Annotated in this window: 45 protein-coding genes, 2 tRNA genes and 3 rRNA genes (2 of these 50 cut by a window edge); 31 read left to right on the top strand and 19 right to left on the bottom strand. The window is 68.4% G+C overall.

The window, feature by feature from the left end; all coding sequences use genetic code 11:
* A protein-coding gene (speA, locus tag EV148_RS02425; protein ID WP_131992895.1) for a biosynthetic arginine decarboxylase crosses the window boundary here: on the top strand, window positions 1-1,674 show its 3' portion. 210 nt of this gene lie to the left of the window's left edge; only the last 1,674 of its 1,884 coding nucleotides appear in the window; its start codon lies beyond the left edge, outside the window; its stop codon occupies window positions 1,672-1,674.
* A gap of 83 nt (window positions 1,675-1,757) precedes the next feature.
* Window positions 1,758-2,624 (top strand): NAD(P)-dependent oxidoreductase, encoded by an 867-nt coding sequence (locus EV148_RS02420; RefSeq protein WP_131992892.1) that lies wholly within the window; start codon window positions 1,758-1,760, stop codon window positions 2,622-2,624.
* A 3-nt stretch (window positions 2,625-2,627) separates the two neighbouring features.
* On the opposite strand, the gene EV148_RS02415 is transcribed toward EV148_RS02420, so the two are convergent.
* Together EV148_RS02415 and EV148_RS02410 are read right to left on the bottom strand one after the other, a co-directional pair.
* On the bottom strand, window positions 2,628-4,793 hold the full coding sequence (locus EV148_RS02415; protein WP_158287276.1) for an outer membrane protein assembly factor BamB family protein: 2,166 nt from the start codon (window positions 4,791-4,793) through the stop codon (window positions 2,628-2,630).
* Window positions 4,794-4,833: 40 nt separating this feature from the next.
* On the bottom strand, window positions 4,834-6,444 hold the full coding sequence (locus EV148_RS02410) for an outer membrane protein assembly factor BamB family protein (protein ID WP_158287275.1): 1,611 nt from the start codon (window positions 6,442-6,444) through the stop codon (window positions 4,834-4,836).
* Window positions 6,445-6,601: 157 nt separating this feature from the next.
* Between EV148_RS02410 and EV148_RS02405 the strand changes: the two genes are divergently transcribed.
* Together EV148_RS02405 and EV148_RS02400 are read left to right on the top strand one after the other, a co-directional pair.
* Complete coding sequence (locus EV148_RS02405) at window positions 6,602-7,954, top strand: PQQ-dependent sugar dehydrogenase (protein WP_131992883.1); 1,353 nt, start codon at window positions 6,602-6,604, stop codon at window positions 7,952-7,954.
* Window positions 7,954-9,621: a PQQ-dependent sugar dehydrogenase gene (locus EV148_RS02400; RefSeq protein ID WP_158287274.1), complete on the top strand. Its 1,668-nt coding sequence runs from the start codon at window positions 7,954-7,956 to the stop codon at window positions 9,619-9,621. Before EV148_RS02405 ends, EV148_RS02400 begins: the two co-directional genes overlap by 1 nt.
* Here EV148_RS02400 and EV148_RS02395 read toward each other — a convergent pair.
* From EV148_RS02395 to radC, 4 genes are all read right to left on the bottom strand, one after another.
* A complete protein-coding gene (locus tag EV148_RS02395; RefSeq protein WP_131992877.1) occupies window positions 9,584-10,192 on the bottom strand; it encodes an SPOR domain-containing protein in 609 nt (202 codons plus the stop codon). The two genes, EV148_RS02400 and EV148_RS02395, sit on opposite strands and share 38 nt — an antisense overlap.
* Complete coding sequence (gene argS / locus EV148_RS02390) at window positions 10,192-11,877, bottom strand: arginine--tRNA ligase (protein WP_131992874.1); 1,686 nt, start codon at window positions 11,875-11,877, stop codon at window positions 10,192-10,194. The genes EV148_RS02395 and argS overlap by 1 nt, the downstream gene beginning before the upstream one ends.
* 112 nt (window positions 11,878-11,989) lie before the next feature.
* Window positions 11,990-13,051, bottom strand: coding sequence for a hypothetical protein (locus tag EV148_RS18815; protein ID WP_131992871.1), 1,062 nt, complete (start codon window positions 13,049-13,051; stop codon window positions 11,990-11,992).
* Window positions 13,052-13,113: 62 nt separating this feature from the next.
* Complete coding sequence (gene radC, locus EV148_RS02380; RefSeq protein ID WP_131992868.1) at window positions 13,114-13,776, bottom strand: RadC family protein; 663 nt, start codon at window positions 13,774-13,776, stop codon at window positions 13,114-13,116.
* A gap of 236 nt (window positions 13,777-14,012) precedes the next feature.
* Between radC and coaBC the strand changes: the two genes are divergently transcribed.
* The 3 genes from coaBC to EV148_RS19040 are packed head-to-tail and all read left to right on the top strand — an operon-like array spanning window position 14,013 to window position 18,186.
* Entirely contained in the window at window positions 14,013-15,275 is a 1,263-nt protein-coding gene (coaBC, locus tag EV148_RS02375; protein ID WP_131992865.1) for a bifunctional phosphopantothenoylcysteine decarboxylase/phosphopantothenate--cysteine ligase CoaBC, read from the top strand.
* Window positions 15,272-15,751, top strand: coding sequence for a dUTP diphosphatase (gene dut / locus EV148_RS02370; protein WP_199222697.1), 480 nt, complete (start codon window positions 15,272-15,274; stop codon window positions 15,749-15,751). Before coaBC ends, dut begins: the two co-directional genes overlap by 4 nt.
* A gap of 44 nt (window positions 15,752-15,795) precedes the next feature.
* Entirely contained in the window at window positions 15,796-18,186 is a 2,391-nt protein-coding gene (locus tag EV148_RS19040) for a phosphomannomutase/phosphoglucomutase (protein ID WP_131992862.1), read from the top strand.
* A 33-nt stretch (window positions 18,187-18,219) separates the two neighbouring features.
* On the opposite strand, the gene EV148_RS02360 is transcribed toward EV148_RS19040, so the two are convergent.
* Genes EV148_RS02360 through pyrE form a run of 3 tightly spaced genes read right to left on the bottom strand, consistent with a single transcriptional unit; the run spans window position 18,220 to window position 19,846 of the window.
* Window positions 18,220-18,456, bottom strand: a complete 237-nt coding sequence (locus EV148_RS02360; protein WP_131992859.1) for a hypothetical protein — start codon at window positions 18,454-18,456, stop codon at window positions 18,220-18,222.
* Window positions 18,457-18,483: 27 nt separating this feature from the next.
* Window positions 18,484-19,146 carry a DUF4124 domain-containing protein gene (locus EV148_RS02355; RefSeq protein ID WP_131992856.1) on the bottom strand — a complete coding sequence of 221 codons (663 nt, stop codon included), beginning with the start codon at window positions 19,144-19,146 and terminating at the stop codon, window positions 18,484-18,486.
* A gap of 52 nt (window positions 19,147-19,198) precedes the next feature.
* Window positions 19,199-19,846 (bottom strand): orotate phosphoribosyltransferase, encoded by a 648-nt coding sequence (gene pyrE, locus EV148_RS02350; protein WP_131992853.1) that lies wholly within the window; start codon window positions 19,844-19,846, stop codon window positions 19,199-19,201.
* A gap of 134 nt (window positions 19,847-19,980) precedes the next feature.
* Here pyrE and EV148_RS02345 point away from each other — a divergent pair, with 134 nt between their 5' ends.
* Together EV148_RS02345 and EV148_RS02340 are read left to right on the top strand one after the other, a co-directional pair.
* Window positions 19,981-20,781 carry an exodeoxyribonuclease III gene (locus EV148_RS02345; RefSeq protein ID WP_131992850.1) on the top strand — a complete coding sequence of 267 codons (801 nt, stop codon included), beginning with the start codon at window positions 19,981-19,983 and terminating at the stop codon, window positions 20,779-20,781.
* Window positions 20,774-22,081 (top strand): AmpG family muropeptide MFS transporter, encoded by a 1,308-nt coding sequence (locus tag EV148_RS02340; RefSeq protein WP_241987949.1) that lies wholly within the window; start codon window positions 20,774-20,776, stop codon window positions 22,079-22,081. The genes EV148_RS02345 and EV148_RS02340 overlap by 8 nt, the downstream gene beginning before the upstream one ends.
* On the opposite strand, the gene EV148_RS02335 is transcribed toward EV148_RS02340, so the two are convergent.
* The gene (locus EV148_RS02335; protein WP_131992847.1) at window positions 22,066-23,178 is read right to left on the bottom strand and encodes an anhydro-N-acetylmuramic acid kinase; all 1,113 of its coding nucleotides are present in this window, start codon (window positions 23,176-23,178) and stop codon (window positions 22,066-22,068) included. The two genes, EV148_RS02340 and EV148_RS02335, sit on opposite strands and share 16 nt — an antisense overlap.
* A 1-nt stretch (window position 23,179) precedes the next feature.
* Window positions 23,180-24,628 (bottom strand): OapA family protein, encoded by a 1,449-nt coding sequence (locus EV148_RS02330; RefSeq protein WP_241987948.1) that lies wholly within the window; start codon window positions 24,626-24,628, stop codon window positions 23,180-23,182.
* Between the two features lie 196 nt (window positions 24,629-24,824).
* On the opposite strand from EV148_RS02330, the gene tyrS reads away from it, so the two are divergent.
* From tyrS to EV148_RS02290, 8 genes are all read left to right on the top strand, one after another.
* Window positions 24,825-26,036 (top strand): tyrosine--tRNA ligase, encoded by a 1,212-nt coding sequence (tyrS, locus tag EV148_RS02325; RefSeq protein WP_131992844.1) that lies wholly within the window; start codon window positions 24,825-24,827, stop codon window positions 26,034-26,036.
* An 801-nt stretch (window positions 26,037-26,837) separates the two neighbouring features.
* Window positions 26,838-28,376 (top strand): 16S ribosomal RNA (locus EV148_RS02320).
* Between the two features lie 80 nt (window positions 28,377-28,456).
* Window positions 28,457-28,532: transfer RNA gene (locus tag EV148_RS02315), tRNA-Ala, on the top strand.
* Window positions 28,533-28,542: 10 nt separating this feature from the next.
* Window positions 28,543-28,619, top strand: a tRNA-Ile gene (locus EV148_RS02310).
* Window positions 28,620-28,807: 188 nt separating this feature from the next.
* Window positions 28,808-31,682: ribosomal RNA gene (locus EV148_RS02305) — 23S ribosomal RNA — on the top strand.
* Between the two features lie 114 nt (window positions 31,683-31,796).
* Window positions 31,797-31,911: ribosomal RNA gene (gene rrf / locus EV148_RS02300) — 5S ribosomal RNA — on the top strand.
* Together the 16S, 23S and 5S rRNA genes with 2 tRNA genes alongside form the textbook arrangement of a ribosomal RNA operon.
* A 96-nt stretch (window positions 31,912-32,007) precedes the next feature.
* Window positions 32,008-32,265 (top strand): YcgL domain-containing protein, encoded by a 258-nt coding sequence (locus EV148_RS02295; RefSeq protein WP_131992841.1) that lies wholly within the window; start codon window positions 32,008-32,010, stop codon window positions 32,263-32,265.
* Between the two features lie 81 nt (window positions 32,266-32,346).
* On the top strand, window positions 32,347-35,754 hold the full coding sequence (locus EV148_RS02290) for an ankyrin repeat domain-containing protein (protein WP_131992838.1): 3,408 nt from the start codon (window positions 32,347-32,349) through the stop codon (window positions 35,752-35,754).
* A gap of 68 nt (window positions 35,755-35,822) precedes the next feature.
* On the opposite strand, the gene EV148_RS02285 is transcribed toward EV148_RS02290, so the two are convergent.
* Genes EV148_RS02285 through EV148_RS02275 form a run of 3 tightly spaced genes read right to left on the bottom strand, consistent with a single transcriptional unit; the run spans window position 35,823 to window position 39,677 of the window.
* Complete coding sequence (locus EV148_RS02285) at window positions 35,823-36,554, bottom strand: SDR family NAD(P)-dependent oxidoreductase (RefSeq protein WP_131992835.1); 732 nt, start codon at window positions 36,552-36,554, stop codon at window positions 35,823-35,825.
* Entirely contained in the window at window positions 36,551-37,882 is a 1,332-nt protein-coding gene (locus EV148_RS02280) for an FAD-binding oxidoreductase (RefSeq protein WP_131992832.1), read from the bottom strand. Before EV148_RS02280 ends, EV148_RS02285 begins: the two co-directional genes overlap by 4 nt.
* 1 nt (window position 37,883) lies before the next feature.
* Entirely contained in the window at window positions 37,884-39,677 is a 1,794-nt protein-coding gene (locus EV148_RS02275) for a monovalent cation:proton antiporter-2 (CPA2) family protein (RefSeq protein ID WP_241987947.1), read from the bottom strand.
* A gap of 194 nt (window positions 39,678-39,871) precedes the next feature.
* On the opposite strand from EV148_RS02275, the gene EV148_RS02270 reads away from it, so the two are divergent.
* Complete coding sequence (locus EV148_RS02270; RefSeq protein ID WP_131992826.1) at window positions 39,872-40,195, top strand: hypothetical protein; 324 nt, start codon at window positions 39,872-39,874, stop codon at window positions 40,193-40,195.
* 699 nt (window positions 40,196-40,894) lie between these two features.
* Here the strand turns inward: EV148_RS02270 and EV148_RS02265 are convergent.
* Complete coding sequence (locus EV148_RS02265; RefSeq protein WP_131992823.1) at window positions 40,895-42,379, bottom strand: RimK family protein; 1,485 nt, start codon at window positions 42,377-42,379, stop codon at window positions 40,895-40,897.
* 242 nt (window positions 42,380-42,621) lie between these two features.
* Between EV148_RS02265 and EV148_RS02260 the strand changes: the two genes are divergently transcribed.
* Window positions 42,622-43,119 carry a GNAT family N-acetyltransferase gene (locus EV148_RS02260; protein ID WP_241987946.1) on the top strand — a complete coding sequence of 166 codons (498 nt, stop codon included), beginning with the start codon at window positions 42,622-42,624 and terminating at the stop codon, window positions 43,117-43,119.
* Here the strand turns inward: EV148_RS02260 and EV148_RS02255 are convergent.
* A complete protein-coding gene (locus EV148_RS02255; protein ID WP_131992820.1) occupies window positions 43,116-43,793 on the bottom strand; it encodes a hypothetical protein in 678 nt (225 codons plus the stop codon). The genes EV148_RS02260 and EV148_RS02255 overlap by 4 nt on opposite strands.
* Window positions 43,794-43,889: 96 nt before the next feature.
* On the opposite strand from EV148_RS02255, the gene lptM reads away from it, so the two are divergent.
* The 8 genes from lptM (at window position 43,890) to EV148_RS02215 (ending at window position 49,805) form a co-directional block, all read left to right on the top strand.
* Complete coding sequence (gene lptM / locus EV148_RS18805) at window positions 43,890-44,018, top strand: LPS translocon maturation chaperone LptM (protein WP_241987945.1); 129 nt, start codon at window positions 43,890-43,892, stop codon at window positions 44,016-44,018.
* A 5-nt stretch (window positions 44,019-44,023) separates the two neighbouring features.
* Window positions 44,024-44,887 carry a diaminopimelate epimerase gene (gene dapF / locus EV148_RS02250; protein WP_131992817.1) on the top strand — a complete coding sequence of 288 codons (864 nt, stop codon included), beginning with the start codon at window positions 44,024-44,026 and terminating at the stop codon, window positions 44,885-44,887.
* Window positions 44,884-45,564 carry a DUF484 family protein gene (locus tag EV148_RS02245; RefSeq protein WP_131992814.1) on the top strand — a complete coding sequence of 227 codons (681 nt, stop codon included), beginning with the start codon at window positions 44,884-44,886 and terminating at the stop codon, window positions 45,562-45,564. Before dapF ends, EV148_RS02245 begins: the two co-directional genes overlap by 4 nt.
* A gap of 1 nt (window position 45,565) precedes the next feature.
* On the top strand, window positions 45,566-46,486 hold the full coding sequence (locus EV148_RS02240) for a tyrosine recombinase XerC (protein ID WP_131992811.1): 921 nt from the start codon (window positions 45,566-45,568) through the stop codon (window positions 46,484-46,486).
* A 125-nt stretch (window positions 46,487-46,611) separates the two neighbouring features.
* Window positions 46,612-47,145 carry an ATP-dependent protease subunit HslV gene (gene hslV, locus EV148_RS02235; RefSeq protein ID WP_131992809.1) on the top strand — a complete coding sequence of 178 codons (534 nt, stop codon included), beginning with the start codon at window positions 46,612-46,614 and terminating at the stop codon, window positions 47,143-47,145.
* A gap of 201 nt (window positions 47,146-47,346) precedes the next feature.
* On the top strand, window positions 47,347-48,681 hold the full coding sequence (hslU, locus tag EV148_RS02225) for an ATP-dependent protease ATPase subunit HslU (protein WP_131992806.1): 1,335 nt from the start codon (window positions 47,347-47,349) through the stop codon (window positions 48,679-48,681).
* Between the two features lie 153 nt (window positions 48,682-48,834).
* On the top strand, window positions 48,835-49,449 hold the full coding sequence (locus EV148_RS02220; RefSeq protein WP_131992803.1) for a hypothetical protein: 615 nt from the start codon (window positions 48,835-48,837) through the stop codon (window positions 49,447-49,449).
* Window positions 49,449-49,805, top strand: a complete 357-nt coding sequence (locus EV148_RS02215) for a gamma-butyrobetaine hydroxylase family protein (RefSeq protein ID WP_131992800.1) — start codon at window positions 49,449-49,451, stop codon at window positions 49,803-49,805. Before EV148_RS02220 ends, EV148_RS02215 begins: the two co-directional genes overlap by 1 nt.
* 7 nt (window positions 49,806-49,812) lie before the next feature.
* Here EV148_RS02215 and EV148_RS02210 read toward each other — a convergent pair whose 3' ends face one another.
* Together EV148_RS02210 and EV148_RS02205 are read right to left on the bottom strand one after the other, a co-directional pair.
* Window positions 49,813-51,735: a DUF2207 domain-containing protein gene (locus tag EV148_RS02210; RefSeq protein ID WP_131992797.1), complete on the bottom strand. Its 1,923-nt coding sequence runs from the start codon at window positions 51,733-51,735 to the stop codon at window positions 49,813-49,815.
* Window positions 51,732-52,268 carry a LemA family protein gene (locus tag EV148_RS02205; RefSeq protein ID WP_131992794.1) on the bottom strand — a complete coding sequence of 179 codons (537 nt, stop codon included), beginning with the start codon at window positions 52,266-52,268 and terminating at the stop codon, window positions 51,732-51,734. Before EV148_RS02205 ends, EV148_RS02210 begins: the two co-directional genes overlap by 4 nt.
* 116 nt (window positions 52,269-52,384) lie before the next feature.
* Here EV148_RS02205 and ubiE point away from each other — a divergent pair, with 116 nt between their 5' ends.
* The 4 genes from ubiE (at window position 52,385) to EV148_RS02185 (ending at window position 57,175) form a co-directional block, all read left to right on the top strand.
* Window positions 52,385-53,161: a bifunctional demethylmenaquinone methyltransferase/2-methoxy-6-polyprenyl-1,4-benzoquinol methylase UbiE gene (gene ubiE, locus EV148_RS02200; protein ID WP_131992792.1), complete on the top strand. Its 777-nt coding sequence runs from the start codon at window positions 52,385-52,387 to the stop codon at window positions 53,159-53,161.
* Between the two features lie 43 nt (window positions 53,162-53,204).
* Window positions 53,205-53,396, top strand: coding sequence for a hypothetical protein (locus EV148_RS02195; RefSeq protein WP_131992789.1), 192 nt, complete (start codon window positions 53,205-53,207; stop codon window positions 53,394-53,396).
* Between the two features lie 211 nt (window positions 53,397-53,607).
* Window positions 53,608-55,176, top strand: a complete 1,569-nt coding sequence (locus EV148_RS02190) for a S10 family peptidase (RefSeq protein ID WP_131992786.1) — start codon at window positions 53,608-53,610, stop codon at window positions 55,174-55,176.
* A 139-nt stretch (window positions 55,177-55,315) separates the two neighbouring features.
* Window positions 55,316-57,175 (top strand): M1 family metallopeptidase, encoded by a 1,860-nt coding sequence (locus EV148_RS02185; RefSeq protein ID WP_131992783.1) that lies wholly within the window; start codon window positions 55,316-55,318, stop codon window positions 57,173-57,175.
* A 12-nt stretch (window positions 57,176-57,187) separates the two neighbouring features.
* Here EV148_RS02185 and EV148_RS02180 read toward each other — a convergent pair whose 3' ends face one another.
* Window positions 57,188-57,671 carry the 3' portion of a tetratricopeptide repeat protein gene (locus EV148_RS02180; protein ID WP_131992780.1) on the bottom strand. The gene runs 269 nt beyond the window's last position, so only the last 484 of its 753 coding nucleotides appear in the window; its start codon lies beyond the right edge, outside the window — the gene reads right to left on this strand; its stop codon occupies window positions 57,188-57,190.

Here is a 57,671-nt window from a genome sequence, read left to right as displayed (position 1 = left end):
CTGCAGGACCGCCGCGCGCGCCTGCAACGCGCGTTCGCCAAGGCGATGGACGACTGGGACTACGGCGGCGGCTACACGTTGATCTACCCGATCAAGGTGAACCAGCAGCGCAACGTCGCCGGCGAACTCGCCGGCAACGCCTCGCCCGGCTTCGGCCTCGAGGCAGGATCCAAGCCGGAACTCATGGCCGTGCTCGCGCTCGCCCGCCGCGGCAGCACCGTCATCTGCAATGGCTACAAGGATCGCGAGTACATCCGCCTCGCGCTGATCGGGCGCAGGCTCGGCCTCGACATCTTCATCGTGATCGAGAAGCCGTCGGAGCTGCGTTACGTGGTCGAGGAAGCGCGCGCGCTCGGCGTCGAGCCGCTGCTCGGCGTGCGCATGCGCCTGAAGAGCCTCGGCGCGGGCAAGTGGCAGAACTCCGGTGGCGACAAGGCGAAGTTCGGCCTCACGCCGCGCCAGCTGCTGACCCTGCTCGACGAGCTCGCCGCGGCCAACTTGTCGCACACGCTCAAGCTGCTGCACTTCCACATGGGCTCGCAGATGTCGAACGTGCGCGACATCGCCAACGGCATGCGCGAGGCGGTGCGCTACTTCGTCGAGCTGTCGCGCATGGGCCTGCCGATCACCCACATGGACGTCGGCGGCGGCCTCGGCGTCGACTACGAGGGAACGCGCTCGCGTTCGGACTGCTCGATCAACTACGGCCTCGACGAATATGCCTCGGCGATCGTCGGCGCGCTCGCCGAGGCGTGCCGGGCCAACGGCCTCGCGCCGCCGCACGTGCTGACCGAATCCGGCCGCGCGCTGACCGCGCATCACGCCGTGCTCGTGGTCAACGTCAGCGAGATCGAGGAGGCGCCGCGCGGCGCGATCACGCCCGCGCGCGCGGACGAGCCGAGCGTGCTGCGCCGCCTGCGCGAAGTCGCGGGCGAAATCGACCAGACGCCACCGACCGAGCTCTATCACGAGGCGCAGTACCAGCTCGCCGAAGGCTATTCGCTGTACGGCCTCGGCCAGCTCTCGCTCGATCAGCGTGCGCAGCTCGACGACCTCTACTACGCGATCATCAACGCCGTGCGCGAGCGCCTGAAGCCCGACGAGCGCGCGCACCGCCAGGTGCTCGACGAGCTCAACGCGCTGCTCGTCGACAAGTACTTCGTCAACTTCTCCGTGTTCGAGTCGGCGCCCGACATCTGGGCAATCGACCAGGTGTTCCCGATCGTGCCGATCGCGCGCCTCGACGAGGCGCCCGGGCGGCGCGGCGTGATCGCCGACCTCACCTGCGATTCCGACGGCCGCATCGACCACTACGTCGAGGCGGACGGCGTCGACGTGAGCCTGCCGCTGCACGCGCCGCGCGAGGGCGAATCGTACCGCCTCGGCCTGTTCATGGTCGGCGCGTACCAGGAAACACTCGGCGACATCCACAACCTGTTCGGCGACACCGACGCGGTCAATGTCAAGCTCGACGGCGACGGCTATGCGTTCAGCCACCGTCGCCGCGGCGACACCACCGACCTCATGCTCGATTACGTCGGCTATGACCTCGCCGCGCTGCGCGCCGCCTATCGCGACAAGATCGCGGCGGCCGGGGTCGGCTCCGACGAGGCGGCGCGCCTCGAGGCGGCGCTCGAGCACGGCCTCACGGGCTACACGTATCTCGCCGAGTGAGCAACAAGGCCTGAAACACGAAGGACGCGAAGGAACTCCTTCGCGTCCCGATCATCGAGCTTTCCATGTTGGAGAAGCATTCCATGAACGAGATCAGGGCCGGCTTCGTCGGCCTCGGTGCGATGGGCCTGCCGATGGCAGGGCACCTCGCGCGTGCGGAGCTGCTTGCAGCGGTGTGGAACCGCTCGCACGACAAGGCGCGCGGGGCGGCGCAGGAATACGGCGCTACGGCGCCGCAGGAGATCGCCGAACTCGCGCGCGCGTGCAACGTGATCGCGCTGTGCGTGCCGGCCGACGCCGATGTGCTCGAGCTCGCGCGCACGATCGCCGCGCACGCGCGGGCCGGCACCGTCGTGGTCGATCATTCGACCGTGTCGTCGGTGACCGCGAGGGAGGCGCACGCGATCCTCGCCGCGCGCGATTGTGCGTTCCTCGACGCACCGGTGTCGGGCGGCGTCGAAGGTGCGAAGAACGGCAGGCTGTCGGTGATGGTCGGCGGCGACGCGGCCGCGCTCGAGCGCGTGCGGCCGGTGCTCGCGTGCTACGCGGCGAAGATCAGTCACATGGGCGACGTCGGCGCGGGGCAGAACACCAAGGCGGTGAACCAGGTGCTCGTCGCCGGCATCGCGCAGGCGGTGTGCGAGGGACTCGCGCTGTCCGAGCGGCTAGGCCTCGACCCCGAGCGCCTGCTGCCGACGCTCGGCGCGGGTGCGGCCGGCAACTGGTTCCTGGACAAGCGCGGCGCGACGATGCTGAAGGACGAGTTCAAGGTCGGATTCAAGCTCGCGCTGCTGCACAAGGATCTCAAGATCGTGCGCCAGCTCGCGCTCGATGCGGGCACCGACCGCTCGGTCATCGAGAAGTCGCTCGCCGATTACGCGGTGCTGCTCGCACAGGGCCATGGCGACGAGGACATCTCGGCGCTGATCCGCCTCAAGCGGCCGCGTTGAGCTTCAGGGCGACTCGAAGCCGTCGGTGAAGATGCGATCGTCGGCGGTGAAAATGACTGTGACCGTGCACGCCGCGGTGACCGGTGCCGTCGTGAATACCGGGCCGTCGAGTGCGCCACCGCATCCGCTCGCGGTGAAGCCCATGTTCGCATCGGGCGTGATCGTGAACGCAACGGTCGCGCCGTCGACGACGATCTGATCGCCCGCGGGGCTCACGCTGCCGCCCGCGTTCGCATCGAGCGAGACGACGTGAGTGATCGGCGCGAACGTCGCCGAGACAGTGCAGTCCGCAGTGATCGCTCCCGTCGTGTAGATGTTGCCGGCCAGCGCGCCGCCGCAACCGGTCACGGCATCGATCATGTAGTGCGCATCCGGTGTCACGATGAAGCTCGTCGTGGCGCCGTCGGCGACGCCCTGTGGCGTACTCGGCGCGATCTGGCCGTGCGCGCCGGCCTGCGGTGTCACGGTGTGCACGATAGCGAACGTCGCCTGGACGGTGCAGTCGGCGTTGACCGGGCCCGTTCGATACACATTGCCTTCGAGTTCGCCGCTGCAGCCGCTGGCGCTGCTGATGGCATAGCCCACGTCGGGGACGAGCGTGAACGGTGCCGTCGCGTTCTGGTCGACGATCTGCGCCGTGCCCGGCACGATGCGGCCGTGTGCACCCGAGGCGGGCGTAACCACGTGGGTCGCCGGCGCGCTGCCGAGGTCGAAGCGCTGCAGGCGCGTGTTACTCGCGACATACACCGCGCCGTTGACGACGATCGGGCTCTGCCATTTGACGCTGCCGATGGTTGCAGACGTCCACAGCACGGCGCCGGTCAGGGGATTGCGCGCGAAGAGGCAGGTGCCGCCAGAGCACGAGCCAATGTGGTAAAGCACGTCGTTGGCCACGATCGCCGACGTCGCATTCGCGTTCGTCTGCCAGGTGGGCTGCAGGTACGGCTTGCTGGTCGTCGCATTCAGCGTGACCTTGAGGCCGGACAGCCCGCTGCCGTTGCCGACGAACACCCAGTTCGCCCCATCGGGCGCGATCCACGAAGTCGTCTGCGTCTTCATCCAGAACTGGCTGATCGGCACGTCGATCACGTCGATGGCGCCGCCGACGCCGCCCGGCGCGCCGGTTCCGCTCATGTCGTCGAGATCGATGAGGTGCAGGCGCGAATCCTTTCCTGTTTGCACGGCGAGGTGCTGCACGGTGCTGCCAGCGGGTGGGCGCAGGATCGTCAGCGACGCGGAGCCGAGGTCGACGTCGTTCTGCTCGAGCTGCTGGAAATCGGTGGGCGTGTAGCTGTCGAGCGGCATGCCGCCGCCGGCACCCGTGCCGTCGGGATTCAGCGCGAGCACGCTGTCGCCCCAGTTCTTGCCGCCGGTATGCGCGTTGAACGGGCCGTTGCCGGTCGTGATGTAAATGCGGTCTGTCCCGGCATCATAGGTGGCGCCGGAACGGCCCCAGATGCCGTTTCGACGCGAGCTGCAGTCGTTGATGCCGTTCTGGCCGTTCAGGATCATGTGGATCGCGACGTCGCTGCAGAGCGTGTTGAATACGTTCTGCGAGCTGCTGGCGAGGTCGATCGCCGTGACGTGGCCCTGGTAGTCGCCACCATCGCCGATGTAGCCGTCGTTGACGACGTAAAGCCACGTCGTGCCGCGGGTGAGCGCGAACGCGATCGCGGACGCACCTTTCTCGACGCTCGGCTTGAGCGTTGCGACCTGCGGCCACCCGCCCGTCGTCACCTCGACGCCGTCCCCGATTCCGTATTTGTGCACCATGCCGTCGACGCCGTATGCATACACAAACGTGCGGTCCGGATCGATCGCCGGCGAGCTCTCGGTCGGCGACGTGCCGCTCGTCGTCATCGACCATACGACCGCGCCGTCGGCGGCATCGTAGGCGGTGGTGCGTCCGCTCTGCGCGGTGACGAACAGGAGATCCCTGGTGCCACCGGGCGTGGCGACCGTTCGCGCGAGTACCGGTGCCGCATTGGTCTGCGCGTTCATCGTCACGTCGAAGCGACGCGTTAGCTGCGCGACGTTGCTGCTCGTGATCGTCGCTTCGTCGGGGTTGTTGCCGGAGTGCGCGGGGTCGTAGCCCCATTGCAGCCAGTCGGCGGCGGCGGCGGGCAGTGAAACCATGCAGCAGGCGACGAACAGGGCTTTCGTGCGCATGAGCTTCTCCAGCCGGCGGACCGTCAAGGGAACGAACATCCTAGCCCAACGCGGCCGGCGAGGCGACGCGCGCGCGGGCATGCAAGCCTCGGTTCGAGGTGTTCTCGAAACCGTTGCGGAAGATCACGTCGCCGGCCGGCAGCGCGAACTTCCATAGCTTGGCGCTGTTGTCGGTCACATAGATCGCGCCGTCGACGACGATCGGGCTTTGCCAGTGCACGTTGCCGATGTGCGGCGAACTCCACAGCACGTCGCCGCTCAGCGGGTCGTGCGCGGTCACGCAGATGCCGCCGTCCGCACACGGCCCCGCGTGGTAGAGCACGCCGTTGGCGACGACCGGCGAGGTCGACGCATTGGATGAACCCGCGCGGCTCCAGCGCATCGTCAACGCAGGACGGTTGCTGCCGTCGAGGCCGAGCTCGAGGCCCGACAGGCCGCTGCCGTTGCCGGCGAACACCCAGGTCGAGTGGTTGGCCGGATCGACCCAGACCGCGGGCTGCTCGCGCATGCGATCACCGGGGAAACCACTGCCGCCCTGCGGCACGTCGATGAGCTGGATTTCGCCGCCGACGTGCGCGGGCCCGCCCTGGCCGCTCATGTCGTCGAGATCGATGAGGCGCAGCTTGCCGTCCTTGCCCGCCTGCATGCCGAGGTGCGCGACCGTGCTGCCCGCGGGCACGGGCAGGATCGCCATCGACACCGAACCGAGGTCGGTGTCGCCGTTCTGCAGGCTCTGGAAGTTCGACGGCGTGTAGCTGTCGAGCGGCATGCCGTTGCCCGCGCCGGTGCCGTCGGGCGCGAGCGCGAGCACGCTGTCACCCCAGTGGAAGCCGCCCGTGTTCGCGTTGAACGTGCCGTTGCCGGTCGCGATGTAGACGCGGTTGGTCGCGGCCGACCAGGTCGCGCCGCCGCGGCCCCAGATGCCGCTCTGGCGTCCCGCGCAGTCGTCGGTTCCCGGCGTGCCGTCCAGCACGAAGTGGATCGTCTTGTCGCTGCACATCACGTTGAAGACGTGCTGCGTGCCGCTGGCGAGATCGATCGAGACGAGATGGCCCTGGTAGTCGCCGCCGTCGCCGATGTAGCCGTCGGTGACGACGATGAGGTAGTGGCTGTTGCCCGAGCTCGCGATCGTCAGTCCCGATGCACCCTTCTCGACGCTCGTCTTCAGGGTGATCGTCTGCGGCCAGCCGCCGCCGGTGACCTCGGTGCCGTCGCCGATCGCGTACTTGTGCGCCTTGCCGTCGACGCCGTAGCTGTAAACGTACTGCAGGTTCGGATCGATCGCGGGCGAAGCGGTGGTCGGCTGCGGACCACTCGTGGACTGGTGCCAGACTTCGCTGCCGTCGGCTGCATCGATCGCCATCAGGCGGCCGTTCTTGCTGAGCAGGAACAAGAGGTTCTTCACGCCGTTCGCGGTCGTGACGCCGGACTGGTACACGGGCGCGCTGTCGACCGACGAGGCCAGCGTCGCACCCTTGGCGTAGACCGGGCCGAGCTGGGCGAGGTTGGCGGCACCGAGCACCGTCTCGGCGGTATTGAAGCCACTGTGCGCGGCGTCGTAGCCGAACTGCGGCCAGCTGCCGGCTTTCGCGTCGGCGAGGCCGACGGCGACGGCCACGGCAAGGGCTGAACGAAGCAGGGAATGGCGCATCGGCGGCTCCGGCGGCGACGCGGCGGTTTCGCCGCATCCGGCGATCGTACGCGGGCGCGCCCGAGCGGATGATGACGCATGCCACGGATATGGCATCGCGCTCGCGCATGCGGCGACGTGGTACAAGGCGCTTTCCGGTCACTGCGGAGTTCGCCTCGTGCTGCGTCGGATCATTTCTTGCCTCCTCGCCGTCGCGAGCACGTCGTTGCACGCGGCGATCGATCCCCCCGACCTCGAACTCGTGCGCTGGCCGGATGCGTCGACGACGTTCTCCGAACCGGTCGCCATCCGCGCGCCGAACGACGGCAGCGGACGCACCTTCGTGGTCGAGCGCTGCGACAACCCTGGAAGTTCGAACACGACCGGCCACGTGCGGATCGTGCGCAATGGCAGCGTGCTGCCGACGGCCTTCCTCTCCGTCCCGGTCAGCTGCGTCAGCGAACAGGGCCTGCTCGGCCTCGCGTTCGATCCGCAGTTCGCGAGCAACGGCACGTTCTACGTGACCTACACCGCGACCGGCAGCGGCATCGGCGACAGCAGGGACCAGGTGCTCGCCCGCTATACCGTCTCGTCGAACCCCGACGTAGCCAACCCGACCGGCTCGGTGATCCTGCGCGTGCCCGACATCGCCGGCAACCACAACGGCGGCGACCTGCACTTCGACCACCAGGGCTGGCTCAACTGGTCGATGGGTGACGGTGGCGTGCAGAACGACCCGAACGGCTTCGCGCAGTGCACGGGGCGCAAGAAGGCCGACAACAATCCCGCGAGCTGCCATTCCACGACGGGCCAGGGGCCGACCTACTACCTGCTCGGCAAGATCATCCGGCTCGACGTGCACGCGACGACCGCATCGGCGCCGGCCAACTTCTGTGGCGCGACCCCCGGACAGCCGGCGCCGTACGCGATCCCGCCGGGCAATCCCTTCCGCGACGTCGCCCAGTTTCCCGGGGAGTGCGCCGAGATCTTCAACTGGGGTTTCCGCAACCCGTACCGCTTCAGCTTCGACCGACAGACGGGCGACCTTTTGATCGGCGACGTCGGACAAGGTTCGTGGGAAGAGGTCGATTTCCAGCCCGCGGGCAGTGCGGGGCAGAATTTCCAGTGGAATGCCTGCGAGGGGCGGCACATCTTCAATCCCAACGGCACGGCGGGAGGCTCTCCATGCACGGGGCCGGCCGGCAGCGTACCGCCCAGGCTCGACTACGGCCACGGCACGGCGCCGTTCGGCTGTGCCGTCACCGGCGGCTACGTCTATCGCGGACCGATCGCGCCGCTGCGCGGGCAATACGTGTTCAGCGACTACTGCACGGGCGACGTCTACATCGTCGCCGATACCGCTGCGCCGACCTGGACGTACCAGACGCTCGGCGGCACGCCGGGCATGAACACCTACGGCTTCGGCGAGGATGCGCAGGGCAACCTCTACGTCGCCAGCCAGGGCGGCGAAGTGTACGTGTTCCATTCGCCGGACAACGACGACGTCGTCTTCATGAACGGATTCGACTGATGCGTGCGGCCAGGAGGGGCCTGCCCCGCCACGCAAGGCTCGCCTTGTCCGTCGCGCTCGGCATGGCTGGAGCGGCGTCGGCGCAGACCGCGCCGGCTGATCTCACGCTCGAAGTCGTCACCGACGAGGTCGAGGCGCCGATCGGCGTGCGCGCGCCGCACGACGGCAGCGGGCGCCTGTTCGTGATGAGCCAGGCCGGCACGATCCGCATCGTCAAGGACGGCGTGCTGCTGCCGACCCCGTTCCTCACCGTGCCCGTGACCTATCCCGGCTCGGGCGGCACGAGCGGCCTGCTCGGCCTCGCGTTCCACCCGAACTATGGCCGCGACGGGCTGCCTCACAACGACGAGTTCTACGTCGTCTCGATGCGCCCGCCCGGTTGCACGCCGGCGGGCACCTGCCTCGGCAGCGGGCCGGACGAAGTACTCGAGCGCTACACGGTATCGGCGAACCCCGATGTCGCCAATCCCACCGGCACCGTCGTCATGCGGCTTGCCGACAATTCGCCGCCGTCGTTCCACAACGGCGGCGACATCCATTTCGGCCCGGACGGCTACCTCTACATGTCCTCGGGCGACGGCGGACAGGAAAGCGGCACGCACTGGCTCGCCGAATGCCTGTGGAAGAAGCCGAACGACACGACCTCGGCGAGCTGCGGCACGGGTTCCGCGACGCCACAGTACTTCCTGCGCGGCAAGATGCTGCGCATCGACGTCGATACGCGCGGCGCGGTCGCCGGCCCCGAGATGTGCGGGACGGCGACCGGCGTCGCCGCCGAGTACGCGATACCGCCCGACAATCCCTATGTCGGCAGCAGCCAGACCTGCGACGAGATCTGGCTGTACGGCTTCCGCAATCCGTGGCGCTGGAGCTTCGACCGCGCCACCGGTGACGTCTGGATCGGCGACGTCGGCCAGAACCAGTACGAGGAAATCGACTTGCGCGCCGCGGGCTCGAACGACCCGCCGTACTACGGCTGGCACTGCATGGAAGGCACGGCCATGTTCAATTCGAGCCAGGCGTGCACGCCGCCGATCGCGCCGAACGTGCTGCCGCTGCTCGAGTACACGCACGCGGGTGGCCGCTGCGCGGTCACCGGCGGTTACCGCTATCGCGGGCCGATCGGGCCGCTGCGGGGCACGTACGTGTACGCGGACTCGTGTTCGAGCGAGATCTTCTTCGCCAAGCCGGATGCGCTCGGCCAGTGGAGCTCGACGATCTGGCGCGACGATGCAAACGGCTACGGCACGTATTCGGGCTTCGGCGAGGACGAGGTTGGCAACCTCTACGTCGCCAACACCGCCACCGGCGTCGTCTATCGGTTCGCATCTTCGCAGGTCGGGGACACGCACACGGTGACACCGCAGGCGGGGCCGGGCGGCGTGCTGTCGCCGGCGACGCCGCAGGTGGTCGACGAGGGCGACACCGTCGCGTTCGACGTGCAGGCCGATCCCGGCCATGCGATCGACGCCGTCGACGGCTGCGGCGGCGTGCTCGCGGGTACGCTCTACACGACCGCGCCGATCGTCGCCGACTGCACGGTCGCGGCGACGTTCGCGCCGGATGCGTCGGACATCGTGTTCCGCGACGGTTTCGACGCGGCGCCGCCGTCGGCGCCGCGCGGCAGGATCACTGCGCGGGCTGTTCCTTCAGCGCGATCGCGTTGATGCCGTTCTCGGCGAGCGAACGCTTCGCCGCCTCGAGTTCACTCGCGCTCGGATACGGACCGAGGCGCACGCGATGCCAGGTCTTGCCGTTGATCGTGACCGGTTGCACCTGCGCGACGAAACCCGCGAGCGCGAGTTTCGCCTTGGCCTCGTCGGCGGCCTTCGGGTCCGGGTAGGAGCCGGTCTGCAGGACGTAGCGGCCCGGCGTCGGGGCCGGGGGCGCGATCGTCGTCGACGGCGTCGCGTTCGCGCGGGCCTGCTGTTCGGCCTTGGCCTTGGCCGACAGTTCGGCATCCGGAATCACGACCTCGGCCTCGGGCAGCACCTGGTAGAAGTCGTAGTTCTTCTTCGGCTTCGCCTCCGCCACCGGCGGTTCGCTTTCCTTCGGCGCGGTCGCCTGCGGATTCGGCTGCGGCAGGTCCTTGTGGCGCAGCAGTGGTGCCCAGTCCTTGACGAGGACGAGGGCCATGAGTCCGATGCCGAGCAGCATGCCGACCAGCACCCACAGCCAGGCCGGCTTCTGCCCGCCGTTGCCGCCACGCGTCGCCTGGCGTCCCTTCTTCGCTGCCATCACATGCTCTCCGGGGCGGACATGCCCAGCAGGTCGAGGCCGTTCGCGAGCACCTGGCGCGCCGCGTTGGCGAGCGCGAGCCGCGCGTCGCGCAGGTCGGCCTCGTCGACGATGAACTGGCTCGTGTTGTACCAGCCGTGGAATGCGGCCGCGAGCTCGCGCAGGTAGGTCGCGACGAGATGCGGTTCGAGGCTGGCGCCGGCGTTCTCGACCACTTCGGCATAACGCGACAGTTCCGCCAGCACGAGCTGTTCGGCTTCGCCGTCGAGGCGCGCGAGGTGGGCGAGGCCGTTCGCGCGGTCCCAGGCGAGCCCGCGTTCGGCGAGCTGGCGCATGACGCTGGCGACGCGCGCATGCGCGTACTGGACGTAGTAGACCGGATTGTCGTTGGTCTGCGCGCGCGCGAGGTCGATGTCGAACACGAGCTGCGAGTCGGACTTGCGCGCGATGAGGAACCAGCGCGTCGCATCGCGGCCGACTTCGTCGATGAGGTCGCGCAGGGTCACGTAGCTGCCGGCGCGCTTGGACAGCTTCACTTCCTCGCCGCCACGCATGACCGTGACCATCTGGTGCAGCACGTACTCCGGCCAGCCGGGCGGGATGCCGCAGTCGAGCGCCTGCAGCCCGGCCTTCACGCGCGCGAGCGAGCCGTGGTGGTCGGAGCCGAGTTCGGTGATCGCGCGCTCGTAGCCACGCTGCCACTTGCTGCGATGGTAGGCGACGTCGGGTACGAAATACGTGTACGTGCCGTCGGACTTGCGCATGACGCGGTCCTTGTCGTCGCCGAATTCGGTCGTGCGCAGCCACAGCGCGCCGCCTTCCTCGTAGGTGTGGCCGTGCGCGACGAGCTCGCGCACGGTCTCTTCGACCTTGCCGTCGCGGTACAGCGAGCTCTCGAGGAAATAGACGTCGAAGCCGACGCCGAACGCGGCGAGGTCGGCGTTCTGCTCGCGCCGCAGGTAGGCGACGGCGAATTCGCGGATCGCATCGAGGTCGTGCGGGTCCTTCGCGCCGACCACGGTATGGCCTTCGACCTCCACGCTGTCGCCGCGCAGGTAGGCGGCAGCGACGTCCTTTATGTATTCGCCGCGATAGCCGTCGTCGGGCCAGCCGGCATCGTCGGGACCGAGGCCCAGCGCGCGTGCCTGCACGGAAATGGCGAGGTTGTTGATCTGCGCGCCGGCGTCGTTGTAGTAGAACTCGCGCATGACCTTCCAGCCATTCGCGGCGAGGATGCGCGCGATGCAGTCGCCGATCGCCGCGGCGCGGCCGTGGCCGACGTGCAGCGGGCCGGTCGGGTTGGCCGAGACGAACTCGACGCCCGCGGTGCGGCCGTCGCCGGCGTGGCTGCGGCCATACTCGGCGCCCTGGGCCAGCACGGCGCGCACCTCGGCCTGGTAGGCGGCCGGGCTCAGGAAGAAATTGATGAAGCCGGGGCCGGCGATCTCGACCTTCGCGATCGCGTCCCGTGCCGGCAGCGTGGCGACGAGCGCGGCGGCGAGGTCGCGCGGCTTCCTGCCAGCGGTCTTCGCCAGCAGCAGCGCGGCATTGGTCGCGAAGTCGCCGTGGTCGCGGTTGCGGGTGCGTTCGACGACGAACGCGGGCGCGGCGCCGGCAGGCAGTTCGCCGCGGGCCTGGAGGGTGCCGATCGCGGCGAGGACGAGGTCGCGGAGCTGTTGTTTCACGGGTCGGGCCGGCGTGGAAAAGCCGCGTATTGTAGCGGCCCCGGGCCTGCTTCGGCGCGCGGGTTGCCGGCCGTGCCCCCGGCGCAGTGGCCGTTGCCGCCGGAGCCGGCGGTCAGACCGTGAGGTCGGCGAGCGTCGCGCGGTAGGCCTCGATGACCTGGTTGCCCGTCTGCGGCGCGCCCTGCATGGCGATGCGCGCGCGTACGCCCATGCACAGCGCCTTGAGCTTGGGCGCGTTCGCCTCCTTCCCCGGCCCGAACGCGGCCATGCCTGCATCGGACTGGAAGCGGTGCAGTTCGAAGAAGAATCGGTCCTGGCCGTCGGTGAGGAAGCCGAGCACCGGCAGCGCGCTTTCGCCCGCGGCGAGCGAACGACCGCTGAGCATCTCGCGTTCACGGCACAGGTTCTCCGCCGTGCTCGCGAAGCGACCGAATGGCTCGGCGACGTTCGCGGTGTCGAGGTCGGCGGCGACGAGGGCGAGGCGCTGGGCCGCGACGATCAGCGGATCGTGGCGCCAACCCGGGCTGCGGCGATCGAGCACCTGGTGAAGGCGCGAGGCGAGGGCGCCGCCGCTCTGCACGAGGTCGGCCGCGTTGTACTGGTATCCGCCCGGCACCGGTCGCGCGTCGAACGTGCTGCCGGCGATCATGAGTTCGAGCGCGGCGTAGAGGTCGGCGTCGCGGTCGCGCGAGAAGCCGCAGGCGTCGAGGATGCGCAGCGCTTCGTCGATGCTCGCGCGCTCGTTCGCGCCGATGCCGTCGACGAGATTCGGTGCTTCGCGCTGGCGCAGGTCGTGGCAGGCGCCGAACAGCATCAGCGCGCACCAGTCGCGCAGCCCCAGCGCGGCGAGGCCGAGCGTGTCGCGCAGGCGGTCGATGCGGCCACCACAGATCTCCAGCACGTGCCCCTCGTTGTGGTAGGCGTGGAAATCGTTGCCGAGATTGCCGTGGCGGAACGCGAGCCGCGCATGCCCGAGGCGGACCGCGTCCTCGGTGCGCGCGAGCAGTGCCTCGTCGCCGCCCGCCGGCAGCGCCGCCCACTCCGCGCGTCGTCGCGCGAGCAGGGCTTCGACCGGCGCCGCGGCCGCGCCGACGAGCGCGCGCGCCGCGGCCGCGTCCGGAATCCGGCACTCGGTTTCATCGGCGGGGTAGCGGCTCGGGAACGGCAGGATCACGGCGTTCGGCGGGCAGGTGGTGGATTGGTCGCGAGTATAAAGGGGGAAATAGCCCGCGCGTCCTAGAGCCAGCCGCGTTGCGCCAGCGAGGTCGGCGTGCCTTGCCCGACGACGAAATGGTCGAGCAGGCGCACGTCGACGAGCTCGAGCGCCTCGCGCAGGCGCTGGGTGATCGCGCGGTCCGCGGCACTCGGCTCGGCGATCCCGGACGGATGGTTGTGGGCGAAGATCACCGCAGCGGCATTGTGCACAAGACAGCGCCGCACCACTTCGCGCGGATGCACGCTGGCGCCGTCGATCGAGCCGCGGAACAACTCCTCGAACACGATGACCCGGTGGCGGTTGTCGAGGAACAGGCAGGCGAACACCTCGTACGGATAGCCGGCGAGGCGGGCCTTGAGGTAGCGCGCGCTCGCGGACGGGTCGGTGAGCGCCTCGCCCCGGCGCAACTCCGCGTCGAGGTAGCGGCGGCCGGTCTCCAGCGCGGCGGCAAGGCGGCACCAGGCGACCGCGCCGATGCCTGCCTGCGCGCGTGGCGCGTCGAGCAGGGGCTTGAGCCCGCCGGCGTCCGCGAGCAGGTTGCGGGCGAGATCGACGGCGCTCAGCCCGCGCCGGCCCGAGCCGAGGAACACGGCGAGCAGCTCCGCGTCCGACAGCACGCCCGCACCCCGTGCGAGCAGCTTCTCGCGCGGCCGCTCGCCGTCGGGCCAGTCACGGATGCTCATCGGCGTGGACTCGCTGCGCGCGCCCGGACGGCGGGTGGCGGCTTGGGGCGGGCGATTTCCTTCATGCGCGCAGTCTGCCGGGTGTTACGCGCGCGCCGCAGCGGCGTCGGCCGCGATTTTCAGTAAGCTAGCGTTCCCCTGTCCTGTCGGTGGTTTCCCTACATGACTTTCCGCTTCGACGACGGCAGGCGCTCGCCCGCGCCGTTCCGGCGCGCTCCACGAGCAGGCGCCGCCCGATGACGCGTCGCGACGTCCACGTGCCGGAGCGCTTCTCACCATCGCGCGAACCCCTCGCCGGCGTGCACGTGCTGCTCGGCGTGTCCGGTGGCATCGCCGCCTACAAGGGCGCCGAACTCGTGCGGCGGCTGCGCGCCGCCGGGGCCGAGGTGCGCGTGGTGCTGACCGAGAACGCGGCGCGCTTCGTCACCCCGCTCACGTTCCAGGCCCTGTCCGGCCATCCGGTGCGCACGAGCCTCTGGGACGAATCGGCGGAAGCGGCGATGGGGCATATCGAACTCGCGCGCTGGGCCGACGAGGTCATCGTCGCGCCTGCATCGGCCGACCTGCTCGCGCGCCTCGCGCACGGCCTGGCCGGCGACCTGCTGGCGACGCTCTGCCTCGCCACCGCGGCGCCGCTGTCGGTCGCTCCGGCGATGAACCAGCAGATGTGGGCGCATGCGGCGACGCAGGCGAACCTCGGCGTGCTGCGCGAGCGGGGCGTCGACGTGCTCGGCCCGGGTTCGGGCAGCCAGGCCTGCGGCGAGTTCGGCGCCGGGCGCCTGCTCGAGGCCGACGAGATCGTCGCGCGCCTCGTCGAGCGCCGGCGCCCGCGCGAACTGGACGGCGTGCGCTTCCTCGTCAGCGCCGGCCCGACCTACGAGGACATCGATCCGGTGCGATTCATCGGCAATCGCAGTTCCGGCCGCATGGGGTTCGCGGTCGCGGCGGCCGCGGCGGCGGAGGGGGCGCAGGTCACGCTCGTCGCCGGTCCCGTGCACCTGCCGACGCCGCGCGGCGTGGAGCGCGTCGACGTGCGCAGCGCGCGCGAGATGCGCGAGGCCGTGCTCGAACGCGCCGGCGCCAGCGACGTGTTCGTCGCGGCGGCGGCGGTGGGCGACTTCCGGCCGCGCGACGTCGCGCCGCACAAGCTCAAGAAGGCGTCGGCCGACAGCGGGCTCGACCTCAGCCTCGTGCAGAATCCCGACATCCTCGCCGAGGTCGCCGCGCTCGATCCGCGCCCGTTCGTGGTCGGTTTCGCGGCCGAGACCGAGCGCGTGGAGGAGTACGCGCGCGCCAAGCTCGAGCGCAAGCGCCTCGACCTCATCGCCGCCAACGAAGTGGGTGCCGGCCTCGGCTTCGAGCGCGAAGACAATGCCTTGCTGCTGCTCTGGCCCGGTGGGCGCGAGGCGCTCGACCGCGGCGACAAGGCGGATCTCGCGCGCGCGCTCGTCGCGCGCATCGCCCGGTTGCGCAAGCCGGTCGGGGAGCAGCACGCATGAGCCCTGCCGGCGAGGGTGACGTGCGCGAGATCGAACTCAAGGTGCTCGATGCGCGCCTCGGCCGCGAGTTTCCGTTGCCTTCGCCCGCCACCGCGGCGTCCGCCGGGATCGACCTGCGCGCGATGGTCGACGCCCCGCTCGTGCTGGCGCCGGGCGCGAGCGCGCTGGTGCCGAGCGGCATCGCGATCCATATCGGCGATCCCTCCCTGTGCGCGGTCGTGCTGCCGCGCTCGGGCCTCGGCCACAAGCACGGCATCGTGCTCGGCAACCTGGTCGGCCTCATCGACGCGGACTACCAGGGACCACTGCTCATCTCGTGCTGGAACCGTTCCGATGCGGCCTTTACCATCGCACCCGGGGAGCGCATCGCCCAGCTGGTGATCATGCCGATCGTGCGCGCGGCCTTCCGCGTCGTCGACGAGTTCGCGCCGAGCGAACGCGGCGAAGGCGGATTCGGCAGTTCGGGCAGGCATTGATGGCGCACGCGCCGCGGTAGGCGAGTCGAACCACGAGGAAGGGCATGGCCGCACCAGGCAAGACATCCCCGAAGGAACAGGTCGCGCAGGCGCTGCATCGCGTGGCGCCGGCGCTGCGCACGCTCGGGCCGTTCGCGCTCGGCACCTTCCTGCTCGTGTTCGGCACGTTCATGGCGTGGCAGACGTGGTTGCTGTGGCTCGCGCACCGCGGTGCGGAGAGCGCGGACAACGCCCGCCTCGAAGCGATCGCGGCGATCTCCAACGAAGTGCGCGAGCGGCAGCAGGGCGTGCAGCAGGCGCTGCTGGACCCGAGCGTGCAGGAGCCCCTGAAGCTCGGCGCCGACGGACGAACCGCGGCTGCGGCGGCCTTGCGGCAACTGCTGCCGCAGGCGACGGATGCGGAATTCTTCAGTGCCGACCTCGACGAGGTGCTGTCGGGCGATCTCAAGGCGATCGGCTACGCCAAGGCGGCGGCGCTGCTGCAGGCGAAGATCGATCCGAAGCAACCGCTCGCCGAGATGCGCACGGAGGAGGCCGGCCAGCAGCTCATGATCGCGATGCCGGCGCGCGTCGGCGAACGCGTGGTCGCGTTCGCGGTGGTCGAGTTGCCGTTCAAGCCGCTGCTCGCGGCGTTCTCTCGCACGTCGGTCAGCGGCGCGAGGCTCGAGTTGCGCCAGGGTGACGGTCGCGGTGATCTCGTGATCGCCGGCATCGGCGAACATAGCGGTTCGTCGATCGCCGACGTCGGCGAGCCGATCCCGGGTACGCGGCTGCGCATCGGCAAGGCCGATCCGGGCTACTTCATCATGTTCACGGAAAGCCTGCCCGTGTCGGCGCTGTTGAGCCTGCTGTGCCTGGTCGGCGGGATCGGCGCGTTGTGGGTCCGTAGCGTCGGGCACGAGCGCGCCAGGGCGGTCCTGCAGCGCAAGCCCAAGGATGTCCAACCCGAGATGACGCTCGCACAGGCGCTCAAGGCCAAGCCCGAGGCCGCTGCCGCGCCGCTCGCCAAGGCGGCCGCGCCGGCGCCAGCCCGCGCCGAAAGGAAGGACGAGGTCGTCGTCGTCGATCCGAGCATCTTCCGCGCCTACGACATCCGCGGTGTCGTCGGGGATACGCTGACCACCGGTGTCGCGCGCATGATCGGCCGGGCGATCGGCAGCGAGGCACGCGATCGCGGCCTGACCGAAATCGTGGTCGGCCGCGACGGGCGCCTGTCCGGCCCCGATCTCGTGTTCGCGCTCATCAACGGCCTGCGCTCGACCGGCATCGACGTGATCGACATCGGTGCCGCGCCGACGCCGGTCACGTATTTCGCCTGCTACCACCTGCGCACGGGGTCGGGCATCTCGGTCACGGGCAGCCACAATCCTCCCGATTACAACGGCTTCAAGATCGTGCTCGGCGGCGAGACGTTGTCGGAGGACGCGATCCAGAACCTGTACCGGCGCATCGAAGAGGAGCGCTTCGTCGATGGCATGGGCGGACTGCAGACGCTCGACGTCGGCGACGACTACATCCGCCGCATTACCGACGACATCCAGGTCGAGCGCAAGCTCAAGGTGGTCGTGGATTGCGGCAATGGCATTCCGGGTGCGATCGCCCCGGCCGTGCTGGAAGGCATCGGCTGCGAGGTCGTTCCGCTGTACTGCGACGTCGACGGCACGTTCCCGAACCACCATCCGGATCCGTCCGACCTGCACAACCTGCAGGACCTCATCGTGTCGGTGAAGAACATCGGCGCGGACGTCGGCCTCGCCTTCGACGGCGACGGCGACCGCCTCGGCGTGGTCACGGCGAGCGGCGAGGTGATCTTCCCCGATCGCCTGCTCATGCTCTATGCGACCGACATCCTGCTGCGCAATCCGGGCGCGACGATCATCTACGACGTCAAATGCACCGGCCACCTGCAGCCGTTGATCCTGCAGCAGGGCGGCAGCCCGCTGATGTGGCGAACAGGGCATTCGCTGATCAAGGCGAAGATGCGCGAGACCAACGCGGCGCTCGCCGGCGAGATGAGCGGGCATTTCTTCTTCGGCGAACGCTGGTACGGCTTCGACGACGGCATCTACTCCGCGGCGCGCCTCATGGAGATCCTCGCCGCCGACATCGACGGGCGTACGCCGGAGCAGATTTTCGCGACGCTGCCGAAGGGGGTATCCACGCCCGAGCTGAAGATCCCGATGCGCGAGGGCGAACACTATCGCTTCATCGAGGCGTTTCGCGCGCGCGCGAAGTTCGACGGCGCGCGCCTCACGACGATCGATGGAGTGCGTGCCGACTGGCCGGACGGCTGGGGGCTGGTGCGCGCGTCGAACACGACGCCGGTGCTCGTGTTGCGTTTCGACGCGGACAGCGCGCCCGCGCTTCGCCGCATCCAGGACGTGTTCCGCAGCCAACTGCTCGCGCTCGATTCCTCGTTGCCGCTGCCGTTCTGACCGCAGCGCCGCGCCGGCAGCGCGGCCGCTGCGTCAGCGGAACCATTCCTCGACGCCATCGGCGTCGTCCGGCGCATCCCCGTCGCCATCGCTCAGCTCGATCGCCTCGATGACGGCGTCCGCGCCGGGCATCACCACGGTCGCGACGGGCACCATCCACTGCTCGCCGCAGGCGCTGCATTCGCGCCGATCCGCAGCTTGGCCTTCGCCGAGGACCACGCGCTCGACGATCGAGCTCTCGTCGGATTCGCAGGACGGACAACGGCTCATGGACACTCTCCGCAGACGCGATCGCGCCTATTTGCGTGCTTCGGCGATGCGTGCCTTCAGTTCGCGATAGTGGGCGACTTCTTCCTCGAAGTGGCTGCTCGCCTCGTCGCGGTCGGCTTCCTGCTTGGCCACGGCGGCCTTCTGCGCGTCGACCTTCTTGCGCATGACGGCGAGCTGCCTGGCCTGGTCGGGCGGGAATTCCTTGCCGGTGCGCTCCGCTTCCGCCGCGCGGTCCAGCAGTTCGGCCAGCGACTGCTCCTGGTTGCGCAGGCTGACCTCCGACGACTTGATCTGCTGGTTGAGCATCTCCAGCTGCTGCTGCTGCGCGCGGCGCAGGTCTTCCTCCTGCGGATAGGTACTCAACAACTGCTCGTCGTCGCGCGCGCGCTGCTCGGCGGCCTTGCGCTCGGCGAGGGCCTTGCTCGCCGCGAGCTTGGCCTCGGCGAGTTCGTCGGCGGTCTTGGCACGGTCGACGTGCTTGACGACGATCCCCTGCGGGTTGACGACGTCGTACCCGAACTTCGTCGCCTCCGCCGGCACGGAATCGCTGTAATGCAGGTTGCCCTGCGCGTCACGCCATTTGTAGCGATTGTGGTCCTGCGGCGTGGTGGCATGGACCGCACCGGTCGCGCCTGCGCCGACGCAGGCCGTGAGCGCGAGGACGAGCAGGCGGGACGACGGGATGTGCATGGGAAGCCCTCCGGGACGCGAGTATAGCCAGCGGCGCCGGCTGGCGCGGTGCTCACGTCGCCACGCCGTAGCGCTCCCGATATGCGGTCAGGCGCGGCCGATGATCGGCAAGATCCGGCCGGTCCGCGGCGTAGGCGAGCAGGTCGCCGAGCCGCGCGATCGCGACGGTCGGGATGCCATGCTCGGCGGCGAGCTCCTGCGTCGCCGAGAGCTCGCCCTGGCCGCGCTCCTCGCGGTCGAGCGCGATCAACACGCCGGCCGGTTCGGCGCCGGCGGCGCGGATGAGTGCGAGCGATTCGCGGATCGCGGTGCCCGCGGTGATCACGTCGTCGACGATGAGCACCCGCCCGCGCAGTGGCGCGCCGACGAGCAGGCCGCCCTCGCCGTGGTCCTTCGCTTCCTTGCGGTTGTAGGCGAACGGCACGTCGCGCCCGTGGTGCTCGGCGAGCGCCGCCGCCGTGAGCGCGGCGAGCACGATGCCTTTGTAGGCTGGCCCGAACAGCATGTCGAAGCCCAGGCCGGACGCGGCCGCGCTTTCGGCGTACGCGCGCCCGAGCGTGGCGAGCGCAGCGCCGGAATCGAACAGGCCCGCATTGAAGAAATACGGGCTGATCCGCCCGGACTTGAGCGTGAACTCGCCGAAGCGCAGCGCGTTGCGAGCGAGGGCGAGATCGAGGAATTCGCGTTGGCTGGATTTCATACGAGGGCTGAGGCCGAGGGCTGGGGGCTGCGAGTGTAAGGTGCATGGCGAATGAGCGGACCGTGCCCGCTGTTGCCAGCAGCGCTGCGCTCGCGGCACGCTAGGCCCTCAGCCCTCAGTCCTCAGCTCCCCCAATGCGCATCATTTCCTTCAATGCGAACGGCATCCGCTCGGCCGCGAACAAGGGTTTCTTCGACTGGCTGCGCGCGCAGGGCGCGGATGTCGTCTGCGTGCAGGAAACCAAGGCGCAGGAGGACCAGCTCGCCGACCCGATGTTCCGCCCGGACGGTCATCACTGCTTCTACCGCGACGCGACGACGAAGAAGGGTTACAGCGGGGTGGCGATCTACTCGAAGCGCGAGCCGGACGAGGTGCGCACGTCGCTCGGCTGGGCGCCGTTCGACGACGAGGGGCGCTATATCGAGGCGCGGTACGGCAACCTCAGCGTCGTTTCGTTCTACATCCCGTCCGGTTCGTCGGGCGAGGAGCGCCAAGCGGTCAAGTTCGAGGTCATGAAATGGCTCAAGCCCGTTCTCGACCAGTGGCTCGCGAGCGGGCGCGACTACGTGCTGTGCGGCGACTGGAACATCGTCCGGGCCCGGAACGACATCCGCAACTGGACGTCCAACCAGAAGAACTCCGGCTGCCTGCCGGGCGAGCGCGCCTGGCTCAACGGCATGATCGCCGACGCCCGTGGCGACGGCACGCCTGCGCCCGCGCACGGCTGGCTGGACAGCTTCCGCGTGCTCAAGCCCGATGCGGTCGAATACACCTGGTGGAGCAATCGCGGCGCCGCGCGCGCGAACGACGTCGGCTGGCGCATCGACTACCAATTCGTCACGCCGTCGCTGCGCGATCGCCTGCTGGCGTGCTCGATCGCGCGTGAGCCGCGTTTCTCCGACCACGCGCCGTACAGCGTCGACTATCGTGACTGACGCGAAGCGGGGCGCCGCGCCGCACGCGTCGATCTGGCAGGCTTTCGCGCAGCCGGCGGCATGGACGATGCTGCTGTTCGGATTCGCGTCCGGACTGCCCTTCCTGCTCGTGGCCGGCACGCTCGCGTACTGGCTCAAGGAACGCGGCATCGAGCTGCGCGACATCACGATGATCGCGAGCGCCGGCATGGCGTACGCGTTCAAGTTCCTGTGGGCGCCGTTGCTCGATCACTGGCGGCCGCCGCTGTTCGCCCGCCTCGGCCAACGCCGCGGCTGGTTGCTGCTCGCGCAATGCGGGGTCGTCGGCGGCCTGCTCGCCATGGCCCTGCTGACGCCCACGCAGCTGGGTCCGTTCGTCGTGGCGACGCTGGTGGTCGCGTTCAGCGGCGCGACCCAGGACATCGCGGTGGACGCGTACCGCATCGAGATCGCGCCGGTCGAGTCGCAGGGCGCGCTCGTTGCGACGTATTCGCTCGGCTATCGCATCGCCCTGATCCTGGCCGGCGCGCTCGCGCTGATCCTCGCCGACCACGTCGCGTGGAGCGTCGTCTACCTCGCGATGGCAGTCGCCATGGCCGTGCCGATCGCGGCGACGATCGCTGCGCGCGAACCGGTGGTCCATCGCCTGGCTCCACCGAGCTGGCGCGCGGCGATGCAGCACGCGATCGTCGATCCGTTCGCCGACTTCTTCCGTCGCTACGGCTGGCAGTTCGCGCTGACGACGCTGCTGTTCATCCTGCTGTTCAAGATCCCGGAGCAGGCCACCATCGGCGGCATCATGAGCCCGTTCTATCGCGACATGGGTTTCTCGAAAACCGAGATCGGCGCGATCACCAAGCTCTATGGCGTCTGGATCGGCATCGTCGGCGTCTTCGTCGGCGGCGTGCTCGTCGCGCGTTGGGGCGCCTGGCGGCCGCTGTGCGCGACGATCCTGCTGTGCGGCTGCAGCAACCTGCTGTACCTGTTCCTGATCGTGCACCAGGGCAACCTGCTCGCATTGACCCTGGTCATCTCGGTGGAGAACTTCACCCTCGGCATGCTCGGGCCGCCGACCGTCGCGTTCCTCTCCTCGCTGGTCAATCGGGAGCACACGGCCACGCAATATGCGTTGCTGAGCTCGCTGGTGAACCTGCCGGGCAAGGTGCTCGGCTTCTTCGCCGGCGGCATCGCCGCGACGACCGGCTATGGCCTGTACTTCGTGATCACCGTGCTCGCGCTGGTTCCGGCCGCCGTGCTGATGCTCGCGTTGTGGTCGCGCGTGCGCGGGCAGGAGCGCACGCGCGATCAGCGCCCCGAATAGACGGCGCCGAGCAGGCGCGGCCCACGCGCGCCGGTGACCGAGGGCAGGTTGCCCGGGATGCCCTCGAGGCGCGCACGCGCGAGCCAGGCGAATCCGGCCGCCTCGACGAAGTCGGGGTCGATGCCGAGCGCGGCGGTCGTGTCGACGTGCATGCCGCGCATTTCGTGGCGCAGCGCGTCCATGAGGGCGGCGTTGTGCACGCCGCCGCCGCAGGCGTAGACCTCGCGCGTCGCGGGCGCATGCGCCTGCAGCGCCTGGGTGATGCTGCGCGCGCTGAGCACGAGCAGGCTCGCCTGCACGTCCGCGGGCGCGACGTGTGCGGGAAGGCGCGCGAGCAACCAATCGAGATTGAACACCTCGCGCCCCGTACTCTTGGGCGGCACGGCGGCGAAATAGGGCTCGGCCAGCCAGGCGTCGACGAGCGCGTCGTCGCAGCGGCCGCTGCGTGCCCAAGCACCGCCCTCGTCGCGCGCGCGGCCCAGGTGGCGCGCCGCCCACGCGTCCAGCAGGCAGTTGGCCGGGCCGGTGTCGAAGCCGAGCACGCGTTCGCCGGGGCGCAGCAGGGTGAGATTGGCGATGCCGCCGAGGTTGAGGATCGCGCGCGCGTTCGCGCCGTCCGCGAAGACCGCGGCATGCAAGGCGGGCAGCAGCGGTGCGCCCTGGCCGCCGGCCGCGACGTCGGCGCGGCGGAAGTCGGCAACGGTGGTGATCCCCGTGCGCTCGGCGATGACATTCGGGTCGCCGATCTGCAGGGTGAACGGCCAGGGCCCGCCAGGGCGGTGGCAGATGGTCTGGCCGTGCGAACCGATCGCGGCGACGTCGCGCGCATCGACGCCGCTCGCTCGCAGCAGGCCCGATGCCGCGTCGGCGAACGCGGCGCCGATCTCGACGTCGAGCCGGCCGAAATCGTCGAGCGCGACCGAGACCGCGCTGCGCGCGAACGCGAGCACGCGCTCGCGCAATGACGCCGGGTATTCGAAGGTGCGGGCGGCGAGGAGTTCGGGCCGCGGTTCGAAGCGCACGAGTGCAGCGTCGATGCCGTCGGCACTGGTGCCGGAAATGAGCCCGAGATGAAGCGACGCGCGCGAGGGCGTCACGTCAATCTTTGGCGCGTGCCAGTTGCATTGCGTCGACCATCTTGAGCCGGGCGAGCTGCGGCGCCGCCTGCTGGCGGAACTGCGCGAGCTGGCTGGCCGGCAACGGTTCCGGCGGCGGCAACGTCACGGTCAGCGGATTGCGGTGGCCACCGTCGACGCGGAATTCGTAGTGAAGGTGCGGACCGGTGGCGAGGCCGGTCATGCCGACGTAGCCGATGATCTGGCCCTGCTTGACATGGTCGCCGAGGCGTTCGCTGGCGAAGCGCGACATGTGGCCGTAGGCGGTGCTGATGTGCGCGTTGTGCTGCACGACCACGAAGTTGCCGTAGCCCGACATCCAGCCGCGGTAGGTGATCTTGCCGTCGCCGGCGGCGCGGATCGGCGTGCCCGTCGGTGCCGCGTAATCGACGCCCTTGTGTGCGCGCATGTAACCGAGTACCGGGTGCATGCGGCCGGTGGAGAACGTCGAGGAGATGCGCGTGAACTCGACCGGCGTGCGCAGGAACGACTTGCGCAGCGGGCGGCCGTCCTCGGTGTAGTACGTCGTCTCGCCGTCCGCATTGGTGTAGCGGATCGCGGTGTAGCGCTTGCCCTGGTTGACGAACGTCGCGGCGATGATGTCGCCGTCGCGCAGCCGCTCGCCATCGCGGTAGATGTCGTCGTAGATGACGCTGAAACTGTCGCCTTCGCGCAGGTCCTGGGCGAAATCGATGTCGTAGCCGAAGGCGTTGGCGAGCTTGAGCACCATGCCGTCGCTGAGCCCGGCGCGCTCGCCGGCGTAGAACAGCGAGCGCGTGACGATGCCGTGGGCTACGTGCGTGCGGCGTTCGACCGCGCGCTCGACCGCCGCTTCGCGCACGCCATCGGGCCCGACGTGCAACACCACGCGCGTCGCGTCGCCGCGTTCGAAGCGCATCGCCGTGAGCGAGCCGTCCGGCGCGTGGGCGAAGGCGAATTCCTGGCCCGGCCGGATATGGCGCAGCGCGGCTGCGTCCTGCTGCGAATCGAGCACGCGCTGCAGGTCGACCGGCGCGAAACCCTGCTCGCGGAAGATGTCCGACAGCGACTGGCCTGCGCGCACGGTCACGACCTGCCAGTCGGGTTCGGAGCTCCCCGCGTAGGCGCCGATCGCCGGATCGGCCTCGCCGCCGGGCAGGGGCGGGAGGTCGAGCGCCAGCGTCGTGTAAGGTACGGGAGCGGGGTCGTGTCGCGTCGCGTTGGCGAAGGTCGGGATCACGATGCCGACGAGTGCGGTCAGCAGCACGCAGACGCCGCCGAGGATCCAATGCTCGGCACGCCAGCTGATCGGCGAAGCGGAAACGTTCTGCAGGAACGTCCAGTTCGATACGCGCGAATAGAAATGGAAATGCCGTCGCTGCGCATGGCGCCGGATGGTGAGACGACGAGCCTTGTGGCGGGCGTTATTGTTGTCGTTGTGGATGTCGTTCACTGTCGCAGCCCGGTCGGTCGCGGGGTACCATAGTTGCGTTGCCGCGCCGGCGTCAATGCCAATGGCGACAAGGACTTGCGAAAGATCGTTGACTAACGAATTATTAACCGCGGCGCCCCATTCGGTGCCGGAATTCCCAACCACCGAGGACACGCGCTGCGACGCCCTTCACGGCATCGCGCGCACAGGACATGCCATGACGGACACCCAGGCCGCGCTCGACCTCATCGGTCGCGGCGCCGACGAAATCATCAAGCGGGAGGATCTGGAGGCGCGCCTGAAGCTTGGCCGCCCGTTGCGCGTGAAGGCCGGTTTCGACCCGACCGCGCCGGACCTGCATCTCGGGCACACGGTGTTGCTGACCAAGATGCGGCAGTTCCAGGAGCTCGGCCACCGGGTGATCTTCCTGATCGGCGATTTCACCGGGATGATCGGCGACCCGACCGGCAAGAACGTGACGCGCAAGCCGCTCTCGCGCGAGGACATCGAGGCGAATGCGAAGACCTACGCCGAGCAGGTATTCAAGATCCTCGACCCCGAGCGCACCGAGGTGCGCTTCAATTCCGAATGGTTCGGCCGCATGGCGGCGGCGGACATGATCCGGCTCGCCGCCCAGCACACCGTCGCGCGCATGCTCGAGCGCGACGACTTCGCCAAGCGCTACGCGGCGCAGCAGTCGATCGCGATCCACGAATTCCTCTATCCGCTGGTCCAGGGCTACGACTCGGTCGCGCTCGAGGCGGACGTCGAACTCGGCGGCACCGACCAGAAGTTCAACCTGCTCATGGGGCGCGGCCTGCAGGAACACTACGGCCAGCCGCCGCAGGTCGTGCTGACGATGCCGCTGCTGGAGGGGCTCGACGGCGTCGCCAAGATGTCCAAGTCGCTCGGCAACTACATCGGCATCGCCGAGCCCGCCATCGACATCGTGAACAAGACGATGAAGATCGGCGACGAGCTCATGTGGCGCTGGTACGACCTGCTGAGCCTCGAGCGCAGCAGCGCGGACCTTGCGCGAATGAAAGCGGATGTCGCGGCCGGGCAGCTGCATCCACGCGACGCCAAGCTCGGCCTTGCGCGCGAGCTGGCCGCGCGTTTCCACGACGCGGCGGCGGCGGAAAACGCGGTCGCGCAGTGGACGGCGCTGGTGCGCGAGCAGCGTGTCGACGTCGACCTGCCGCTGCAGGACATCACCGTTCCCGCCGCGGGGATCCGCGTCGCGCCGCTGTTCGTCGCGGCGAAGCTCGCCGCGAGCAACTCCGAAGCCGGTCGCAAGATGGCCGAGCGCGCGCTGCGCATCGATGGCGCGGTGGTCGAGGATCGCGAACTCGTGCTCGCGCCGGGAAGCGAACTGCTCCTCCAGCTCGGCAAACGCGCTTTCGCGCGCGTGCGCCTGGTCGCCGGCTGACGGCCGGCGCGCGCGCCGGAAGAATCCTCGCCCGAGGGCTTGACGGATCCGCGTTTGGTTGTAGGATTCGCGGCCCTTTCGACGGCTGGCCTTCGCGGCTCGACGACGAAAGCCGATGCTCCGCGGAGCGTCGCGGCGAGCAGGAAAAAATCTCGCAGCGGCGGCTTGACGAAGCGGAAATCGGATGTAAGATGCGCGCCCCTTCGACGACTGGCCTCGCGGCGAAATCGGCGAAGGCGAAACCCGCGACGCAGCGTCTCGCCACGAAGCAAAATATTTCGCGGCGAGGGGTTGACGAAACGGGAATCGGATGTAGGATTCGCGCCCCTTCGACGGATTGGCCCTCGCGGCCAAAACGACGAAGGCGAGGCCCGGAACGCACCGTCCGCCACGACTGAAAATAGTTTCGCGGCGAGGGGTTGACGAAACGGGAATCGGATGTAAGATGCGCGCCCCTTCGACGGCTGGTCCGAAACGGACCGAACGACGAAGGCGACGACGAGGCGGAAACGCGGCGTCGGCGGCAGAAAAAAGTTCGCATCGAGGTGTTGACGGATGCGAAAAACGATGTAAGATACGCGGCTCCCTCGGACGAAATGTCCTGAGGCGCGAGAGAAGAAAAATCTCGCAAGCCTTTGATCTTTGAAAGTGTGCGCAGGTAACTTGTGTGGGCGCCTTGTGGTGGATGCAAGTCCATCGATACAAAGTGCGTCCAAGCAAACGTCAAAGCATAAGCTTTACAGTGCTTGGTTCTCACTCAGAAGTTTGGTCGTAGGGCCTCGGCCCGAAAGCCTGAAGTTTTAACTGAAGAGTTTGATCCTGGCTCAGAGTGAACGCTGGCGGCAGGCCTAACACATGCAAGTCGAGCGGCAGCACGGGGGCAACCCTGGTGGCGAGCGGCGGACGGGTGAGGAATACATCGGAATCTGCCTTGTCGTGGGGGATAACGTAGGGAAACTTACGCTAATACCGCATACGACCGAGAGGTGAAAGTGGGGGACCGCAAGGCCTCACGCGATAAGATGAGCCGATGTCGGATTAGCTAGTTGGCGGGGTAATGGCCCACCAAGGCGACGATCCGTAGCTGGTCTGAGAGGATGATCAGCCACACTGGAACTGAGACACGGTCCAGACTCCTACGGGAGGCAGCAGTGGGGAATATTGGACAATGGGCGCAAGCCTGATCCAGCCATGCCGCGTGGGTGAAGAAGGCCTTCGGGTTGTAAAGCCCTTTTGTTGGGGAAGAAATCGTACGGGCGAATACCTCGTGCGGATGACGGTACCCAAAGAATAAGCACCGGCTAACTTCGTGCCAGCAGCCGCGGTAATACGAAGGGTGCAAGCGTTACTCGGAATTACTGGGCGTAAAGCGTGCGTAGGCGGTTCGTTAAGTCCGTTGTGAAAGCCCTGGGCTCAACCTGGGAATTGCAGTGGATACTGGCGAGCTAGAGTACGGTAGAGGATGGTGGAATTCCCGGTGTAGCGGTGAAATGCGTAGAGATCGGGAGGAACACCCGTGGCGAAGGCGGCCATCTGGACCAGTACTGACGCTGAGGCACGAAAGCGTGGGGAGCAAACAGGATTAGATACCCTGGTAGTCCACGCCCTAAACGATGCGAACTGGATGTTGGGCACACTTAGGTGCTCAGTGTCGAAGCTAACGCGTTAAGTTCGCCGCCTGGGGAGTACGGTCGCAAGACTGAAACTCAAAGGAATTGACGGGGGCCCGCACAAGCGGTGGAGTATGTGGTTTAATTCGATGCAACGCGAAGAACCTTACCTGGCCTTGACATGTCCGGAATCCTGCAGAGATGCGGGAGTGCCTTCGGGAATCGGAACACAGGTGCTGCATGGCTGTCGTCAGCTCGTGTCGTGAGATGTTGGGTTAAGTCCCGCAACGAGCGCAACCCTTGTCCTTAGTTGCCAGCACGTAATGGTGGGAACTCTAAGGAGACTGCCGGTGACAAACCGGAGGAAGGTGGGGATGACGTCAAGTCATCATGGCCCTTACGGCCAGGGCTACACACGTACTACAATGGTCGGTACAGAGGGTTGCGATGCCGCGAGGCGGAGCCAATCCCAGAAAGCCGGTCTCAGTCCGGATCGGAGTCTGCAACTCGACTCCGTGAAGTCGGAATCGCTAGTAATCGCGAATCAGCATTGTCGCGGTGAATACGTTCCCGGGCCTTGTACACACCGCCCGTCACACCATGGGAGTTGGTTGCTCCAGAAGCAGGTAGTCTAACCGCAAGGAGGACGCTTGCCACGGAGTGGTCAATGACTGGGGTGAAGTCGTAACAAGGTAGCCGTATCGGAAGGTGCGGCTGGATCACCTCCTTTCGAGTATGACTTCACCACTTCAAGGTGCCCACACAAGATACCTGCATCCAGAGACGCGGCTAGGCCGCGAGTCCCCTTTCGGGGCTGTAGCTCAGCTGGGAGAGCACCTGCTTTGCAAGCAGGGGGTCATCGGTTCGATCCCGATCAGCTCCACCAGAAAATTACCGGGTCTGTAGCTCAGGTGGTTAGAGCGCACCCCTGATAAGGGTGAGGCCGGTGGTTCGAGTCCTCCCAGACCCACCATATTCCTCTGGATCAGCACACTCTCAGAATTTTTCACGATGCGACGTTGAAGTGCGCATCGTGCTCTTTGAAAACTTGGGACGTAAACAAGCGTTTTGGTTCTGTCGAACCAGACGTGTCGTTGAGGCAAGTAGGCGAAGTAATTTGAGTTGTTTGTTGTATGGCTCCGAGGCGACTTGGAGTTATATGGTCAAGCGACTAAGCGCATACGGTGGATGCCTTGGCGGTCAGAGGCGATGAAGGACGTGGTAGCCTGCGAAAAGTCCCGGGGAGCCGGCAACAAGCTTCGATCCGGGAATGTCCGAATGGGGAAACCCACCGCGCAAGCGGTATCCCAGTTTGAATCTATAGAACTGGGAAGCTAACTCAGGGAACTGAAATATCTCAGTACCTGAAGGAAAAGAAATCAACCGAGATTCCCCTAGTAGCGACGAGCGAACGGGGAGCAGCCCAAAAGTCGTGCAAGTTCTAGCGGAATGGTCTGGAAAGGCCAGCCGTAGACGGTGATAGCCCGGTATGCGAAAGGGCTTGTGCGATGAAAGTGAGTAGGGCGGGGCACGTGAAACCCTGTCTGAACATGGGGGGACCATCCTCCAAGGCTAAATACTCCTGACCGACCGATAGCGAACCAGTACCGTGAGGGAAAGGCGAAAAGAACCCCGGAGAGGGGAGTGAAATAGAACCTGAAACCGTATGCGTACAAGCAGTCGGAGCCCGCAAGGGTGACGGCGTACCTTTTGTATAATGGGTCAGCGACTTACGTTTTGTGGCAAGCTTAACCGTATAGGGGAGGCGAAGGGAAACCGAGTCTGAATAGGGCGCATAGTCGCAAGGCGTAGACCCGAAACCGGGTGATCTAGCCATGCCCAGGGTGAAGGTGCGGTAACACGCACTGGAGGCCCGAACCCACTCCTGTTGCAAAAGTAGGGGATGAGGTGTGGCTAGGAGTGAAAAGCTAATCGAACCCGGAGATAGCTGGTTCTCCTCGAAAGCTATTTAGGTAGCGCCTCGTGTATCACTGCTGGGGGTAGAGCACTGTTATGGCTAGGGGGTCATCGCGACTTACCAAACCATGGCAAACTCCGAATACCAGCACGTGCAAGCACGGGAGACACACGGCGGGTGCGAACGTCCGTCGTGAAAAGGGAAACAACCCAGACCTGCAGCTAAGGTCCCAAAGTCATGGCTAAGTGGGAAACGATGTGGGAAGGCATAGACAGCCAGGAGGTTGGCTTAGAAGCAGCCATCCTTTAAAGAAAGCGTAATAGCTCACTGGTCGAGTCGGCCCGCGCGGAAGATTTAACGGGGCTAAGCCATGCACCGAAGCTCGGGGTTCACACGCAAGTGTGAGCGGTAGAGGAGCGTTCCGTACGCCTGTGAAGGTGGATCGTAAGGTCTGCTGGAGGTATCGGAAGTGCGAATGCTGACATGAGTAACGATAAAGGGGGTGAAAAGCCCCCTCGCCGAAAGCCCAAGGTTTCCTCGCGCAACGTTCATCGGCGCAGGGTTAGTCGGTCCCTAAGGCGAGGCGGAAACGCGTAGTCGATGGGAATCTGGTTAATATTCCAGAACCGCTCGTGATTGCGATGGAGTGACGGAGAAGGCTAGGTGTACCGGGCGTTGGTTGTCCCGGGGAAAGGCGGTAGGTGGATCCTTTAGGAAAATCCGGAGGATCATACACCGAGCACCGAGACGAGTCCTTTAGGACGAAGTCACTGATGCCACGCTTCCAGGAAAAACTTCTAAGCTTCAGATCACGAGGACCGTACCGTAATCCGACACAGGTAGGCAGGGTGAGAATCCCAAGGCGCTTGAGAGAACTCGGGTGAAGGAACTAGGCAACATAGCACCGTAACTTCGGGAGAAGGTGCGCCCAAGACTGTGGCAACATGCGTTGCTGAGCAGTCCTGGGCCGCAGTGACCAGGCCGCTGCGACTGTTTATCAAAAACACAGCACTCTGCAAACACGAAAGTGGACGTATAGGGTGTGACACCTGCCCGGTGCCGGAAGGTTAATTGATGGGGTCAGCCGCAAGGCGAAGCTCTTGATCGAAGCCCCGGTAAACGGCGGCCGTAACTATAACGGTCCTAAGGTAGCGAAATTCCTTGTCGGGTAAGTTCCGACCTGCACGAATGGTGTAACGACAGCGGCGCTGTCTCCACCCGAGACTCAGTGAAATTGAAATCGCTGTGAAGATGCAGCGTTCCCGCGGCAAGACGGAAAGACCCCGTGAACCTTTACTATAGCTTTACACTGAACGTTGAGTTCTTCTGTGTAGGATAGGTGGGAGGCTTTGAAGTGCAGGCGCCAGCTTGCATGGAGCCATCCTTGAAATACCACCCTGAAGTGCTTGACGTTCTAACCTAGGTCCGTTATCCGGATCGGGGACCGTGTATGGTGGGTAGTTTGACTGGGGCGGTCTCCTCCCAAAGAGTAACGGAGGAGCACGAAGGTACGCTCAGCGCGGTCGGACATCGCGCACTGTGTGCAAAGGCATAAGCGTGCTTGACTGCAAGATCGACGGATCAAGCAGGTACGAAAGTAGGTCTTAGTGATCCGGTGGTTCTGTATGGAAGGGCCATCGCTCAACGGATAAAAGGTACTCCGGGGATAACAGGCTGATACTGCCCAAGAGTTCATATCGACGGCAGTGTTTGGCACCTCGATGTCGGCTCATCACATCCTGGGGCTGTAGCCGGTCCCAAGGGTATGGCTGTTCGCCATTTAAAGTGGTACGCGAGCTGGGTTCAGAACGTCGTGAGACAGTTCGGTCCCTATCTGTCGTGGGCGTTGGAGATTTGAGAGGGGCTGCTCCTAGTACGAGAGGACCGGAGTGGACGATCCCCTGGTGTTCCGGTTGTCACGCCAGTGGCACTGCCGGGTAGCTATGATCGGAAGCGATAACCGCTGAAAGCATCTAAGCGGGAAGCGCGCCTCAAGATGAGATCTCCCGGGACACAAGTCCCCTGAAGGCCCCATGAAGACTACGTGGTTGATAGGTCAGGTGTGTATCGCAGCAATGCCGAGCTAACTGATACTAATGAGCCGTGCGGCTTGATCATATAACTCCAAGACGCTTCGCTGCCTCGACGACGAGGTCCGGCGACAGCCAATCGCTTGAATACGTCCCAAGTCCCAATGCAGAGTCCGCGCACATGCGCGACTCTCACCAGTTCCCTGGCGACCTTAGCGCTGTGGTCCCACCCGATCCCATCTCGAACTCGGAAGTGAAACGCAGCTGCGCCGATGGTAGTGTGGCTTAAGCCATGCAAGAGTAGGTCATCGCCAGGGGCTTTACTCAGAACGCCTCTCCGGAACCGGAGAGGCGTTCTTCTTTGCGCCCGCCCGGCGCGCGACCTGCGCAGGCGAGGCCGGAGCTGGAACGCGATGCGCTGTTTCGTCCACAAGAGCCTGCGCAAGGCCGATACCTACGTTTTCCTCCGCGACGAAACCGGCGCGGCGACGCTGCCTGCAGCGCTGCGCGAATCACTCGGCCCGTTGCAGCAGGTACTCGAGCTCGAACTCACACCGACGCGGCGGCTTGCCCAGGCCGACGCCGTGCGCGTGCTCGAGGCGCTCGAACGGCACGGTTACTACCTGCAACTGCCGCCGGCGCCCATGTTGGCCCCGGACGATCCCGCTTAACTTCGCGCTAGCCGCAGCCGAGGGCCGCATCGATATACTCGCCCGCTAGCGGTATCCACGCCGCGGCGAGAAGGCAGACCGATGCGCAGACGCGCCGCCAACGGGTTCAGTTCATTGCAGACGCTGCTGCGCCTGCAACTGCCGGCGTGGCTCCTGTTCGCGCTCGCCGCGCTGATCGACCATCCGGCATCGTTGATCCTCCTCCTCGCGGGCAACGCGATCACGATGACCGCCGCGTGCCGCGCGCTCGGCTTCGATCTCGACGGCGCGTACCTGCGTGGTCTTGCCCGGCGCGGGCTCGCCTACTTCGTCGCGTTGTCGGCCTATACGGCGCTGGTCACGCTCATCGTGATGGCCCCGGCGTGGTGGCTTTCGCGCGATGGCTCGCTCGAGGCGGCGCTCGCACTGTCGGCCGCGCTGGTGGCCTGCGTGCTCGCGCTCTGGCGGATCTGGCCGGCGTTCGCGTTGCCCCTGCTCTGGGACGACGCGTATCCGCACGCCGAGGAACGTGGGTCATGGCTGACTGCCGTGCTCAGCCGCTCCCTCGCATTCGCCCGTCATGTCACGCACGAGCACGACATCTTCTTCGCGGGCGGCCTGCCGGCCGGCCTCGCGCTGCTGTCGATCGTCGTCGGTGCGCTCGCCCTGTCGGGCATCGGCAGCGTCATTTCCGGCGACGCCCGCATCGCCGCGCTTGCCGCCTACTCCCTGTTGCTCGTTCCCTTCGCGCACATCCTGCTGGTCAACCGCACGCTGCGGGCGATGCTCGCCGCCGCGCGTGCGACGCGGCGGCGCGACCGGGACGTCGATGCGGACGATGCGGACGCCACTGACGCTCCGGCGCGCCTGCCCGACGGGATCGCGCGCCACGAGCTCGATGCAACCCTGTTGTGCGCGGTGCACTCGGCGCAGGTGAGCCTGGCCCTGGCCGCGCTCGAACGCGGCGCCGACCCCAATGTCTTGCCGACACCCGACCACCGCGACCAGCGCAGCCCGCTCATGATCGCCGTCACGCTGCCCGACCAGCGCCTGTTGCGCACGCTCATCGCCAAGGGCGTGAACGTCAACCGCGTGCACGGCGGCATCACGCCGCTGGTTGCCGCGACGCGCGACAGCTACGAGGGGCGTCCGGAAGCGGTCACCACGTTGCTCGCCAACGGTGCCGATGCGCGCATCGCCGATGCCGCCGGCAACACGCCGCTGCATCATGCCGCGCGCTGCGTCGAGCCGATCATCGCCGCCTTGCTCGTCGACGCGGCGATCGACGTCAACGCGGTCAACGGCGAGGGACTCACGGCACTCGACATCGCCTGCATGGCCGCGAACTGGAAGGTGGCCGCCTTCCTGCTCGAGCATGGCGCCCACCCCGAGGTCGAGCATGCCCAACCCGCGCTGCTCTGCGCCGCGGGCATCGCCGAAGACGATCCGGCCGGCGTGAAGCTGCTGCTCAAACACCGCGCGAAAGCGGATGCGCGCGGCGCGCTCGAGCGCACCGCGCTGCTCACGGCCGCGCTCGCTGGCCATGCGCGCATCGTCGACGCGCTGCTGGCCGGTGGAGCGACGGTGGACCTCGCCGATGCCCGCGGCACGACACCGCTCATGGAGGCGGCGCGATCCGGTGCCGTCGCCGCGATCCATGCGCTCGGCAAGCGCAAGCCCGATCCGGATCTCGTCGAGGCCGGCGGGCGTACCGCCCTGATGATCGCCTGCCAGTCACGCCATGCGGGCGAAGACACCGTGCGCGCGCTGCTCGCGCTCGGCGCCGATCGTGCCCGCGTGGGGGGCGACGGTCGGCGCGCGCTGGATCATGCCGCGGCTGCCGGTCGCTGGCACATCGTCGCCTTGCTCGACCCGGCCTATCCGATGCCGGCCAGCCTCGCGGGCGGGCAGCCGGACGTTTCGTCCGCCCACGCCGATCACCTGCTGGACGCCTTGCGCTTCGGCCACTGGAACGTCGCCGGCGAATTCATCGGCGTGCTGCCCAACTGGCCGGCCGGCGCGCTCGCCGATCTCTACCTCGACCTCGCCGATGCCGAGCATGCAGCCGCGCGTACGTGGCTGCTCAACCACGGGCTCGACCGCGACGCGACCACGCGCATGGGCAAGCCGCTGCTCGACAGCCTGCTCGACGCGTTGCCGGTCGCGCATGCGGCGATCAGCGACCTCGTCGCTGCCGGCGCCCCGGTCGGAGGTGCTGGTGTGCTCGCGCGCGTGCTCGACGCGGCGGACCGCGAGCCGTCCTTGCGTGCGCTCGCGCACGACCTGCTCGAGCGCGGTGCCGACGTCTTCGGCACGACCGCGGGACGGCAGACCGCGCTGCACGCGGCGGTCGAGCTCGGCGACGCGGCGCTGGTCGCCGCGTTGCTCGAGCGCGGCGCCGACCCCAATGCGCGCGATGCGCAGGGCCACACGCCGGTGCACATCGCGACCCGCGCGGATGCGCGCGTGGCTGCGGCCCTGCTCAAACCGCTCGTCGCCGCCGGCGCGAATCCCGAGATCGCGAATGCGAACGGCGAAACCGTGCTCGGCCTTGCGCTTGCGCGCGGCGAGCCGGAACTCGCGTACTGGCTCAACTGGGACGGCTGGCCGCTGCCGCGGCGCCGATTGCGCGCCGCGGACCTGCCCGCCGCGGCGGCGGCCGGTGACGGCGACGCGGTGCGGCGCCTGCTCGACCTGGGCCTGCCCGTCGACAGCGTCGACGCGCAAGGCGCGACCGCCCTCGTCCGCGCGGCCGGGGCCGGACATGCCGCGCTGCTCGTCCAACTGCTCGCCGCCGGCGCCGACGTCGAGCGCATGACCCATTCGGGGATCCATTGCCTCGGCGCGGCCGTCGCCGCGCGGCGGGAAGCGATCGTCCGCACCCTGCTCATCCACGGCATCGCGCCGGACCTGCGCATCGCCGGCGGCGCCACCTCGCTCATGCTCGCGGCAGCGCAGTGCGACGAGCGCATCGCGAGCGCGCTGCTCGAAGCCGGCGCTGACCCGCTCGCGCGGGACGAGCAGGGCACCACGCCCCTGCATGCGGTCGCGCAGGCGGCGTTCGAGGGTGCCGACACGCACCGGGCACGCGCGATGTTCGACCTGCTGCTGCGCGCGGGCGCCCGGCTCGACGCACGCAACGAGGCGGGACAGGACGCATTGCTCGTCCTGCTCGGAGCGCGCGCGCAGCCCGGTACCCGCTGCGACGCGGAACACCTGCATCGGCTCGCCGACGTGCTGCTCGAGCGGGGTGCGCGCGTCGATGGCCAGGACAAGCGCGGCGTCGGCGTGCTCCACGCCTGCGCGCTGCACGGCCTGTCGACCTGCGTGCGCCTGCTCAAGTCGCACGGTGCGCCGCTCGACCTCGTCGACGGCTTCGATCGCACGGCCGCCGACGTGGCCAGCCTGCTCGGCTACGTCGATGTTGCGGCGGAACTCGGCGGCGCCGCGGCGATGCCGATGCCCGGGGTGAGGCAGACCTTGCGCAGGCCGGCGCGCGCGCCCGACTGAGGCGACATCGGAGCCGCGCCGGCAGGACGTCCGGCATGCCCGCGCGAGTGCGGCAGGACCGGTGCCGCTCAGGCCCGCATGCGGCGGAAAAGCCCCCACGGCAGCAGGCGGACGATGGCGGCGACGAGCGCGAACCGCCGCGGCAGGTACCAGCGCGCAGAGCCGCGTTGCAGTCGATCGGCGACGACGCGGGCAACGTCGACAGGCTCGACGGCTGGCATCGGCAGCCGCATCCCGTGCGTGAGATTGGTCGCGAGGAAGCCGAGCCGGTAGAGCTGGACGCGCAACTCGGCGCCCGCGTGGCGGTGGCGCAGGCTTTCGTACATCGACTCGATGCCGCGTTTCGCCGCGGCGTACACGACGTTGCGGCCACGCCCGCGCACCGCGGCGATGCTGCTGAACAACACGACCACGCCGCGTGTTTCGCGCAGGCGCGGCAGCAGGGCGTGCACGATCGCGAGTGGCGCGTGCAGGTTGATCGCGAGCAGCTCGCCGATGCGCGATGCGTCGAGGCCGAAGTCGTCGTCGCCGCGCGAGAGGCCGACCGCGAGCAGCACGCTCGTGACCGGCGGCAGTGCTTCGAGCGCCGCCGTCATGCGTGCGCCCGGGTCTGCTTCGCGCGCGAGATCGAGCGCGAGACAGCGCACGACCGCATCATGGCGGATGCGCAGGTCGGCGCCGATCGCCTCGATGTCGCGTGCGTCCGAGGCGACCAGCAACAACGGCTGCCCGCGCCGCGCGAGTTCCCCCGCGAGCGCGCGGCCGAGCCCGCTCGATGCGCCGACGACGACCGCCGTCACAGGGCCAGCCTCCGCGCGAGTTCGGAGCCGTGCAGGCGGTGCGGATCGTGTCGTGCGCGGCGCGCGCGGGCGGCGTCGAACCCGCTGACCGCCCGGCGCGCCATGCCCGCGTCGAGCGTCGAGTCCTTGATCAGGTTCGGGCGACCATCATGCGCGACGGCAAGTTCGGCGAGAGCCTCGAGAAAGGCGCGCTCGCCAGGCGAGCCGGGGGATGCGACCTGGATCGCCAGCGCGATGCCGCTGCCGTCGAACGAAAAGCCGTCGGCGACGCCGGCGAACAGCTTGCTGGCGATCAATGCGATGCGTGGCCGCGTGCGCGTGACGAGTTCGGCCAGCCCCGCCGCGAACGCCTCGAAGCGCGGATGCGGCACGAGCCACTGCGCCTCCGCCATGCCGGCAGGACCGAAGCCGGCGAAATACAGGCGCGCGCGATTGAGCGGGAACAGCGCTTCGGCGAGCGCCATCGGCGCCTGTCCCGCGCGGCGCCAGCGCCAGTCGAGCCAGCGATTGGCGGCGCCGAGGCCGGCGCGGTTCCACAGCGGGAACGGCAAGGGCGCGACCTGCGCGGGCAGATCCGCCGAAGCGGGCGGAACCCGTGGCGCGCCCTCGTCGTCCTCGCTGCTGGCGAGGCCGATGTTGACGACGCCGCGGCCGAAATGCGCGGCGCCGCCGTCGTGCCAGCCATACAGCACCGGCGCATTGGCGGCCTCGCGCAGCACGCGCGCCGCTTCGGCCAGGCTCGCGACCGGCACGCGGCGCAGCACGAGGGCGTGCGGCGGCCGCGCGAGGCGCAGCGTCGCGCTGCTGATCGTGCCGGTGAGGCCAAAGCCGGCGAATGTCGCCGCGAACAGGTCCGCATCGTGCGTGCGGTCGGCCACGCGTGGCTCCTCGCCCGGCCGATGCACGACGAGCGCGTCGACCCAGGCACGGAATGTGCCGTCGCGCGCCGGATTCTTGCCGTGCACATCGGCGGCGATGCAGCCGCCGACGGTCGCGCGCGGATGGCCGGGCGTGACCGGCAGGTACCAGCCGCGGCCGAGCAGGAAGCGCTGCAGGTCGCCGATGCGCGCGCCCGCTTCCACGGTGAGGCGCCCGGCCGCGGCATCGAAGGCGAGCAGGCGATCGAACGCGTCGAGGCTCTGGCTCACCACGCCATCGCCGAAGCTCGCGCCGACGTACGACACGCCGCCGCCGCGCGCGATGCGCGGCGCGTCGACGGGCAGCGCGTCGAGCAGGCGGTAACGATCGGGTCGTTGCAGCGCGCAGCGCGCGTGGAACTGCCGGTCGAAGCTGGTCAGCTCGGCCTGCGCGACGGCCAGACCGCGCATCTCAGGCCTCTTCCTCTTCGCCGGTGTCGGCCTGGAACAGGCGCATCAGGTCGTCGCGTGCCTCCTGCGCCGATTGCAGCAGTGCGGCTTCGTCGTCGTACACCGGATACTGGTTCGCGAGCACCCGCTCGTCGTGTTCACGGAAGCGCCGGACGTAGTCGTTCGCGCTCGCCTCGTCGTAGCCGAGCGCCATGAACACGCCGCGGGCGATCTCCAGGCTCGAGAAGAACGTCTCGCGCACGATGTTGTCGACGCCGAGGTCCATGAGCTTGAACACGTGCTGGCGGTTGCGCGCGCGCGCGAACACCTTGAGGTGCGGGAAGTGGCGCTTGAGCAGCCGTGCCGTGCGCAGGTTGGAGTCGGGGTCCTCGGTCGTGATGACGAAGATCTCGGCCTTCTCGGTCTGCGCGGCGCGCAGCAGGTCCAGGCGCGACGCGTCGCCGAAGTAGACGGTGTTGCCGAAGTGGCGCATGAAGTCGACCTGCTCGGGGTCGCTTTCCAGCGCCGTGAACGGGATGCGGTTGGCATTGAGCATGCGCGCGACGATCTGCCCGACGCGACCCATGCCGGCGATGATCACGCGCGGCGTGCCCGCATCGATGCGGTCGTACTCGCGCGCCGGGCGCGGCTTGGCCGCGGGCGTGATTTCCGCGCGCAACCGTACGAGCAGCGGCGTCGCCGCCATCGACAACGTGATGACGAGGATCGCGAGGTCGCGCTGCTCCGGCGAGAGCAGGCCGTTGGCGGCCGCCAGCGTGAACACGACGAACGCGAACTCGCCGCCTTGCGCGAGCACTGCGGCCAGCGCGAGCGACTGGGCGTGGTCCTCGCGCGCGACGCCACGGCCGATGCCGTACAGCACGACCGCCTTGAGCACGACCAGGGCGAGTAGCAGCACGCCGACCAGTTGCGGCTGCGCCATCGCCAGGTGCACGTCGAGCGACATGCCGACGCTGATGAAGAACAGGCCGAGCAGCAGCCCGCGGAACGGCTCGATCTGCGCCTCGATCTCGTGCCGGTATTCCGAGTCGGCGAGCAGCACGCCGGCGAGGAAGGCGCCGAGCGACATCGAAATGCCGGAGACCTGCATCAGCCAGGCCGTGCCCATCACCACCAGCAACGCGGTCGCGGTGAACACTTCGGGCGTGCCGATCTGCTGCGCGGCGGCGCGGAACATCGGGCGCAGCAGGTAGCGCCCGCCGACGACGACCAGCGCGATCGTCGCGATCACGCGCAGCGCGGCGAGCAGTTCCTCGAGGACGCCCTCTTGGGCATGGGCGCCGCCGAGGATCGGGATCAGCGCGAGGATCGGGATCGCGGCGACGTCCTGGAACAGCAGGATCGCGAACGCGAGGCGTCCGTGCGCGCTGTTGAGTTCCTTGCGTTCGGCGAGCAGTTGCAGGTCGATCGCGGTCGACGACAGCGCGAGGCCGAGCCCGACCACGAGCGCGCTCTTCCAGTCGAGGCCGAGGGCGAGTGCGACGGCCCCGACGAGCGCCGCGGTCAGCACCACCTGCAGGCTGCCGCTGCCGAACACGCTGCGCCGCATGACCCACAGGCGCTGCGGCGACAGCTCCATGCCGATCACGAACAGCATGAGCACGACGCCGAGTTCGGAGATATGCGAAATCTCCTCGGTATTGCCGATCAGGCGCAGGCCCGACGGGCCGATCAGCGCACCCGCGCCGAGGTAGCCGAGCACGGCGCCCAGCCGCCAGCGCTTCGCCAACGGCACGGCGAGCACCGTCGCCAGCAGCAGCAGCACCGCATACGGCAGGAAACCCTGGTCTTCCACGCAATCGCTCCTTGACGGTGGGAACGCGCGACGTCGCCTACGGCGCGTTCGCACCGGGATATCGCGCAATGCCGCGGCATCGCGCGGGCGGCACGGGCGGCCGCGCGCCGAGTATCGCATGCGTCGGCGGGCGGTCGCAGACGGTGAGACACCGGCCGCCGACGCTGCGCATCCCGCGATCGGAGGAACCCGCCATGTTCGTCGCCCCGCTGTCGTTGCCGTCCGCCGCCACCCGCGCAAAGCCCATCGCGCATTCGGCCTGGGCCGCTCGCAGCCCGATCCCATGGCTCGCCGGCTGGCTGCTCGCGGGCCTGGTCGCGGTCGCTTTCATTCCGGCATTGCGCGGAGGAAGCACCTTCGGCGCGACCGTGCCGTTCTGGCTCGTCGTCGCGCCCGCGGTCGACCTCGCCTGGCTGGCGCGCGCGCGCATCGGCGCCGCCACGAGTCGCCTCCTGCGTCGCATGCTCCAGCGGACTCCCGGCCAGGCGCGGCGGCTCACCGTGCGCGCCAAGCGCTGAGATCGAGCAGGTAGTAATCGCGGTCGTCGATGCGCACGACGCCGGGCTCGCGCTCGAGGCGCGCCGCCACGGCGGCGACGGCGAGCGGCACGTGGGCGTATTCCTTCGCGCGACGGCCGGTTGCGGCAGCACGAGTCCCTCGATGTGCTGGTCGCGAAGAAAGCCCTCGAGGCCCGCCTCCGTCTCGACGAATTCCGGGCGCGAATAGGAGATGGCCAGCAGGTTTTCGAACCGGGTCGGCAGCCAGAAACTCGCCGGTTCGGTCGCATAGCCGACGGTAAGCGTGCTCGCGCGCAGTTCCTTCAGATGGCGGCCGATCTTTTCCATGCCGGCGAGACGGAGCATCGGCCAGCGCACTGCCCGCGTATCGTGCCAGTTGCGCGCCAGGTCGAAGTCGAAAGCGCGCGTGCCGGTCGCCCAGCCCGCACTCACGAATGCATACGCCGCCTGGAACAGCGCGAATGCGGGAATGCAGGCGAGTACCGCCGTGCGGGCGACGCCGCGAACGCGCGACAGCGTCGCGTTCGCCGCCAGCAACAGGCCCGGCAGCAGAGCGGCGAGGAAATAGTTGCCGTCGCTGCCGCGCGCCATCGCGGAACGTCGGGCGATCGGCATGCAGCAGGTGCTGGCGCCGCGCAGGGATGCGGCCGTTCGATTCTAGACGATTCGCGCGACATGCGCGTTACGGCGGCCCCATCCTCAGCCGCGCTGGCCGAGACGTTTGCGCTCCATGCGGCGCAGGAACTCGCCCATGATGCGCCGGTACAGGTCCTCGCCGAGGTAGGCATCCTCGACGCCGGCATCGATCGACGGGTTGTCGTTGACTTCGATGACCACGAGGCGGTCGCCGGCCTGCTTGAGATCGACGCCGTAGAGTCCGTCGCCGATCGGCGCGGTCGCCTTCAGCGCGAGCTTGAGCACGTCGCCGGGCGCCGAACGCACAGGCAGGGTTTCGAAGCCGCCCGACTTGGCCGTGCCTTTCGCGCCGTGGTTGTAGATCTGCCAGTGCCCGCGCGACATGAAGTACTTGCACGCGTACAGCGGCTCGCGGTTGAGGATGCCGATGCGCCAGTCGAACTCGGTGAACATGAATTCCTGCGCGAGCACGAGCGCGGTGTGCTGGAACAGGTCTTCCACTGCCGCCTTGAGTTGCGCGGCATCTTCCGCCTTGACGATGCCGCGCGAGAACGAGCCGTCGGGGATTTTCAGCACGATGGGGAAGCCGAGCAGGTCGGGCAGCTCGGCGATCTTCTTCGGATCGTCGCGGTAGAGGATCTCGGTGCGTGGCGTCGCCAGCTTGCGCGACCGGAGCAGGTCGTGCAGGTAGATCTTGTTGGTGCACTTGAGGATCGAGCTCGGGTCGTCGATGACGACCATGTCTTCCTTCTCCGCCTTGTTGGCGAAGCGGTAGGTGTGGTTGTCGAGCGCGGTCGTCTCACGGATGAACAGGCCGTCGTATTCGGCGAGCTTGGTGTAGTCGTTCTTGGTGAGCGTGTCGACCTCGATGCCGAGTTCGGCACCGGCCTCGACGAACGACTTCAGCGCGCGCTTGTTCGACGGCGGCATCGGGTCGCCGGGGTCGGCGAGCATCGCGAGGTCGAAGCGGAACTTCCGGCGCGCACGGGGCTTGCGCCATAGCTTCTTGGAAAACTTGTCGAGCGCCTGCGCGAATGCGTCTTCCTGCGCATCCGACAGCGTGTGCAGGCCGGTCGGCTTGATCGCGGCGATCTGCCAGACGCGCTCGCGCTCGAACTCGATGCGCAGGATCGGGCACGGGAACGTCTCGAACACCTGCCGCGCGATGTCCTCGAGGCTTTCCGACGACGTCTCGCCGAAATAGACCAGCACGCCGAAATCGGTCGTGTCGCGGCCGCCGTCGGGCAGGAACTTCGCGAGCTTCTGGTTGAGGTCGTCGATGTCCAGGCCGTAGAGCGAACGCCGGCGCAGGTCGTTGATCGTGCGCACCGACGGAATCACCTTGTGGCCGCGCGCCTCGGCGAGCAGCGACACGTAGTAGCCGGTGCCGAGATACTTGTAGCTGCGGCACAGGTTGATGACCTGGGTGCGCTCGTCGTCGCTGCCGATCGGTTCCTTGAGGTATTCCTGCGCGGTCACGACGTTGTCGGACGGATAGTACGAACCCCAGTCCGAAGCTTTTTCCACGACGATGACGAGCCGGCTCATGCGGAGCGCCTGGATGCGATTTGGGGGACGCGGTGGTCGCGATGCGGAGCGGGACGCCGCGCTCCCGAGGCAATGGACGGTGGCTGCGGCGTCATGCGGGCGCGGAGTGTGACACAGGCGCGCGCCGGCGTGCAGTGCGTCGCATCGCGTCGGCGACGGGCCGCGTTCGCCCGCTGAAGCGTGGATGAATCCCCGCCTCGACCGCATTGCGGACGCCACGGCGGCGCACTAGGCTGCGCGCCGTGCCCGCGCCCGCTCCCGTCCTCGGATCCCCCGCCGCTGCCGAGACCGTGCACGTGCGCCGCGCGACCGCGTCCGACCTGGACGGCCTCGTCGCCCTCGAGCAGGCGACGTTCGCGCTGGACCGGATGAGCGCCCGCCAATGGCGGCGCCACCTCGAGAGCCTCACCGCCGAAGTGTTCGTCGCCACGCGAGCACGCCGCGCGGTCGGCGCGGCCGTGGTGTTCCGCCGGCGCGGCAGCGACATCGCGCGGCTGTACTCGATCGCGGTGGCGGCAGGCGAGCGCGGCGGCGGCATCGGCCGCAAGCTGCTCGACGCGGTCGAGCGGTCGGCGCGACGGCACGGCTGCCGGCGCCTGCGCCTGGAGGTGCGCCGCGACAACCTCGCCGCCCAGCACCTGTACGAGCGCGCCGGCTACCACGCCTTCGGCACCTACGCCGCCTACTACGAGGACGGTGCCGACGCGCAGCGCTACGAGAAGCGCCTCGCGGCGACCTAGCCGCCGTCCGCGCGCAGCTTCTCGGCGGTCGCGGCATCGGCCGGTCGTGCGACGAGGCCGCCCGCGGCCGCGAGCGTGACATCGTAGCGGCCGCCGTCGACGAGCGGCAGGTAGGCGGCGCTGCCGTAGTCCGCATCCACCCATGGCAGCCAGCGCGGGAACGCGCGCTTGACCGTCCAAAGGTCGGGCAGGCGCGCGTCGTCGAGCGCGACGACGGTCCGGGCCGAGCTGCGCTCCTGCGCGACGTCGCGGTAGCGACCGCCGATGCGCTCGAGCCGATAGAGCGGCTGCGCCCCGAGCATGACCGCGCGCGGCGTCCACTTGATCACCCGTGCGTCGAGCTGCCAGTCGTCGCCGGCGAGCTCGACCGTGCGGTGCTCGCCGTCCGGCGTCGCGATGTCCACGGCGTAACGCTGCGCGCCGAGTGCGCGCGCCTCGATGCGGGCGACCGGTGCTTCGGCGGCAAGGCGGCGATAGCCGACCAGCAGGCTGCCGGCGACGCCGCCGAGCAGGGCGAGGGCAAGGAACACGAGGCACCAGGCGAGGCGCAGGGTCGCCGCGACGCGGCGTCGCTCGCGCCAGCGGCGGCGTGCATGGACGCCGTGGCCGGTGGCGAACAACGCGCACACCGCGGCGAACGCGAACAGTGCGACCAGGAACGGTGTCAGCGACATCGTCGGACGGCTCCGCGCGGGATTCGCGCCAAGCATACCGGTCCCGCGCGTGAACGGCCGCTATACTCCCGGCAGGTCCAGCCCGGGTTTCCAGCCATGTCGATACGTGCCCGTTTCCGCTTCGCGTTGCTGCTCGCACTGCTGTGCCTCGCCGCCTGCGGCAACAAAGGCCCGATCGTGAAGCCGGGCGCGCCGGTGCCGGACGCGCCGGCCGGCTCCCCCTGAACGGCATGCCGCTGCGCTTCAGCAAGATGCACGGCATCGGCAACGACTTCGTCGTCGTCGATGCCCGCGCCGCGCCCTTCACCCTCGACGCGGCGGCGATCCGCCGGCTCGGCGACCGGCACTTCGGCGTCGGCTTCGACCAGTTGCTCACGATCGAACCCGCACGCGACCCGTCCTGCAGCTTCGCCTACGGCATCTGGAACACCGACGGCACGCGTGCCGGGCAGTGCGGCAACGGCGTGCGCTGCGTCGCCGCGTGGCTCGCCCGCGCGGGCGAACTCGGCCCCGGCATGACGCGGCTGGAGAGTCCCTCGGGCCCCGTCGCCGTCGAGCTGTGCGACGACGGCAGCGTGCGCGTCGACATGGGCGAGCCGCGTTTCGCGCCGGCGGAGATCCCGCTCGTCGCCGATGCGCAAGGCGACATGTATGCGATCGACGTGGCCGGGCGTAGCGTCGAGCTCGGTGCCGTTTCGATGGGCAATCCGCATGCGCTGGTCGAGGTCGACGACGTCGCCGCGGCACCGGTCGCCGTGCTCGGCCCCCAGGTCGAGTACGCGCCGGCCTTCCCGCAGCGATGCAACGTCGGATTCGCCGAGATCGTTTCGCGCGGCGCGATCCGCCTGCGCGTGTGGGAACGCGGCGTCGGCGAGACGCTCGCCTGCGGCAGCGGCGCCTGCGCCGCGGTTGCGGTGCTGCGCCGGCGCGCTAAAGTCGACGCCATGGTGCGCGTCGCCCTGCCCGGCGGCGAGCTCGAGGTGCGCTGGGACGGGCCGGGCCATCCGGTCTGGATGCGTGGGCCGGCGGCCTTCGTGTTCGATGGCGAGATCGCGCCGGCGACGGCGGCCGCGACAACAACGAGGAAGTCATGAGCGAACTCAGCATCAAGGATGGCCTCGACGCGATGGACGTCGCGAGCTACCTGCGCCGGCATCCGGAATTCCTGCGCGAATTCCCCGACATCGCGATGGCGCTGGTGCTGCCGCGCGAGCAGGGCCAAGCGGCGTCGCTCGCGAGCTACCAGCTCGACGTGTTGCGCGACAAGAACCGCGAGCTCAACCGGCGGCTGCACGACCTGGTCGAGATCGCGCACGAGAACGAAGCGCTGATGGTGCGCGTGCACACGCTGACGCTCGCGCTGATGCGTGCGCGCACGCTCGCCGGTACCACCAATGCCGTCGTCGCCGCATTGACCGAGGACTTCCATACCGATCTCGTGCGCCTCGTGCTGTTCCGCACCGATCCCGAGCTGCCGGCCGCGGAGTGGCTCATCGTCGAGCCCGCGGGCACGGCCGCGTTCCCTGCGTTCTCCGAATTCTTCAAGCGGGCGGAGCCGTTGTGCGGCCGCCTGCAGCAGGACAAGCTCGACGCGTTGTTCGCCGCGCGCGCCGGCGAAGTGCAGTCCGCCGTGCTGCTGCCGATCGGCTCGACCGGCATGCTCGCGATCGGCAGCACGGATGCGAACCGGTTCCATCCGGGCATGGGCACGGTCTTCCTCAAGCTGATCGGCGAAGCGATCTCGACCGCGATCGCGCGCTACGCCGCGTGAGATGAGCGCGACCGCCGCCAGCGGGGCGGATCTCGGCGCCGCGGTCGACCGCTTCCTGCAGTACCTGCGCGCCGAACGGCGCTATTCGGCGAGCACGGTCGAGCATTACGCGCACGCGATCGCGCAGCTCGCCGGCCACGCCGAAGAACGCGGCATTTCACATTGGCGCGACCTCAAGCCCGACCAGGCGCAGGCCGCGCTCGCCGAGCGGCATCGCCGTCGCGGCTACTCGCCGTCGACGTTGCGCGGGCTCGCTTCGGCCTGGCGCAGTTTCTTCCGCTGGCTTGCCCGCGAAGGCGAAGTCGCGATCAATCCGGCGACCGGCCTGCGCTCGCCGAAGGTCAGGCGCAAGCTGCCGGACGTGCTCGACACCGACGAGATGACCGCCCTGGTCGAAGTGCCCGGCGACGATGCCGAGTCCGTGCGCGACCGCGCCCTGCTCGAACTGCTCTACTCGAGTGGCCTGCGCGTCGCCGAGCTGTGCAGCGTGCGCTGGCGCGACCTCGACGCGGGCGAAGGCACGCTGCGCGTGACCGGCAAGGGCAACAAGACGCGCATCGTGCCGGTCGGCGCGAAGGCGCTCACCGCGCTCGCCGCCCTGCGCGAGCAGGACCGCTGCGGCGAGGACGACCCGCTCGTGCGCGGTCGCCGCGGCGCGCCGCTGACGCCGAACGGCGTGCGCGCGCGACTGAAGAAGCGCGCGCAGGAGCAGGGCGTGTGGAAGCGCGTCTATCCGCACCTGCTGCGCCATTCCTGCGCGAGCCACCTGCTCGAATCCTCGGGCGACCTGCGCGCGGTGCAGGAACTGCTCGGCCACGCCGACATCGGCACGACGCAGATCTACACGCATCTGGATTTCCAGCACCTTGCCAAGGTCTACGACGCGGCCCATCCGCGCGCCCGGCGCCGGGGTGGCGGCTGAGGTCGGGCGATGCCGTCCCAAAGGTCTTCTTTTTCATGTCCTTCGTAGTTCAATCCGTTGTTTTTACCCGGCTTGCAACGGCCGAATCGGGGCCCCATCTGCATCGCTCCGCAGCAGGAACCGCCATGGAAACCTTCCACGCCACCACCATCGTTTCCGTGCGCCGCAATGGCAAGGTCGTCATCGGCGGCGACGGCCAGGTCACGCTCGGCAATACCGTGATGAAGGCGAACGCACGCAAGATCCGCCGCCTCGGCAAGGGCGACGTGCTCGCCGGCTTCGCCGGCGCGACCGCGGACGCGTTCACCCTGTTCGAACTGTTCGAGGCCAAGCTCGACAAGCACGGGGCCAACCTCACGCGCGCGGCGGTGGAACTGGCCAAGGATTGGCGCACCGACCGCCGCCTTGGCCGCCTCGAGGCGATGCTCGCGGTCGCCGACAAGGACAATTCGCTGCTGATTTCCGGCAATGGCGACGTGCTCGAGCCCGAGCAGGGCATCATCGCGATCGGTTCGGGCGGTCCCTACGCGCTCGCCGCGGCGAAGGCACTGCTCGAGAACAGCGATCTCGATGCGCGCTCCATCGTCGAGAAGGCGCTCGGCATCGCGGGCGACATCTGCATCTACACGAACCACAATGTGACGGTGGAAGAGTTGTGATTGGTGATTGGTGATTCGGGATTGGTGATTGGCAAAAAAATAGCGGCTGCTGCCGTCGACGCCGTGCCCTTTCGTTTTCCGGCGATAGAAGGCGATCCCCTATCCGAATCCCGACTCGCCCCGAATCCCTGACCACCAATCCCCAATCCCCAATCACCAATCACCAGTCACCAGTCACCAATCACCCATCCCGGCTTCTCCATGTCCGAACTCACCCCCCGCGAAATCGTCAACGAACTCGACCGCTACATCATCGGCCAGAACGCGGCCAAGCGCGCGGTCGCGATCGCGCTGCGCAACCGCTGGCGGCGCATGCAGCTCGAGCCGGGGCTGCGCGAGGAAGTCACCCCGAAGAACATCCTCATGATCGGCCCGACCGGCGTCGGCAAGACCGAGATCGCGCGACGCCTCGCCGCGCTCGCCAATGCGCCGTTCATCAAGGTCGAGGCGACCAAGTTCACCGAGGTCGGCTACGTCGGCAAGGACGTCGAGCAGATCGTGCGCGACCTCGCCGAGGCGGCGGTGAAGATGGCGCGCGAGCAGGCGAAGGCGCGCGTGCGTTCGCAGGCCGAGGACCGCGCCGAGGAGCGCATCCTCGATGCGCTGCTGCCACGACGCCAGCCGTCCGCCTACGGCGACGCACCGGCGTTCGACGCCGGGGATTCCGACACGCGCCAGAAGTTGCGCAAGCAGTTGCGCGAGGGCGCGCTCGATGCGCGCGAGATCGAACTCGAGATCGCGCAGAACATCGGCGTCGAGATCATGGCGCCACCCGGCATGGAGGAAATGACGAGCCAGCTGCGCGGCATGTTCCAGTCGCTGCAGGGGCAGAAGACGCAATCACGCAAGCTGTCGATCGCACAGGCGCGCCCGCTGCTGATCGAAGAGGAAGCCGGTAAGCTCGTCAACGACGAGGAGATCAAGGCGCAGGCGATCGCCAGCGCGGAGCAGAACGGCATCGTCTTCATCGACGAGATCGACAAGATCGCCCAGCGCGGCGAGTTCAGTGGCGCGGGCGTCTCGCGCGAGGGCGTGCAGCGCGACCTCCTGCCGCTGGTCGAGGGCTCGGCGGTGGCGACCAAGTACGGCACGGTGCGTACCGACCACATCTTGTTCATCGCCTCGGGGGCGTTCTCGCTCGCCAAGCCGTCCGACCTCGTGCCGGAACTGCAGGGCCGCTTCCCCATCCGCGTCGAACTCGCCGCGCTGTCCGCCGACGACTTCCGGCGCATCCTCGCCGAGCCGCAGCACGCGCTGACCAAGCAATACAGCGCGCTGCTCGCGACCGAGGGCGTGACGCTGGAATTCGTCGAGGACGGCATCGGCCGGCTCGCGGAAATCGCCTTCCAGGTCAACGAGCGCACCGAGAACATCGGCGCGCGGCGCCTGCATACCGTGCTCGAGCGCCTGCTCGACGAGATCTCCTACGAGGCGTCCGATCGCAGCGGGCATCACTACCGCATCGACGCGGCCTATGTCGATGCGCACTTGGGCGGGCTCGTGCGCGACGAGGATCTGTCGCGGTACATTCTTTGAGGGCTTGAGGCCCGGCGGCCGTGGTGCGCGTACCGGGTGGAAATCCGGCGCTTCGCCCCGATATCCACGTCGACCAGGCGCTGCCTGCGTTCCGGGCCGTCCGGGCGGGGCAGCGCGGTTGCACCACGAGGCCGAGTGCCGGACCATATACCCATGACCACCGTAGTCCCGTTCAAGGCGCGCGGCGTGCGCGCCGAACTCCGCGAAGCGTTCGAGCAACGCATTCCCCTGCGCATCCTGCGTGACCGCCTGCACGCGGGCGTGATCCACGGCTACGTGGTCGCGTTGTCGCGCGATTTCTGCCTGGTCGCCGAGGTCGGCGACGCGATGCGCTTCGACGGCTACATCGCGATCTCGATCGCCGACATCAGTTCGATCGAGGAGGATCCGTCGCGCGACTTCGTCGAGAAGGCGCTTGCGCTGCGCGGCGAGGCGCTGAAGGTGCCCGACGATTTCGAACTCGACGACTGGGCGGCGATCGCCCGCTCGGCGATGGCGTACGCGCCGCTGATCTCGCTCAACATGATCGAGGACGACGAGGGCGAGGTCAGCTACGTCGGCCAGTTGACCGAGGTCGAGCCGAACGCGCTCGTGTTGCGCGAACTCGATCCGAACGCGCGCTGGTATCCGGACACGGGCGCCTACGAATTCGAAGGCCTCGGTTCGATCGGCTTCGGTTCGGGCTATCTCGACGCGCTGTGGCAGGTCGCCGGCCTGCCGGGCGACCCGCAGCAGCCGCGCGCCCCGCGTTCCGACAGCGTGCATTGATGGCCGGCGCGCCGACGCCGACCCGCATCGTGCTGCATCGCGCGTCGCACGCACTCGAAGTCGAGTTCGACGACGGCGCGGTCTATCGCCTGCCTGCGGAATACCTGCGCGTGCACTCCCCGAGTGCCGAAGTGCAGGGCCATGGGCCCGGGCAGAAGGTGCTCGTCGCCGGCAAGCGCGACGTCGCGATCGACGCGATCGAGCCGGTCGGCAACTACGCGGTGCTGCTGCGTTTTTCCGACGGCCACGCCAGCGGGTTGTTCTCCTGGAGCGTGCTGCACGAGCTCGGCCGCGAGCACGCGCGCAACTGGCAGGCGTATCTCGACGCGCTTGCGGCGAACGGCCTCGCGCGCTGAGCGCTAGCTACCAGCCGCCGCCACCACCACCACCACCGCCCCCGCCGGAAGAGCCGCCGCCCCCGCCGCCCGACGAGGAGCCGGGTGCGCTCGACGACGACGAAATCGAGCTGCTGAACGACGAGCCGAGGTCGCTCGCGAAGCCGCCGAAATCGCCGATCGACCTGCCGCCATACCAGCCTGCGGCGGTGACGGCCGCGGCTGCCGCGGCGGGGCCGACCGCGGCGGCGAACAGGTTCGTCCAGTTCTCCTCGACGCCGAGCGCGAGCGCGTACGGCAGCATGCGATGGAACTGCTCGGCGCCGAGCGGCGGTGCCTTCTGCGCGGCGATCTCGTCGCGCTCGGCGACGCCGAGGTAGAGTCGCAGCCCGTCGACCTGGTCGAGCAGGCGGCGCCCGGTCGTCGTCGGCGCCTTCATGAGCCAGGCGAACAACAGGTTCGTCGCGACCAGCGCGACGATCGCGATCGCGAAGCCGACGCCGGCGAGCATCACGAGCATGCCGATGCCGAAGATCTCGCCGGCGACGAACGGCAGCGCGAAGACGCTGATGAAGATCGCGCCGATCGTCGCCGCCGCGCGCTTGCCGACCGAGCCGCGGCGCACCATGCGCCAGGCGCTGATCACCTTCGCGCACAACGCGAACACGCCGACGCTCCATCCGCCGAGCCAGACCAGCATGAACGCGGCACCGACGGTGCGGCCGACGTCGCCGATCAGCAGCGCGCCGCCGATCACCGCGGCCACGGTCACCAGCACGCCGATCACGACGAGTCCGGTGTTCTTGCGGAAATGACTGTTCGCGTACGTCGCCTCGAGCGCTTTCCTGTGGGCATCCAGCGCCCGCGAAATGCGCGAATGCGAGGATTGTTCGAACGTGAACGCAGCGCCGCCGGCGAGCAGGTCGGCGACGAGGCGCGCTTCGGTCGCGGGCAGCTCCGCCTTGTCGACGCGTTCGATGCGGTACTTGCCGTCGCTGTCGGTGATGCGGATGGCGCCGCGAACGGCCGCGTCGACGAGGTCGGCGGCGACGCAGCGGTCGTCCCAGCCCATGCGTTCGACGTAGCGCAGCGCGCCCGGCGTGTGGCCTGCCGGCGGCTCGTACAGCGGTATGATCGTGCCCGGTTTCGGGTCTCGACCGACGCGCGACCATTGAACGCAGTAGTAGGTGAGCACGAGCAGCAGCGCGACGAGCAACGCGAGTACGCCTGCATTGTCCTCGAGGAACCAGGCGAGGCGCTGGCGGTCCGTTGGCGGGGCGATGATGCCTTTCGGGAAACCGACCGCGATCGTGAGTCCCTCGCGCGGGCCGAGCACGCGCGTGGTCGCGAACGATGCGCGCGATTCGCCATCGGCGTGCGCGCTCCAGTCCCTGCCTTGCGCGCCCTCGGGCCCGGTGTAGGCATCCAGCCGCAGGTCCGGCGGAGCGATCGAACCGGGCAGGGAAACGGTCGCGGTCGCCTCGTCGATCGGGAAATCCCAACCGTTGCCGGTCACGTTCCAGTACAGTTCGTCGTGATCGGAGAAGAAGCCGAGCTGGCGGTTGGTGTGGTACGTGAACGAATACGTGTACGTACCGGGCGCGAGCGTGGTCTCCTTCGAGCCGAAGTAGACGCGCACGCCGTTGCCCTTGCGCTCGGAATGGAACGGCTCGTCCTGGCCATCGCGCGTCAGTGCCAGCGGTTCGAACGCGACGTGCACCGCGTTGCGGAAGCGGTCGCGGTAGTCGGTCGGGAAGTCGCGGTAGATGCCGTGGCGGATCGCCTCGCCCTCGCCGCGCACGCGGATCGTCTCGGTGACGTCCATGCTGCCGTCTGCGGCGACCTCGATGCTGCTATGGAACGACAGGATGCGCTCGTCCGCGCCCGCCGTGAGCGGCCAGGCGAATGCCGCGGCGAACAACCACGCGGCGATGCACCGTGCATGCTTCATCGCGGTGCCTCCTGGCCTTCGCCCTGGCGGAAGAAATCGGCCGGACGGATGTTCGCCGCGCGCGCGACCAGCAGCGACGGGAATGTCTCGATCCGGTTGTTGAGGTCGCGCACCGCGCCGTTGTAGAAGCGGCGCGCGTACTGCAGGTGGTCTTCGATCGCGACGAGGTCGCGTTGCAGCGCGAGGAAGTTCGCACTCGCCTTGAGGTCGGGATAGCTTTCCTGCAGCGCGAGGATGCGCTGCACCTGGCTGGCGAGTTCGCCTTCGAGCTGCGCCTTGTCCTGCAGCGAGGCGGCCGCCATCGCGCGCGCGCGAAGCTCGGTGATGAGCGCCAGCGTGGCGCGTTCGTGCCCGGCGTAACCCTGCACGGCAGCGACGAGCTGCGGCACGAGGTCGTGCCGGCGCGTCAGCTGCACGTCGATGTCGCTCCAGGCCGAGCGCACCTGGTTGCGTGCGGCGACGAGTTCGTTGAACAGCGAGATCGCGGCCGCCGCCACGAACAGCGCGACCGCGCCCAGCCACCAGACCAGCATGCCGATGCTCCCCCCGTCGCCCCGGCGCCTCGTGCCGGCCCGCCCCCCGCGCATTATGCGGCCGGCGCGCGCGGCTGCAACGCAGGCCACGCCGCGGCTGCGGTACCATGCACGCCATGAACGAGACGACGGACAAGCCTGCAGGCACCACCCATTTCGGCTACCGCGACGTGCCGGAGGCCGACAAGGCGCGCCTCGTCGGCGAGGTATTCACCTCGGTCGCGCGCAAGTACGACATCATGAACGACCTCATGTCGTTCGGCGTGCACCGCTTGTGGAAGCGCTACTTCGTCGCGACCAGCGGCGTGCGCGAGGGCGATGCCGTGCTCGACCTCGCCGGCGGCACCGGCGACATCGCTGCGCTGCTGCTGCCGAAAGTGCGGCCGAACGCCGCCGGCAGCGGCCGCGTCGTCGTCGGCGACATCAACGGCGACATGCTGCGCGTCGGCCGCGACCGCCTGCTCGACCGCGGCCTCGTGCACGGGCTCGACTGGTCGCGCATGGACGCCGAGGCGTTGCCGTTCCCGGACCGCAGTTTCGATTGCGTGACGATGGCGTTCGGCCTGCGCAACGTCACGCGCAAGGAAAAGGCTCTCGCGGAAATCCATCGCGTGCTGAAGATCGGCGGGCGCGCGCTCGTGCTCGAGTTCTCCGCGGTGCGCGCCGAGTTCCTCAAGCCGCTGTACGACTTCCACTCGTTCCAGGTGCTGCCACGCATCGGCTCGCTGATCGCGGGCGACGCCGCGAGCTATCGCTACCTCGCCGAGTCGATCCGCAAACACCCGGACCAGGAAACGCTGAAATCGATGATGGAAGCGGCCGGCCTCGCGCGCGTCGACGTGCGCAACCTGTCCGCCGGCATCGTCGCGATCCATCGCGGCTATCGCGTCTGAAGTCGATCTCGATCCCGCCGCCACCTCGAGCAGCGGCCTGCCGGTGGCCTACGCCTCGCTCACGCCCGCGGTATGCGCCATCGCCGCGCCGCGTGTGGTGACCGCGCTCGCGATTGGCGTCTGCACGATCGAGGCGAGTCAGGCGGGGGACCACGACTGGCAGGAAGCGGCGCCGGTTGCGCAGAACATCCGGATCGCCGCTTCGGAGGAAATCTTCAGCGACGGATTCGAATGACGCGCGGTCCCGCGCGCGCTGCATCGCGATGCGCGCGGGACCTTGCCGGATGAACTCTCCGCTCGCGGCGCCGCGTGATCCGGAGCTGCGTATCGATCGCAAGGGAGTCTTTGCACCGCGTTTACACCGGACCCGAACTTTCGTCACGGGCGCGCCGGCGCGCGCCGGCGCAGGCTGCGCGTCCGTGTTGACCAGCCCAAGGGTTCCCGTGATGCGTCGCAATCCTTTCGGGGCGCTGCTCGCCTCGCTGCTGCTCGTATTTTCGCTCGCCGCACAGGCGGCCGACGACGACAAGGACGCCGAGTCCGCCGACAAGGACGCGAAGTCGGCGAAGAAGGACGAGAAGCCCATTCCCCCCGAGAAGACCGCCGTCTCGCACGGTAGCGTCGAGGTCGGCGGCCGCACCATCCGCTACACCGCGGCCGCCGGTAACGTGCTCATCCAGGACAAGGACAACAAGCCGAACGCGAGCGTGTTCTACGTCGCGTACACGGCCGATGCCGCGCGCGGCGCCGGCGAGCGGCCGGTCACGTTCTTCTACAACGGCGGCCCCGGCTCGCCGAGCGTCTGGCTGCACATGGGTTCGGTCGCGCCCGTGCGCGTCGAATCGGCGAGCGCCGAGGCGACCGCACCGCCGCCGTACCGGCTCGTGCCGAACGCCTACAGCCTCATCGACCGCAGCGACCTCGTCTTCATCGACGCGGTCGGCACCGGCTTCTCGACGCCGGTCGGCAAGGGCAAGGGCAAGGACTTCTGGGGCGTCGACCAGGACCTCGACGCGTTCGCCAAGGCCATCACGCGCTACGTGACGATCAACCATCGCTGGAACGCGCCGAAATTCCTGTTCGGCGAGTCGTACGGCACGACGCGCTCGGCCGGCCTCGTCAACAAGCTGCAGAACGACGGCATGGCATTCAACGGCGTCGTGCTGCTGTCGTCGATCCTCAACTACGGCGCGAATTCACCCGGCCTCGACCATACCTACGTCGGCGTGCTGCCGACGCTCGCGGCGATCGCGTGGTACCACGACAAGGTGCCGAACAAGCCGGCGGACCTGCACGCGTTCCTCGACGAGGCGCGCGCGTTCGCGGCGGGCGAATATGCCGCTGCGCTCGCCAAGGGCCAGGACCTTCCGGCGGCCGAACTCGATGCGATGGCGACGAAGCTGTCGCGCTATACCGGGCTTTCGCCGCAGTACCTCAAGGAAGCGAACCTGCGCGTGAACCAGAGCCGCTTCCGCAAGGAACTGCTGCGCGACGAGCGACGCACGGTCGGCCGCTACGACGGCCGCTACGAGGGCATCGACCTCGACGCCGCGGGCGAGACCCCGGAATTCGATCCGTCCTCGACCGCGATCACCGGCGCCTACATCGCCGCGTTCAACCACTACGCGCAGGACACGCTGAAGTGGAGCAGCGACACGCCGTACGTGCGCACCGGCCCCGGCATCATCCGCGAGTGGGACTGGAAGCACGAGCAGCCGGGTTCGCGCTTCCCGCAGCGCGTGCCCTACGTCGCCGCCGACCTCGCGCGCGCGATGAGGGAGAATCCGAAGCTGCAGGTGCTGTCGGCGAACGGCTGGTTCGACCTCGCGACGCCGTTCTTCGCGACCGAATACGACATCTCGCACATGCAGCTCGACCCGTCGCTGCGCGGCAACGTGAGCTTCACCTACTACCCGTCCGGACACATGGTCTATCTCAACGTCGACGCGCTGAAGCAGTTCAAGGCGGACCTCGACCGCTTCTACGACCACGCGCTCGGCGTCGCAGCGCACTGAGCACGCCGCCGCGCCGGCGTGGCGGGGCCGCGGCGCGGAGATCCGCGCCGTGGCGCCTCGGCGGCAGGCGCCCTGCGCGAATCGCGCGTCGATTTGGGCGACAATCCCGCATTCCAGTACCACGCATCGAGGTTTCGCCGTGTCCACGTTCCCGCGCCTGCTCGTCCTACCCTTGTTGCTGCTCGCGGTGGACGCCGCGGCGGCGACGGCCGATCCGCACAGCTACGCGAACACCGAAGCGGTCGCCGTGCGCAAGGTCTCGCTCGACCTCGACGTCGATTTCGACAAGCGTGAACTCGCCGGCACGGCCGAACTTTCGCTCGACTGGCACGACCCGGCCGCGCGCACGCTCGTGCTCGACACGCGCGATCTCACCATTGAAGGCGTCGAGGCAAAGGCCGTCGGCGGACCTGCGCGCGTGCTCGGCTTCGCGCTGGACAAGCGCGACCCGATCCTCGGTTCCGCGCTGCGCATCCGCCTCGACCAGCCGGCCGTGAGCGTGCGCATCAAGTACCACAGTGCGCCGCAGGCCTCGGGCCTGCAGTGGATGACGCCGGCGCAGACCGCGGGCAAGCAGCATCCATTCATGTTCTCGCAGTCCGAGTCGATCCACGCGCGCAGCTGGGTGCCGCTGCAGGACACGCCGTCGGTGCGCTTCACCTACACCGCGCGCGTGCGCGCGCCGAAGGCCCTGCGCGTCGTCATGAGTGCCGACAACGACGTCGAGCACGCGCTCGACGGCGATTTCCGTTTCACAATGGACAAGCCGATACCGTCCTACCTGCTCGCGATCGCGGTCGGTGACATCGCCGTGCGCGAAACCGGGCCGCGCAGCGCCGTCTACGCCGAGCCGTCGGTGGTCGAATCGGCGGCGAAGGAATTCGCCGACACCGAGAAGATGATCGAGACCACCGAAAAGCTGTACGGCCCGTACCGCTGGGGCCGCTACGACATCCTCGTGCTGCCGCCGAGTTTCCCGTTCGGCGGCATGGAGAATCCGCGCCTGACGTTCGCGACGCCGACCGTGCTGGTCGGCGACAAGAGCCTCGTGTCGCTCGTCGCGCACGAGCTCGCGCACTCGTGGTCGGGCAATCTCGTCACGAATGCGGCGTGGAAGCACATGTGGCTCAACGAAGGCTTCACCACCTACGTCGAGAACCGCATCGTCGAGGCGGTGTACGGCAAGGCGCAGGCGGACGAGGAATTCATCCTCGCCGCCGACGAATTGCGCGGCGAGCTCGCCGAAACGCCGGCGCCCGACCAGCGCCTCGTGCCCGATTTCGACGCGCGCGATGCCGACGAGGCGGGTTCCGATTTCGCCTACACCAAGGGTGCGTGGCTGCTGCGCACGCTCGAAGCGAAGTTCGGCCGTGACGCGTTCGATGCTTACCTGCGCGGCTACTTCGACCACTTCGCGTTCCGGAGCATCACGACCGAGCAGATGCTCGCCTACCTCGAGCCGAACCTGCTCGCGAAGTATCCGGGCAAGATGAGCCTCGCCGAAGTGAAGGCCTGGATCGAGCAGCCGGGCATCCCGGCGGATGCGGGCGTGCCGACCTCGGAGCGCTTCGCCTCGATCGCCAGGCAGCGCGACGAATGGCTCGCCGGCACACGCAAGGCCGCCGACCTGGATGCCAAGGGCTGGAACACGCAGGAATGGATGTACTTCCTCGACGGCTTGCCGAAGCCGCTCAAGGTGGCGCAGCTCGCCGAGTTCGATGCGGCGTGGCATCTCACGGGCGCGCCGAACGCGGAGATCGCGCGCCGCTGGTACCTCGCCGCGATCCGCGCCGACTACCGCCCCGCGCGCGAGCAGATGGCCGCGTACATGACGCGCATCGGCCGCCGCTACCTCGTGCTGCCGCTGTACGAGGAACTCGCGAAGACGCCGGACGGGCTCGCGTTCGCACGCGGCGTCTACGCGAAGGCGAAACCCGGCTACCACCCGCTCACGCAGGCGGGGATCGAGAAGGCGCTCGCGAAAAAGAAGAAGGGCTGACGCGCGTCGCGCTCAGCCGGCCTCGAGCGTGCCGAGCTCGCGCTTGGCCGCATCGAGCCATTCGCGCTCCTTGCGCCGGTAGTAGCGTGGCGCAAGGCGCGCGCGCTTGAGCATGTCCTGCAGCACGGTGCGCGCCTCGGCGATGCGCTCACGGCGGCGCAGCAGGCTCGCATAGCGGTAGCGCGCCTGCTCGCCGGGATAGCTGCGCGCGAGCACTTCGTACTCGGCGAGCGCGGCATCGTGTTCGCCGAGTTCCTCGAGACAGCGCGCGTAAAGCAGGTGGCCGTCGCTTGAGCGGAACGCGGGGTTCGCCTTGATCAGCGCCTCGAGCGTGCCGCGCGCGGCCGCGAAGTCGCCATGGCCGGCCTGCGCCTCGGCCAGGCCGAGCATGAACAGCGGCTCGGTCGCGTACATGCCCTTGAGGATCGATTCGTACAGTTCCGCCGCATTGCGGTAGTCGCGCAGGCGCAGGCATTCCTCGGCGAGCGCGCGGCGG

The sequence above is a fragment of the Dokdonella fugitiva genome (assembly GCF_004342425.1).
In the GTDB taxonomy this organism is placed as follows: domain Bacteria; phylum Pseudomonadota; class Gammaproteobacteria; order Xanthomonadales; family Rhodanobacteraceae; genus Dokdonella_A; species Dokdonella_A fugitiva.
The sequence above is the reverse complement of the archived record's forward strand: the minus strand, read 5'-3'. Positions and strand labels throughout refer to the sequence as shown.

Bases quoted from the DNA above. Each gene is read 5' to 3' on its own strand.
- EV148_RS02245 (WP_131992814.1), top strand. From the start codon at position 44,884: ATGAGCGAACTCAGCATCAAGGATGGCCTCGACGCGATGGACGTCGCG.
- hslV (WP_131992809.1), top strand. From the start codon at position 46,612: ATGGAAACCTTCCACGCCACCACCATCGTTTCCGTGCGCCGCAATGGC.
- coaBC (WP_131992865.1), top strand. From the start codon at position 14,013: ATGACGCGTCGCGACGTCCACGTGCCGGAGCGCTTCTCACCATCGCGC.
- EV148_RS02420 (WP_131992892.1), top strand. From the start codon at position 1,758: ATGAACGAGATCAGGGCCGGCTTCGTCGGCCTCGGTGCGATGGGCCTG.
- EV148_RS02290 (WP_131992838.1), top strand. From the start codon at position 32,347: ATGCGCAGACGCGCCGCCAACGGGTTCAGTTCATTGCAGACGCTGCTG.
- lptM (WP_241987945.1), top strand. From the start codon at position 43,890: ATGTCGATACGTGCCCGTTTCCGCTTCGCGTTGCTGCTCGCACTGCTG.
- EV148_RS02215 (WP_131992800.1), top strand. From the start codon at position 49,449: ATGGCCGGCGCGCCGACGCCGACCCGCATCGTGCTGCATCGCGCGTCG.
- EV148_RS02345 (WP_131992850.1), top strand. From the start codon at position 19,981: ATGCGCATCATTTCCTTCAATGCGAACGGCATCCGCTCGGCCGCGAAC.
- dut (WP_199222697.1), top strand. From the start codon at position 15,272: ATGAGCCCTGCCGGCGAGGGTGACGTGCGCGAGATCGAACTCAAGGTG.
- EV148_RS02280 (WP_131992832.1), bottom strand. From the start codon at position 37,882: ATGCGCGGTCTGGCCGTCGCGCAGGCCGAGCTGACCAGCTTCGACCGG.
- EV148_RS19040 (WP_131992862.1), top strand. From the start codon at position 15,796: ATGGCCGCACCAGGCAAGACATCCCCGAAGGAACAGGTCGCGCAGGCG.
- EV148_RS02295 (WP_131992841.1), top strand. From the start codon at position 32,008: ATGCGCTGTTTCGTCCACAAGAGCCTGCGCAAGGCCGATACCTACGTT.
- EV148_RS02205 (WP_131992794.1), bottom strand. From the start codon at position 52,268: ATGCTGGTCTGGTGGCTGGGCGCGGTCGCGCTGTTCGTGGCGGCGGCC.
- EV148_RS02410 (WP_158287275.1), bottom strand. From the start codon at position 6,444: ATGCGCCATTCCCTGCTTCGTTCAGCCCTTGCCGTGGCCGTCGCCGTC.
- EV148_RS02360 (WP_131992859.1), bottom strand. From the start codon at position 18,456: ATGAGCCGTTGTCCGTCCTGCGAATCCGACGAGAGCTCGATCGTCGAG.
- radC (WP_131992868.1), bottom strand. From the start codon at position 13,776: ATGAGCATCCGTGACTGGCCCGACGGCGAGCGGCCGCGCGAGAAGCTG.
- EV148_RS02240 (WP_131992811.1), top strand. From the start codon at position 45,566: ATGAGCGCGACCGCCGCCAGCGGGGCGGATCTCGGCGCCGCGGTCGAC.
- EV148_RS02355 (WP_131992856.1), bottom strand. From the start codon at position 19,146: ATGCACATCCCGTCGTCCCGCCTGCTCGTCCTCGCGCTCACGGCCTGC.
- dapF (WP_131992817.1), top strand. From the start codon at position 44,024: ATGCCGCTGCGCTTCAGCAAGATGCACGGCATCGGCAACGACTTCGTC.
- EV148_RS02210 (WP_131992797.1), bottom strand. From the start codon at position 51,735: ATGAAGCATGCACGGTGCATCGCCGCGTGGTTGTTCGCCGCGGCATTC.
- hslU (WP_131992806.1), top strand. From the start codon at position 47,347: ATGTCCGAACTCACCCCCCGCGAAATCGTCAACGAACTCGACCGCTAC.
- EV148_RS02255 (WP_131992820.1), bottom strand. From the start codon at position 43,793: ATGTCGCTGACACCGTTCCTGGTCGCACTGTTCGCGTTCGCCGCGGTG.
- EV148_RS02265 (WP_131992823.1), bottom strand. From the start codon at position 42,379: ATGAGCCGGCTCGTCATCGTCGTGGAAAAAGCTTCGGACTGGGGTTCG.
- EV148_RS02415 (WP_158287276.1), bottom strand. From the start codon at position 4,793: ATGCGCACGAAAGCCCTGTTCGTCGCCTGCTGCATGGTTTCACTGCCC.
- EV148_RS02400 (WP_158287274.1), top strand. From the start codon at position 7,954: ATGCGTGCGGCCAGGAGGGGCCTGCCCCGCCACGCAAGGCTCGCCTTG.
- pyrE (WP_131992853.1), bottom strand. From the start codon at position 19,846: ATGAAATCCAGCCAACGCGAATTCCTCGATCTCGCCCTCGCTCGCAAC.
- EV148_RS02395 (WP_131992877.1), bottom strand. From the start codon at position 10,192: ATGGCAGCGAAGAAGGGACGCCAGGCGACGCGTGGCGGCAACGGCGGG.
- tyrS (WP_131992844.1), top strand. From the start codon at position 24,825: ATGACGGACACCCAGGCCGCGCTCGACCTCATCGGTCGCGGCGCCGAC.
- ubiE (WP_131992792.1), top strand. From the start codon at position 52,385: ATGAACGAGACGACGGACAAGCCTGCAGGCACCACCCATTTCGGCTAC.
- EV148_RS02270 (WP_131992826.1), top strand. From the start codon at position 39,872: ATGTTCGTCGCCCCGCTGTCGTTGCCGTCCGCCGCCACCCGCGCAAAG.
- EV148_RS02190 (WP_131992786.1), top strand. From the start codon at position 53,608: ATGCGTCGCAATCCTTTCGGGGCGCTGCTCGCCTCGCTGCTGCTCGTA.
- EV148_RS02220 (WP_131992803.1), top strand. From the start codon at position 48,835: ATGACCACCGTAGTCCCGTTCAAGGCGCGCGGCGTGCGCGCCGAACTC.